The 56,243-nt window shown below is 60.2% G+C and carries 52 protein-coding genes and 12 pseudogenes (2 of these 64 running past the window's edge); 34 read left to right on the top strand and 30 right to left on the bottom strand.

Going from position 1 to position 56,243, the window contains the following annotated elements:
• The 4 genes from cyoB to B0G74_RS05895 all read right to left on the bottom strand — a co-directional run.
• Positions 1 to 1,682, bottom strand: partial view of a cytochrome o ubiquinol oxidase subunit I gene (cyoB, locus tag B0G74_RS05910; RefSeq protein WP_121311320.1) — the 5' portion only. 325 nt of this gene lie to the left of the window's left edge; the window shows 1,682 of its 2,007 coding nt (coding positions 1-1,682); its start codon is at positions 1,680 to 1,682; the stop codon falls past the left edge of the window.
• Positions 1,683 to 1,685: 3 nt separating this feature from the next.
• Positions 1,686 to 2,582, bottom strand: coding sequence for a ubiquinol oxidase subunit II (gene cyoA / locus B0G74_RS05905; protein ID WP_164862356.1), 897 nt, complete (start codon positions 2,580 to 2,582; stop codon positions 1,686 to 1,688).
• A 612-nt stretch (positions 2,583 to 3,194) separates the two neighbouring features.
• Complete coding sequence (locus B0G74_RS05900) at positions 3,195 to 4,208, bottom strand: IS110 family transposase (RefSeq protein WP_088177101.1); 1,014 nt, start codon at positions 4,206 to 4,208, stop codon at positions 3,195 to 3,197.
• A 277-nt stretch (positions 4,209 to 4,485) separates the two neighbouring features.
• Positions 4,486 to 5,439: an IS5 family transposase gene (locus B0G74_RS05895; RefSeq protein WP_132376852.1), complete on the bottom strand. Its 954-nt coding sequence runs from the start codon at positions 5,437 to 5,439 to the stop codon at positions 4,486 to 4,488.
• A gap of 117 nt (positions 5,440 to 5,556) precedes the next feature.
• Here B0G74_RS05895 and B0G74_RS05890 point away from each other — a divergent pair, with 117 nt between their 5' ends.
• Entirely contained in the window at positions 5,557 to 6,102 is a 546-nt protein-coding gene (locus B0G74_RS05890) for an ISAs1 family transposase (protein ID WP_132374001.1), read from the top strand.
• Positions 6,078 to 6,656, top strand: a complete 579-nt coding sequence (locus B0G74_RS05885) for an ISAs1 family transposase (protein WP_132374000.1) — start codon at positions 6,078 to 6,080, stop codon at positions 6,654 to 6,656. The genes B0G74_RS05890 and B0G74_RS05885 overlap by 25 nt, the downstream gene beginning before the upstream one ends.
• Before the next feature lie 188 nt (positions 6,657 to 6,844).
• On the opposite strand, the pseudogene B0G74_RS05880 reads toward B0G74_RS05885, so the two are convergent.
• Positions 6,845 to 7,156: pseudogene (locus B0G74_RS05880) on the bottom strand (oxygen-independent coproporphyrinogen III oxidase); the annotation flags it as partial.
• A gap of 290 nt (positions 7,157 to 7,446) precedes the next feature.
• On the opposite strand from B0G74_RS05880, the pseudogene B0G74_RS05875 reads away from it, so the two are divergent.
• The 4 genes and pseudogenes from B0G74_RS05875 to B0G74_RS05860 all read left to right on the top strand — a co-directional run bounded on the left by B0G74_RS05875 (position 7,447) and on the right by B0G74_RS05860 (position 9,176).
• Positions 7,447 to 8,014 (top strand): annotated as a pseudogene (locus B0G74_RS05875) (OmpW family outer membrane protein).
• 157 nt (positions 8,015 to 8,171) lie between these two features.
• Positions 8,172 to 8,621, top strand: a complete 450-nt coding sequence (locus B0G74_RS05870; RefSeq protein ID WP_116140829.1) for a hypothetical protein — start codon at positions 8,172 to 8,174, stop codon at positions 8,619 to 8,621.
• An 18-nt stretch (positions 8,622 to 8,639) separates the two neighbouring features.
• Positions 8,640 to 8,876, top strand: coding sequence for a zinc ribbon domain-containing protein (locus B0G74_RS05865; protein WP_105512117.1), 237 nt, complete (start codon positions 8,640 to 8,642; stop codon positions 8,874 to 8,876).
• Positions 8,877 to 8,900: 24 nt separating this feature from the next.
• Positions 8,901 to 9,176, top strand: coding sequence for a hypothetical protein (locus tag B0G74_RS05860; RefSeq protein WP_132373999.1), 276 nt, complete (start codon positions 8,901 to 8,903; stop codon positions 9,174 to 9,176).
• Positions 9,177 to 9,235: 59 nt separating this feature from the next.
• Here B0G74_RS05860 and B0G74_RS05855 read toward each other — a convergent pair whose 3' ends face one another.
• The 19 genes and pseudogenes from B0G74_RS05855 to B0G74_RS05770 all read right to left on the bottom strand — a co-directional run bounded on the left by B0G74_RS05855 (position 9,236) and on the right by B0G74_RS05770 (position 20,651).
• Entirely contained in the window at positions 9,236 to 9,478 is a 243-nt protein-coding gene (locus B0G74_RS05855; RefSeq protein WP_128592674.1) for a hypothetical protein, read from the bottom strand.
• Positions 9,462 to 9,656: a hypothetical protein gene (locus tag B0G74_RS05850; protein ID WP_132373998.1), complete on the bottom strand. Its 195-nt coding sequence runs from the start codon at positions 9,654 to 9,656 to the stop codon at positions 9,462 to 9,464. The genes B0G74_RS05855 and B0G74_RS05850 overlap by 17 nt, the downstream gene beginning before the upstream one ends.
• Positions 9,657 to 9,702: 46 nt before the next feature.
• Positions 9,703 to 9,906 carry an FAD-dependent oxidoreductase gene (locus tag B0G74_RS46500; protein ID WP_116117460.1) on the bottom strand — a complete coding sequence of 68 codons (204 nt, stop codon included), beginning with the start codon at positions 9,904 to 9,906 and terminating at the stop codon, positions 9,703 to 9,705.
• A 16-nt stretch (positions 9,907 to 9,922) separates the two neighbouring features.
• Positions 9,923 to 10,210, bottom strand: a pseudogene (locus B0G74_RS05840) (2Fe-2S iron-sulfur cluster-binding protein); the annotation flags it as partial.
• 55 nt (positions 10,211 to 10,265) lie between these two features.
• Positions 10,266 to 11,108: an SIR2 family protein gene (locus B0G74_RS05835; protein ID WP_121311318.1), complete on the bottom strand. Its 843-nt coding sequence runs from the start codon at positions 11,106 to 11,108 to the stop codon at positions 10,266 to 10,268.
• Between the two features lie 10 nt (positions 11,109 to 11,118).
• A complete protein-coding gene (locus tag B0G74_RS05830) occupies positions 11,119 to 12,282 on the bottom strand; it encodes a DegT/DnrJ/EryC1/StrS family aminotransferase (RefSeq protein WP_116140819.1) in 1,164 nt (387 codons plus the stop codon).
• Complete coding sequence (locus B0G74_RS05825; protein ID WP_132373997.1) at positions 12,269 to 12,547, bottom strand: hypothetical protein; 279 nt, start codon at positions 12,545 to 12,547, stop codon at positions 12,269 to 12,271. Before B0G74_RS05825 ends, B0G74_RS05830 begins: the two co-directional genes overlap by 14 nt.
• Position 12,548: 1 nt before the next feature.
• Positions 12,549 to 12,767, bottom strand: a complete 219-nt coding sequence (gene nifT / locus B0G74_RS05820; protein ID WP_007177241.1) for a putative nitrogen fixation protein NifT — start codon at positions 12,765 to 12,767, stop codon at positions 12,549 to 12,551.
• A 193-nt stretch (positions 12,768 to 12,960) separates the two neighbouring features.
• Positions 12,961 to 13,722 (bottom strand): annotated as a pseudogene (locus B0G74_RS05815) (aminotransferase class V-fold PLP-dependent enzyme); the annotation flags it as partial.
• The gene (locus B0G74_RS47425; RefSeq protein WP_279388558.1) at positions 13,647 to 13,952 is read right to left on the bottom strand and encodes an aminotransferase class V-fold PLP-dependent enzyme; all 306 of its coding nucleotides are present in this window, start codon (positions 13,950 to 13,952) and stop codon (positions 13,647 to 13,649) included. The gene B0G74_RS47425 and the pseudogene B0G74_RS05815, both read right to left, overlap by 76 nt.
• Before the next feature lie 22 nt (positions 13,953 to 13,974).
• Positions 13,975 to 14,346, bottom strand: a complete 372-nt coding sequence (locus B0G74_RS05810; protein ID WP_132373996.1) for a hypothetical protein — start codon at positions 14,344 to 14,346, stop codon at positions 13,975 to 13,977.
• Positions 14,343 to 14,618, bottom strand: coding sequence for a nitrogen fixation protein NifZ (locus tag B0G74_RS05805; RefSeq protein ID WP_132373995.1), 276 nt, complete (start codon positions 14,616 to 14,618; stop codon positions 14,343 to 14,345). Before B0G74_RS05805 ends, B0G74_RS05810 begins: the two co-directional genes overlap by 4 nt.
• The gene (locus tag B0G74_RS05800) at positions 14,615 to 14,995 is read right to left on the bottom strand and encodes a nitrogen fixation protein NifZ (RefSeq protein WP_027193760.1); all 381 of its coding nucleotides are present in this window, start codon (positions 14,993 to 14,995) and stop codon (positions 14,615 to 14,617) included. Before B0G74_RS05800 ends, B0G74_RS05805 begins: the two co-directional genes overlap by 4 nt.
• Positions 14,988 to 15,812 (bottom strand): 4Fe4S-binding leucine-rich repeat protein, encoded by an 825-nt coding sequence (locus B0G74_RS05795; protein ID WP_132373994.1) that lies wholly within the window; start codon positions 15,810 to 15,812, stop codon positions 14,988 to 14,990. Before B0G74_RS05795 ends, B0G74_RS05800 begins: the two co-directional genes overlap by 8 nt.
• Positions 15,809 to 16,390 carry a hypothetical protein gene (locus B0G74_RS05790; RefSeq protein ID WP_132373993.1) on the bottom strand — a complete coding sequence of 194 codons (582 nt, stop codon included), beginning with the start codon at positions 16,388 to 16,390 and terminating at the stop codon, positions 15,809 to 15,811. Before B0G74_RS05790 ends, B0G74_RS05795 begins: the two co-directional genes overlap by 4 nt.
• 15 nt (positions 16,391 to 16,405) lie before the next feature.
• The gene (locus B0G74_RS05785) at positions 16,406 to 16,813 is read right to left on the bottom strand and encodes an iron-sulfur cluster assembly accessory protein (RefSeq protein ID WP_132373992.1); all 408 of its coding nucleotides are present in this window, start codon (positions 16,811 to 16,813) and stop codon (positions 16,406 to 16,408) included.
• A gap of 50 nt (positions 16,814 to 16,863) precedes the next feature.
• Positions 16,864 to 17,058 carry a 4Fe-4S binding protein gene (locus B0G74_RS05780; protein WP_026226294.1) on the bottom strand — a complete coding sequence of 65 codons (195 nt, stop codon included), beginning with the start codon at positions 17,056 to 17,058 and terminating at the stop codon, positions 16,864 to 16,866.
• Between the two features lie 40 nt (positions 17,059 to 17,098).
• A complete protein-coding gene (nifB, locus tag B0G74_RS05775; RefSeq protein WP_132373991.1) occupies positions 17,099 to 18,694 on the bottom strand; it encodes a nitrogenase cofactor biosynthesis protein NifB in 1,596 nt (531 codons plus the stop codon).
• A gap of 254 nt (positions 18,695 to 18,948) precedes the next feature.
• Positions 18,949 to 20,651: pseudogene (locus B0G74_RS05770) on the bottom strand (sigma 54-interacting transcriptional regulator).
• A 318-nt stretch (positions 20,652 to 20,969) separates the two neighbouring features.
• On the opposite strand from B0G74_RS05770, the pseudogene B0G74_RS05765 reads away from it, so the two are divergent.
• From B0G74_RS05765 to B0G74_RS05720, 10 genes and pseudogenes are all read left to right on the top strand, one after another.
• Positions 20,970 to 21,646, top strand: a pseudogene (locus B0G74_RS05765) (aminotransferase class V-fold PLP-dependent enzyme); the annotation flags it as partial.
• Positions 21,647 to 21,838: 192 nt separating this feature from the next.
• Entirely contained in the window at positions 21,839 to 22,213 is a 375-nt protein-coding gene (gene erpA / locus B0G74_RS05755) for an iron-sulfur cluster insertion protein ErpA (protein WP_132373990.1), read from the top strand.
• Between the two features lie 23 nt (positions 22,214 to 22,236).
• Positions 22,237 to 22,359: pseudogene (locus B0G74_RS46495) on the top strand (2Fe-2S ferredoxin); the annotation flags it as partial.
• A gap of 449 nt (positions 22,360 to 22,808) precedes the next feature.
• Positions 22,809 to 23,945 (top strand): homocitrate synthase, encoded by a 1,137-nt coding sequence (gene nifV / locus B0G74_RS05745; RefSeq protein ID WP_132373989.1) that lies wholly within the window; start codon positions 22,809 to 22,811, stop codon positions 23,943 to 23,945.
• Entirely contained in the window at positions 23,942 to 24,094 is a 153-nt protein-coding gene (locus B0G74_RS45665; RefSeq protein ID WP_165923817.1) for a hypothetical protein, read from the top strand. The genes nifV (B0G74_RS05745) and B0G74_RS45665 overlap by 4 nt, the downstream gene beginning before the upstream one ends.
• A gap of 5 nt (positions 24,095 to 24,099) precedes the next feature.
• Positions 24,100 to 24,438: a nitrogenase stabilizing/protective protein NifW gene (gene nifW, locus B0G74_RS05740; RefSeq protein WP_105512130.1), complete on the top strand. Its 339-nt coding sequence runs from the start codon at positions 24,100 to 24,102 to the stop codon at positions 24,436 to 24,438.
• Positions 24,439 to 24,472: 34 nt separating this feature from the next.
• Positions 24,473 to 25,321: an electron transfer flavoprotein subunit beta/FixA family protein gene (locus tag B0G74_RS05735; protein WP_132376851.1), complete on the top strand. Its 849-nt coding sequence runs from the start codon at positions 24,473 to 24,475 to the stop codon at positions 25,319 to 25,321.
• The gene (locus B0G74_RS05730) at positions 25,318 to 26,421 is read left to right on the top strand and encodes an electron transfer flavoprotein subunit alpha/FixB family protein (protein ID WP_132373988.1); all 1,104 of its coding nucleotides are present in this window, start codon (positions 25,318 to 25,320) and stop codon (positions 26,419 to 26,421) included. The genes B0G74_RS05735 and B0G74_RS05730 overlap by 4 nt, the downstream gene beginning before the upstream one ends.
• 11 nt (positions 26,422 to 26,432) lie before the next feature.
• Entirely contained in the window at positions 26,433 to 27,743 is a 1,311-nt protein-coding gene (locus B0G74_RS05725; protein ID WP_132373987.1) for an FAD-dependent oxidoreductase, read from the top strand.
• Entirely contained in the window at positions 27,740 to 28,039 is a 300-nt protein-coding gene (locus B0G74_RS05720) for a ferredoxin family protein (RefSeq protein ID WP_132373986.1), read from the top strand. The genes B0G74_RS05725 and B0G74_RS05720 overlap by 4 nt, the downstream gene beginning before the upstream one ends.
• On the opposite strand, the gene B0G74_RS46490 is transcribed toward B0G74_RS05720, so the two are convergent.
• Positions 28,012 to 28,464, bottom strand: a complete 453-nt coding sequence (locus tag B0G74_RS46490; RefSeq protein WP_243658273.1) for a hypothetical protein — start codon at positions 28,462 to 28,464, stop codon at positions 28,012 to 28,014. The genes B0G74_RS05720 and B0G74_RS46490 overlap by 28 nt on opposite strands.
• A gap of 79 nt (positions 28,465 to 28,543) precedes the next feature.
• Here B0G74_RS46490 and B0G74_RS47650 point away from each other — a divergent pair, with 79 nt between their 5' ends.
• Together B0G74_RS47650 and B0G74_RS05710 are read left to right on the top strand one after the other, a co-directional pair.
• A complete protein-coding gene (locus B0G74_RS47650; RefSeq protein WP_347814511.1) occupies positions 28,544 to 28,771 on the top strand; it encodes a hypothetical protein in 228 nt (75 codons plus the stop codon).
• A gap of 11 nt (positions 28,772 to 28,782) precedes the next feature.
• Positions 28,783 to 29,520: a helix-turn-helix domain-containing protein gene (locus B0G74_RS05710; protein WP_132373985.1), complete on the top strand. Its 738-nt coding sequence runs from the start codon at positions 28,783 to 28,785 to the stop codon at positions 29,518 to 29,520.
• A gap of 825 nt (positions 29,521 to 30,345) precedes the next feature.
• On the opposite strand, the gene nifA is transcribed toward B0G74_RS05710, so the two are convergent.
• Positions 30,346 to 32,220 (bottom strand): nif-specific transcriptional activator NifA, encoded by a 1,875-nt coding sequence (gene nifA / locus B0G74_RS05705; protein WP_243658112.1) that lies wholly within the window; start codon positions 32,218 to 32,220, stop codon positions 30,346 to 30,348.
• 162 nt (positions 32,221 to 32,382) lie between these two features.
• Here nifA and B0G74_RS47420 point away from each other — a divergent pair, with 162 nt between their 5' ends.
• The 5 genes and pseudogenes from B0G74_RS47420 to B0G74_RS05685 form a co-directional block, all read left to right on the top strand.
• Positions 32,383 to 32,505, top strand: coding sequence for a hypothetical protein (locus B0G74_RS47420; protein WP_279388557.1), 123 nt, complete (start codon positions 32,383 to 32,385; stop codon positions 32,503 to 32,505).
• Positions 32,506 to 32,653: 148 nt separating this feature from the next.
• Positions 32,654 to 32,920, top strand: a complete 267-nt coding sequence (locus tag B0G74_RS47645; protein WP_165923816.1) for a group II intron maturase-specific domain-containing protein — start codon at positions 32,654 to 32,656, stop codon at positions 32,918 to 32,920.
• Between the two features lie 627 nt (positions 32,921 to 33,547).
• Positions 33,548 to 34,858, top strand: a complete 1,311-nt coding sequence (locus B0G74_RS05695) for an IS4 family transposase (protein WP_132373984.1) — start codon at positions 33,548 to 33,550, stop codon at positions 34,856 to 34,858.
• 71 nt (positions 34,859 to 34,929) lie between these two features.
• Positions 34,930 to 36,195: an IS256 family transposase gene (locus B0G74_RS05690; protein WP_132373983.1), complete on the top strand. Its 1,266-nt coding sequence runs from the start codon at positions 34,930 to 34,932 to the stop codon at positions 36,193 to 36,195.
• Positions 36,196 to 36,536: 341 nt separating this feature from the next.
• Positions 36,537 to 36,678: pseudogene (locus B0G74_RS05685) on the top strand (IS3 family transposase); the annotation flags it as partial.
• A gap of 58 nt (positions 36,679 to 36,736) precedes the next feature.
• Here B0G74_RS05685 and B0G74_RS05680 read toward each other — a convergent pair.
• On the bottom strand, positions 36,737 to 37,684 hold the full coding sequence (locus B0G74_RS05680) for a LysR family transcriptional regulator (protein ID WP_132373972.1): 948 nt from the start codon (positions 37,682 to 37,684) through the stop codon (positions 36,737 to 36,739).
• 481 nt (positions 37,685 to 38,165) lie between these two features.
• Between B0G74_RS05680 and B0G74_RS05675 the strand changes: the two genes are divergently transcribed.
• The 4 genes and pseudogenes from B0G74_RS05675 (at position 38,166) to nodC (ending at position 41,485) form a co-directional block, all read left to right on the top strand.
• On the top strand, positions 38,166 to 38,813 hold the full coding sequence (locus tag B0G74_RS05675; protein ID WP_132373982.1) for a hypothetical protein: 648 nt from the start codon (positions 38,166 to 38,168) through the stop codon (positions 38,811 to 38,813).
• Entirely contained in the window at positions 38,810 to 39,442 is a 633-nt protein-coding gene (locus tag B0G74_RS05670; protein ID WP_132373981.1) for a NodA family N-acyltransferase, read from the top strand. Before B0G74_RS05675 ends, B0G74_RS05670 begins: the two co-directional genes overlap by 4 nt.
• Positions 39,439 to 40,131 carry a chitooligosaccharide deacetylase NodB gene (gene nodB, locus B0G74_RS05665; RefSeq protein WP_132373980.1) on the top strand — a complete coding sequence of 231 codons (693 nt, stop codon included), beginning with the start codon at positions 39,439 to 39,441 and terminating at the stop codon, positions 40,129 to 40,131. The genes B0G74_RS05670 and nodB overlap by 4 nt, the downstream gene beginning before the upstream one ends.
• Positions 40,049 to 41,485 (top strand): annotated as a pseudogene (gene nodC, locus B0G74_RS05660) (chitooligosaccharide synthase NodC). The gene nodB and the pseudogene nodC overlap by 83 nt, the downstream one beginning before the upstream one ends.
• 804 nt (positions 41,486 to 42,289) lie before the next feature.
• On the opposite strand, the pseudogene B0G74_RS05655 reads toward nodC, so the two are convergent.
• Positions 42,290 to 42,998: pseudogene (locus tag B0G74_RS05655) on the bottom strand (IS6 family transposase).
• A 108-nt stretch (positions 42,999 to 43,106) separates the two neighbouring features.
• Between B0G74_RS05655 and B0G74_RS05650 the strand changes: the two are divergent.
• The 3 genes and pseudogenes from B0G74_RS05650 (at position 43,107) to nifV (B0G74_RS05640) (ending at position 48,575) form a co-directional block, all read left to right on the top strand.
• On the top strand, positions 43,107 to 46,148 hold the full coding sequence (locus B0G74_RS05650; protein WP_243658111.1) for a UvrD-helicase domain-containing protein: 3,042 nt from the start codon (positions 43,107 to 43,109) through the stop codon (positions 46,146 to 46,148).
• 125 nt (positions 46,149 to 46,273) lie between these two features.
• A pseudogene (locus B0G74_RS05645) lies at positions 46,274 to 47,009 on the top strand (IS6 family transposase).
• A 429-nt stretch (positions 47,010 to 47,438) separates the two neighbouring features.
• The gene (gene nifV / locus B0G74_RS05640) at positions 47,439 to 48,575 is read left to right on the top strand and encodes a homocitrate synthase (RefSeq protein ID WP_132373979.1); all 1,137 of its coding nucleotides are present in this window, start codon (positions 47,439 to 47,441) and stop codon (positions 48,573 to 48,575) included.
• Between the two features lie 305 nt (positions 48,576 to 48,880).
• Here nifV (B0G74_RS05640) and B0G74_RS05635 read toward each other — a convergent pair.
• Both B0G74_RS05635 and B0G74_RS05630 read right to left on the bottom strand, forming a co-directional pair.
• Positions 48,881 to 49,107: pseudogene (locus tag B0G74_RS05635) on the bottom strand (transposase); the annotation flags it as partial.
• 306 nt (positions 49,108 to 49,413) lie between these two features.
• Positions 49,414 to 50,346, bottom strand: coding sequence for a LysR family transcriptional regulator (locus B0G74_RS05630; protein WP_132373978.1), 933 nt, complete (start codon positions 50,344 to 50,346; stop codon positions 49,414 to 49,416).
• Positions 50,347 to 50,992: 646 nt separating this feature from the next.
• Here B0G74_RS05630 and B0G74_RS05625 point away from each other — a divergent pair.
• The 4 genes from B0G74_RS05625 to B0G74_RS05610 form a co-directional block, all read left to right on the top strand.
• Entirely contained in the window at positions 50,993 to 51,691 is a 699-nt protein-coding gene (locus B0G74_RS05625) for a hypothetical protein (RefSeq protein WP_132373977.1), read from the top strand.
• A gap of 11 nt (positions 51,692 to 51,702) precedes the next feature.
• Positions 51,703 to 52,929, top strand: coding sequence for an ATP-grasp domain-containing protein (locus tag B0G74_RS05620; protein ID WP_132373976.1), 1,227 nt, complete (start codon positions 51,703 to 51,705; stop codon positions 52,927 to 52,929).
• Positions 52,930 to 53,532: 603 nt separating this feature from the next.
• Positions 53,533 to 55,221, top strand: a complete 1,689-nt coding sequence (locus B0G74_RS05615) for an NAD(P)/FAD-dependent oxidoreductase (protein ID WP_132373975.1) — start codon at positions 53,533 to 53,535, stop codon at positions 55,219 to 55,221.
• 36 nt (positions 55,222 to 55,257) lie between these two features.
• Positions 55,258 to 56,243, top strand: the 5' portion of a protein-coding gene (locus B0G74_RS05610; protein WP_132373974.1) for an amidase family protein. 355 nt of this gene lie beyond the right edge of the window; 986 of the gene's 1,341 nt are visible here — the first part of the coding sequence; the start codon lies at positions 55,258 to 55,260; its stop codon lies off the right edge, out of view.

The raw sequence follows: 56,243 nt of genomic DNA, 5'->3' as shown, positions 1-56,243 counted from the left end.
TGGTGGACGACCGGTATGCGCGCGAAGTTGTAGACAGCGGGCGGCGACGCGGTGGCCCATTCGAGCGTGCGGCCGTTCCACGGGTCGCCCGTCAGGTCGCCGTATTCCGGCTCGTTGCGATGGATCACGCTCACGACGACCTGGGCGATCTGGTGCACGACACCGAGTGCGATCAGCACCACGCCGCATGCCGCGACGAACAGCCAGGGATGCCAGGTCGGATTGTCGTAGTGATTCAGGCGCCGGGTCATGCCCATGAAGCCGAGCACGTAGAGCGGCACGAACGACACGTAGAAGCCGACGAACCAGCACCAGAACGCCCGCTTGCCGAGCTTCTCGTTAAGCTTGAAGCCGAACGCCTTCGGGAACCAGTAATGGAAGCCTGCGAGATAGCCGAACACGACGCCGCCTATGATCGCGTTGTGAAAGTGCGCGATCAGGAACAGGCTGTTGTGCAGCACGAAGTCCACGCCCGGGATCGCCATCATCACGCCCGTCATGCCGCCGATCGTGAACGTGACCATGAAGCCGATCGTCCACAGCACGGGTGCGGTGAACTCGATGCGACCGCGGTACATCGTGAACAGCCAGTTGAAGATTTTCACGCCCGTGGGGATCGCGATGACCATCGTCATAATGCCGAAGAACGCGTTAACGTCCGCGCCGGAACCCATCGTGAAGAAGTGGTGCGCCCACACGAGGAATGCGAGCACCGTGATCGCGCACGACGCGTAGACCATCGTTCTGTAGCCAAACAGCGGTTTCTTCGCAAACGTCGCGATCACTTCCGAGTAGATGCCGAACGCGGGCAGCACGAGGATGTACACCTCCGGGTGGCCCCACGCCCAGATCAGGTTCAGGTACACCATCGCGTTGCCGCCGAGCTCATTTGTGAAAAAGTGCATGCCTGCGTAGCGGTCGAGGCCGAGCAGTGCGAGCGTCACGGTTAGGATCGGGAACGTTGCCATGATCAGCACGTTCGAGCACAGCGCGGTCCACGTGAACACCGGCATCTTCATCAGCGTCATGCCGGGCGCGCGCAGCTTGACGATCGTAACGAAGAAGTTGATCGCGGTAATCAGCGTGCCGACGCCGGAGAGCTGCAGACTCCAGATGTAGTAGTCGACCCCGACGCCGGGACTGAACTGCAGCTCCGACAGCGGTGGATACGCGAGCCAGCCTACCTGCGCGAACTCGCCGATCACGAGCGACAGATTGATCAGGATCGCGCTGATCGCCGTCATCCAGAAGCTCAGCGAATTCAGGAACGGGAAGGCGACGTCGCGCGCGCCGATCTGCAGCGGCACGACAAGATTGAAGAGGCCGACCATCAGCGCCATAGCCATGAAGAAAATCATGATGACACCGTGCGCGGTGAATATCTGGTCGTAGTGGTGCGGCGGCAGGTAACCGGGGCCGTGAAACGCGATCGCGAGCTGAAGCCGCATCATTACGGCGTCGACAAAACCGCGCATGAGCATCAGCACCGCGACGATGATGTACATGATGCCGATCTTCTTGTGATCGACGCTTGTCAGCCACTCGGTCCAGAGCCACTTCCAGCGGCAGAGCTTCGTGAGCGTGGCGATGACCGCCAGCACGATGAGCGCCATGAACGCGGCCGCGCCCATGATGATCGGCTGATCGAACGGAATCGCGCCGGGCGTGAGTTTTCCAAACATGGCTTACTCCGTGGTCTGTGTGCGACATGCGGCGTCGCGGAAGGCCGTGACGTTGCCGTTGTTGTATCGGGCAACGATGTTGCGGAACAGGTGCTGGTCGATCGATGAGAAGTAGCGTACCGACTGCTTCTCGCTCGGCTTCGCGACTTCGGCGTATTCGTCCATGCTCAGGCGGTCCGGCGAAGCCTTGACCTTCCGCACCCATGCGTCGAAGTCGGTGGGGCTCGTCGCAAGCGTGCGGAATTTCATGTCGGCGAATCCCTTGCCGCTGAAGTTGGCGGACATGCCTTCGAAATTTCCCGGTGCATCCGCGATCAGGTGCAGACGGGTCTGCATGCCGACCATTGCATACACCTGGGTGCCGAGTTGCGGGATGAAGAATGAGTTCATCACCGAGTCCGACGTGATCCGGAAATTCACCGGCGTATCGACTGGCACGGCGAGCTGGTTCACCGACGCAATGCCGAGGTCCGGGTAGATGAAGAGCCACTTCCAGTCGAGCGCGACCACCTCGACATCGATCGGCTTCACGCTCGACTGCAGCGGCCGGTACGGGTCAAGCTCATGCGTGGTGCGCCACGTCAGGATACCGAGGTACAGGATGATCAGGGTGGGGATCGTCCAGACGGCGATCTCGATCGCCGTCGAGTGCGCCCATTTGGGTGCATAGACCGCGTGACGGTTCGACGCACGGTAGCGCCACGCGAAGAACAACGTCAGCAGGATCACCGGGATCACGACGATCAGCATCGCCCACGTGGCGGTGGCGATCAGCGACTTCTCGGCCGCGCCCACGCTCCCTTTTGGATCAAGCACAGTCAGATCACATCCCGATAGACAGGCGCTCAATGTTGTGACGATGGCTATCGACCGTTTCCTTAAGGCTTTTCTGTCTATCATGGTAGTTAATCTGGGTTGTGGCAGCTTTGACCTGAAGCTCGCTTGACGCATGCGGCATCACACTCGCAGCGTCATGGTCCAACAACCTGCCAGCTTTGTGATTGATGCCGATCAAGGATGAACAAAGCGGCGGGGTGCGGTGCACTGACGCAGTGCGCGGGCTAAATCAGGCGATTGCCCATGTCTTCATGGCTGAACTGAAGCAGAGCTAGGCTGCGAGGGATGGCCTCGATCTGGCAATCGAGGGTCGCAACGGGGCACGTGGCGCGGAACGAAGGACAGACTTTACGGCGTCCGTGTGAACAGCAGGGCTGTTAACTGTTCGAAAGTTGTGTTAAGGAAGGTCTTATGTGGACGCCTCCCGGATTGCAAACAGTTTTGCGATGTTGACTGGCAGGTTTAGGCAGCACGCTTATGTCCGGCCCGTTTGCGCAGGCCGGTATCTGCCTGCTGGCCCTAATGGAATTCGCTGGCGAGGTCCTCATCTGCACATCGAACGCAATGGTTCATCTTCCTTATCGGGTTTTCCTCGCCCCGGTCCAACCTGTTAGCCATCATGCAGCACTTGCTTGCGCTCCTTGAGAAAGTCGTGAATGTTGCAAATCGTTGCCTCTAGGCGGTAGCGCGCGGAGATGCTTGGTATTTGTCCGGCCGCGCGAGTACCGCCCAGATTGTTCTTGCCAACTTGTTGGCAACAGCGGCAACCGCTACGTTAAATGGTCTGCGTTTGAGCAAACCGTCTACCCAAGGCGATCGCTTGCCTTGAATGATCACCGAGCGGGCACCGTGCATCAACAGCGTGCGTAAATATGTATCGCCCCGCTTGCTCAGACCCATCTGCCGGACTCGGCCACCTGTGCCAGACTGACGCGGCACAAGCCCTAGCCATGCGGCGAACTCGCGCCCCGATTTGAACGTACGCACGTCGCCTATAGCTGCGACGGTCGCTGTTGCAGTCAGAAGTCCAACACCAGGAATATCGGCGACCTTCTGACAGTCCGGGTTGTGGCGAAATAGGTTTGCAAGGCGCCGCTCTAGAACGGCCATTTCTCGATCAGTATCCTGAGCACGAGCCCATTGTTCCCGCAGGCTGTCGATGAGCATGGCTGGCAGACGTTCGGCGGCACGTGTAAGAGCAGCTGGGAATGCTTTGCTGAAGGCGCGATAGCTTTCGGGTAAAACCTCTCCGAATTCGTACAACAAGCCCCGCAGCGCATTAGTTTGCATGATGCGGAACTTCATCAATTGAGCTCGCACCCGATGTATCGCCAGAACTGTTTGCTGAGCTTCGCTTTTGACAGCAACGAATCGCGCCTCTGGCTGTTGGGCAGCGGTGCATATTGCCCGCGCGTCGGCTGCGTCCGTTTTGTTCCGTAGTACAAAGGGCCGCACCGAACGGGCAGATATTAGCTTCGCTTCATGCCCCAGGGCTTGCAGTCGTCGCGCCCAGTCGTGGGCGCTTCCGCAGGCTTCCATCACGACAATCGAAGGTGCCCGCTTCGCGAAGAACTCGAGCACTTGCGCGCGCTTGAGTTTGAATCGCTCAACTTGTCCGCTTTGCGGATCAAGCGCGTGAAGTTGAAATACTTGCTTGGCGATGTCCATCCCGATGATCGTGAGTTTCATTTCAGATTCTCCGTAAAGAATGGTTGACGAGCATTCTCACTTTCGCACATTCGGGCGAACCCACGCTCGACGTCTTGCATTCGCTACGTCATCTTCCCGGCGGCCCGTTACCGGGGGGAGGCGTCCATACCATCTGCACAACCCGCTTTTGAAGCGTTATCTTTCACATCCTGCGCGGCCTCGGCGTTCAGATTTTTGTCGGCGAGTTGATTGCCGGAGTTTTTTCCGCGCACCGGAGCGCTCCAACCAGATATATGGCCTTCATCGGCCCGGTGTTTCAAGCTTTGCGCAAAGCTCTACGTGCCATCCATAGATTGCCCAAAGCAAACAGCGTGGTGATCTGGGCGGTGTTCTTCATCAAACCACGATAGCGGGTCTTCATGTAACCGAACTGCCGTTTGAGGATGCGAAACGGGTGTTCGACCTTGGCCCGGATACCCGCCTTCAGGCGTTCGATCTGATCGTATATCGCGTCCAGCGAATCACTCAGATCCAGTTTCCTTCGCTTTGCCGGTCGCATTGCAACATGCCAACGAACCGCGTCAGCCTCACATCGCTTTTCGATACCCAGATATCCGGCGTCCGCGTACACATCCGTTTCTTCACCATGCAGCAACGCCTGGGCTACCGTGATGTCGTGAACATTGGCCGCCGTTCCAATGACCGTATGGACAAGGCCCGAGTCGGCGTCCACGCCGATATGCATTTTCATCCCGAAGTACCAGTTACCACCTTTCTGCGTCGATTGCATTTCAGGATCGCGCGTGCCGGAGCCATTCTTTGTCGAACTGGGCGCGGCAATCAGGGTGGCGTCGACTGCCGAACCAGCCTTGAGCATCAGGCCTTTCTCCGTCAGGATTTCATTGACCAGCGTGAGCATCTGCACCGCCAGTCCGTGCGTTTCCAGCAGATGGCGGAACCGAAGAATCGTGCTTTCATCCGGCAAGCGAACCATCCCGCCGTCGAGACCCGCGAACTCGCGATACAGCGGCACGTCATAGAGTGCCTCTTCCATAGCAGGGTCTGACAAACCGAACCATTGCTGCATGAAATGAATCTGCAGCATCGTCGCAATCGGGAACGGCGGCCGACCGGTTTTGCCCGTGGGATAGTGCGGCTCGATCAGCGCAATCAGCTTCAACCAAGGCACAACGCGTCGCATCTCATCGAGAAATTCCCGCTTGCGCGTGCGCTTCGTTGACAGATCCAGACCAAGACCAAGTTGCGTCATCACACTGCTCCTCACCCAATTAGCTCTGTTTCCAGGATAGCTCAGCAGCAACACAATGCCAGGACTTCTGCAGACCTTCCTTAACGTAATTTTTTGAGTTGTCCATGGTGAAATGAGATGCTGCTTGGAGGATTATTTTCGGAATTGGTCGACCAACGCAGAGCGAGAGGCAAGCGTTATCAGCAGGAGCCACTGCTGTGCGCATTATTGCTGGCCGTGTTGTCAGGCGCGACATCATTGAGAAAAATGGAGCTTTTCATCGAAGAGCGACTGGGGCAACTCAATGCCTTGTTTGGTACGTCATGGAAGAAAGCGCCCACATGGGTTGGAATTCGCCGGTTTCTGCTGAAGCTCGATGCGACGAAAGTTGAAGAGGTCGTTCGCCGACATGCCGAAAAGCAAGTGTCGACGCAGCCAGGAATACAGTTCATTGCGCTCGATGGCAAAGCGCTGCGAGGAAGTGCGTCGCGTGTGATGGACCTACGAGCACGGCAGTTGGTGTCGGCTTTTACGCAGGATGACCTGATTATCCTGGGGCATCTTGAAGTCGCTGACAAATCCAACGAGATTCCGGCCGTGCAGTCGCTGATTGAGTCTCTGGGGCTATCAGGACGCGTGTTCACACTTGATGCCATGCATTGCCAAAAAAAACGCTTGCAGTAGCCCGTTCAGGTGGCGCCGACGTGCTGGTGCAGGTAAAGGAAAACCAGCCTGAGCTGCTCGCCATGTGCCAGATGTTGGCTCAATATCAGAACCCTTGCCAACAGCACGTCGATTACGACAAGGGGCACGGGCGCATAGAGACGCGCATGATCGATACTTTCATCCCGCCCAATGCGTGGCTGCCGGAAGGCTGGCAACCGCTGGTTCAAGCGGTGGTGAAAGTGGTCCGCGTGATTGAGCACAAACGCAAGGAGATGGCACAGACCAGTGAAGAGACAGCATGGTGGGTTAGCACGGTTGCCTTATCCGCTGAGCAGTTTCAAGGCGCAATTCGCGGCCATTGGTCCGTCGAAAACCAGAACCATCATGTACGTGATGTCGTGATGTTCGAAGACGCCTGCCGCATTCGGGCGCAGCCAGGCATCCTCGCGCGACTGCGTTCAATCGCACTCAACTGCATGCGCGCCAGCGATGAACCGTGTATCTCACGAGCCATCTACAGAAATACTCTCAACTTCAATCACGCGGTCTCTGTTGCACACGGGAGAACTTAACAGCCCTGGTGTGAACAGGGGAACACCTTGCTGACGGTGCGGTTTGCGGGTAATGCAACGCTCGCAGCATTCTCGATGCGCGGGACAATCTGATCCGGATCAGCGAATACGCACCCTGGCGTTGCTATTTCGGAGTTCGACGAACACGCCCCGTCGCGTTGTTTGCGCCAGCCACCGCCGTCGTGCCGCTAGATCAGTTTTGACCAGGACGCGCTCGAGGGTCGCTCCAGACAACCGTCGAACACCATGGCCACTGCGCGCACGAAGAACCGGCCTTTTGGGGCAATCGAGATGCCGTTTCCATCGATGCTCACCAGTCCCGCCTCCCGGTATGGTTCCAGGGCAGTAAGCTCACTTGAGAAATAGCGGACGAAGTCGATCTGATGCGCTAGCGAGATCGCCGCGAAATTCAGCGGCACGCTGCACATGAGCGTCATGATCACCTCCCGACGCAACGCATCGTCAGGCGATAGGGCAATTCCGCGTTCGACCGGCAGCCGGCTGGGTACCGGTCAATGCGGGTGAAGGCCAATAGTCCGGCCTCAAGGCTCCCGCTATCTCGACATTCCGACGCGTGACCCGATGTCGCATCTTGACTTCGGGCTCGGGACCGGTTGATCCTGCGCAAGGGCCACCCTGATTTGCGCGTCGACAATTCCCCGCATACGTCAACAAGGGCAAAGCGATGAAGCACATGATTAACGCCGTGATGATCGTGGCAAGCCTGTGCGCTACCGGTTTGTTCGAAGTACGGGCATACGCGAATGACGTAAGCGCGAACGGAAGCACGATGGCAGGCGCGGTGCCGGCGGACGGGACCCACGCCGGTGACTTACTCGTGCGTTTGCGTGCCATCTCGATCGAGCCGGAAGTACACGCGAGCGGCACGTTGTCGTCGCTCGGCATGGGTGTCAATAACGCACTCGTGCCGGAGTTGAACCTGATCTATATGATCCGCGATGCGAACGGCGTCGAGCTGATTCTCGGTACCTCGCGGCAACACGTGACGTCTGGTCTTTGCGATCTGGGTGGCGTGAACGTGCTACCACCGACACTGCTGCAATATCACCTCAACCATGCTGGCATGATCCGACCGTATGTCGGCGCGGGGGTCAACTACACGTACTTCTACAACGACGGCCTGAGCGCGAGCCCAGAAGGCACCCGAGGTGTCACGCAGCAGCTTCGGTCCGGCGGTGCATGCTGGCGCCGACGTGCAGATCACGAAGACCGTCTTTCTCAACGCGGATATCAAGAAGATCTGAATGCACACGGATGCCTCGGTCGGCGGCAGTTCGTTGGGCCGACTGGACATCGACCCGCTAGTACTGGGGCCAGGCGTTGGGATGAAGTTCTAGCGAGCGCAGTGAGTGTTCCGTTCCGTTGTTAAGTGCGCACGCTGCTCGGACTGGGCGCCGATCCGGCTGTGCATTACCAAGACGACTTCACTGCCATCGACATGGCGGCCAGCCTCGACTGCCTGCAACTGCTGCGTCAAACCTGAGAACCCCGGCAATGGGCCCACATCACCATCTACAAAAACCCGGCTGCTCCGGCAATGCGCGCCAGAAAGCCCTGCTGCGCATGGCCGGCCACACGCTCGACGTGTGCAACCTACTGAGCTGGCCTTGGACCGCCGCACGCTGCAGGGCCTTCATGGCGCCGCGGCCGATCAGCGAGTGGTTCAAACGCGCGGCACCGCGTATCAAGTCGAGCGAAGTGGTGCCGGAAACGATCGACGCCAATGTAGCGCTGACGCTGTTGCTGGCCGAGCCGCTGCTGTTCCGCCGGTCGCTGATGCAATGCGACGAGCGCCGCATGGTCGGCTCCAATGCGGCCCTGGTGTACACTTGGATCGGGCTCGGCGCGCACGCACCGGCCCCGGACATGCTGCTCGAAGACTGCGCCGCAATGACAGACCACAGCTCGCACCAACGCGCGATCCGCTGCGCCCCATCCACCTGAAACGGAGATCGGATCACCATGCCCCTGTACGACTACCGCTGCGCGGCCTGCGGCCACGCATTCGAAACGCTGGTGCGCGCCGGCCACACGCCCGTCTGCCCGCAATGCGGCGGCACCGCGCTGGACAAGCAGGTCAGCGCGCCGGCCTCGCCCGGCAAGAGCCGCGCGATCATCTCCTTCGCGCGGCGTCAGGCGGCCCGCGAAGGGCACCTCAGCAACTATTCGCCGGCCGAGCGCTGCAAGCTGCTGCGCTAAGCCGAACGGGGAATCGCGCTGTCGATGCATGTGAACTTCGAGGGGCGCCTACCCGATGGCACTCAGACTCACCGTCGTCATGTGGCCGGCACGCTGGAACAGGCCACCGCCGACTGCCTGCCGGAACGCGCGAAGGGCATCTGCCGTATCTCGACGCTACCCGGATCCACGCCTTCGGTCAGGATCATCGCGGCCGTGCCGGCCTGCTCGATGATCGCCAGCCGCGCGCTGGTTTCGATAGCGGCGCTGCGGGTCGTGCCGGCACCGCCGCAGGATCGATGTCCGGACAGGCATGCATGAGACGCGAGTTCAATTCGAGCGCGATCGCACGTAGCAGCGCCGCGTCCGGCTGGTGCTCGTCAGGGAAGTTCTGACAACGCGCACGACGTGTTGTTGAACGCCAGCTCCGCGCTCAGCAGGGTCGGTGTGGCCGCGAGCGCGTCAGCAAGCAGCGCGGGCAGCGGCGGATCGAACCTGACATGCTCCGCCCCCAGCCGCTGCAGCAACGCGAGTACCGCCCGGCGGCCACGCAGCACGCGTGTCGCAGCGCTACTTCGTGTTTGCAGTTCAAGCCAGGCGCCGCGGTCACGCAGCATCAGCAACGCGCTGCTGGTCCGCACGCAGGCTGCCGCAGCGCAGCACGACCAGACGCGCCGTCCCGCCTGCGATGCGGCGCGCCCCGGCATGCGTCTCAAGCGGCCCCTCGCGCCGCTGCGGTTCGCGGTTCGGGTCGGTGAGCCAAAGTGCATCGCCGGGGTCGTGCTGCCGCACGCTCGGCATACCCAGTTCGAGTTCGTCGAGCAGCGCGCCGATGCGCGGCTCGGCATCAGGCCAGAACCAGGCCGGACCTAGACCCAGCGTCTGACCGGTGGCTTAGCAATGTTGCGTCAGCACGGCCGCCCACGCGCTCGCGCGCTTCGATGACAACGACGGAAACGTCCTGAGCGTGCAGTGCGCGCGCCAGCGCGACGCCGCATAGACCCGCGCCGACGATGGCCACGTCGACCACCAGCGATTCGACCGCGGTCATCTCGCCGCTCAGACGAAGTCAGCAGTTCGATGGTCACCGGCTCTTCGGCCAGCACGACTTGACAGGCGAGGCGCGACTTGGAGCCGATGCCGACGAGCGTATCGAGCTTGTCGTTTTCGAGCCGCTGGATCTTCGGCAGGCTCTTGCGCCCTTCCTGTACGAACAGGCGGCACGATCCGCAGTCGGCCTTGCCGTTGCACTTGTGCTCGATGCTCTCGCCTGCGGCGAGCAGTGCCTGCAGCAGGGTCGCGCCGACGGCAACGTCGTAGGTCTTGCCCGAAGGCAGTACGGTCAATGTGGTCATGATGGCGATCTTGATAGAAGGCTACGGATAAAGAACGCTGGCTAGCGGCCACGCTTCACGCGGCCAGTGTGGGTTGCAAGGCATCCACCAACGCTTCGGCGAACCCGCCCAGCGGCATCGCGATGCACGTGATGCCCTGCTCTTCGAGAAAGCGCGCCTCCATACGCGTCGGTTCGTCGGGCAGCACGGCCCAGTGCATGTCGGAGGAGCGCTTCATGATCTGGCGCGCGAAGCTGCGTGTGAGCTGGTCGTCAAAACGGCAGCCCAGAAACAAAAAACTTCGACCGCGGCGCCACGCCTGCACGGCGGGCGGAATGGGCGTCTGGATATCGATCTCGGTCATGACTTCGACGAAGTCGCTGTCAGAGACCAGGTAGTTAGAGGCCGGCGCATGGCCGCCAATCGGCTTGTAGAGCAGCGCGCCCGAGGCCGGCACGGCATCCAGCAACGCGCCGTCTGCGCTATAGGCCGCGAACCAATGGCCGAAATGCTCGGCCTGCGACAGCCCCTGCAACTGCGCCCAGCCGCCCTGCGGCCGCGCCTGCGCCAGCGCGCAGGCGAAGGTGTCGTCGTACCAGCTGTCGACAACCAGCCCGGCGCCCATCGCCGCCAGCGCGCAATGCAGTGCCGACGGCGTCGACGTCATGGCGAAGGCCTCATTCATGACGCTCACCAGCGACTTGCGATGCTTGAAGTTTTCGATGAACTGCGCCGCCTGGGTCAGCCGGGTGCGGATCTTGTACAGCACGCTGACCTTGGCCGTGATGATTTCGGCGAGCGCGAGCGGCGTGGCAGGGGCGGCCGTATCGGGGCACAGCGCGAGCAGCGCCGGTCCCAGGTACGGAATGACGCCGCCCGCACACAGGCGTTCGGCGATGGTCTGGACTGAAACGGTCATGGAGTGCGGCTCACAGATAAATGGCAGCGCCGGCGCCCACGTTGGTCGCGGTGTCTTTCAGCGTCTTGACGATGTACTTGACCTGGTCGGTGTCGAGTAGCGTGTGCAGCGGCAGCGCCAGCGCGCGATCGCCGATGCGCTCGGTGTCGGGCAACAGGCCGCTCTTGCGGCCGATCGCATCGCCCGCGTTCAAGTAGTGGAACTGCTGATGCAGCGGATGGCTGTAGGCCACCGTCTCAATGCCGCAAGATTTCATGTCGTCGATCATCTGGGCGCGCGCGCTCTGCGTAAAACGTTTGCCCAAATGCACAACATAGAGCATCCTGTGCACTTCTTCGACGTCCTCTGCCAGGTAGGCCGGCTTGATCCCTTCGAAGCTTTGCATCTCTTCGTGATACCAGGTCTCGACCTGCTTTCGCTGCGCGAGGCGCGTGTCGAGTTCGGCCAGTTGCGCGAGACCGAGCGCGGCGGTCAGATCACTGATGCCCGCCTGCAGCGGCACCCACGAGCCGACCGAGACGGACGCGCGGTCCGTGACGCGCCGCTCGCGCAGATAGCGCAGTTCATGAACGAGTTCGTCATCGTCGGTGACGAGCATGCCGCCCGCTCCTGTGCACAGCGCGGACGGGCTGGAGAAGTCGAACACTGATACGTCGCCGAAACAGCCGACGTTGCGGCCCCGGTAGCGCGAGCCCAACGCCTCGGTACTGTCTTCGATCAGCCGCAAGCGCTGCGCGTCGGCCAGTTCGCGCAGCAGCGCCCACGCGGCCGGGTGGCCGTTGGTATTGCCGGCGAGGATCGCGCGCGTGCGAGGGCCGATCTTCTGCGCGGCTTTTTCGGCGCTCAGACAACCGCTCCAGTAGTCGATGTCGGCGAACACCGGCATGGCTCCCGCCAGCGTGATCGCCTGCGCCACCTGATGCCAGGTGTGCGACGCGCAGACCACCTCGTCTCCCGGGCCGATCCCCATCGCGCGCAACGCAATCCAGGTCGCGAGCGTGCCGCTCGCGACCGCGACCGCATACTCCCGGCCAACCCAGCCCGCAAACGCGCGCTCGAACGAATCAAGCATCGGCCCGTCGCTCCAACGCGAAGATTGCAGCACAGCGTTGACGAAATCGATCTCGCGCGCCGCGCAAGCCGGTTCGCTCAGCGCGATCTCATCGATTTCCATGCGCCCCGTCCTCGGTCAGGATCAACGCATCGGCCTCTTCAGGCCGCTGCGTGATGGACCTGCAATGCCCGCCCGACATCGCGAAATAGATACTGCGCACACCGAACCGAAGCGCTGCTATATCGTCGCGCATCACCGCTGCGCTGACATGCATTGTGAGCACCTCGGGATAACGTTCGTGCCATTGCGTGGCGGCGTCGCGTAGCGTCGGTGCCGTGCGGAGCAGGTCCGCCGCGAAGTCCAATTGCTCGGCGTTCAGGGTCATCTCACTCCTCCACGCCCGCAATGCGCCGCGCTTCGACCGTGATGGGCAGCGGCGTATCGTCGGCCATCGCGGGCAATTCGAGTTGCCAGCCGTTCGCGAGCGTGACGAGACCGCCCCACATCCCGGGCTGCGCCATCGCGACAATGGGCTCCTCCAGGTCCTTCTTTGGCACGTAGGCGCTCAGCGCGCCCTTGCTGTCCTTGCGGATCATGACTTTCATGGTTTCGGACTCCGGAGATTGATGACAGGTTCAAACCACGTTCAAGCGGGATGCGCTGCTTCCTCCAGCAGTGGACGAAGCAACGGCGGCAGATAGGCGAGCACGTACTCAATGTCCTGCGCCGTAGTGGTTTCGCGAGCGACAGACGCACCGCCGCCAGCGTCTCATCGCGCGGCACATCCATCGCGGCAAGCACGTGCGACGGCTCGCTGCCGCCAGACGAGCATGCCGAGCCTGACGACGCGGCAACGCCCGGCAGCTCGATGCGCTGCAACACGACCTCGGCAGGAACCTCGCCGAAACGCAGGTAGCTGGTGCCGGGCAGACGCGATGCCTGCGCCGAAAACACGTGGACGGCCGGCAGTGCGCACCGCAGCCCCTGCTCCAGTGCGTCACGCAGCGCGGCCACGCGCGCCGCTTCGCTCGCTACGTCGCTGATACGCTCGAGCGCCGCTGCAAAGCCGGCGATGGCCGGCAGGTTCTCGGTGCCGCCGCGTCGATGCCGTTCCTGGCTGCCCTGCACCTGCGGCACCAGCGTCACGCCGTGGCGCACGAGGAGCGTACCGATGCCCTTCGGCCCGCGCAGCTTGTGCGCCGACAGCGACACCGCATCGACCCCGCTCTGCGCGAAATGGAACGGCAGCCTGCCGGTGAACTGCGTCGCATCGACATGGAGGCGCGCGCCGGCCGAATGCACGAGATCGCGTACTTCGGCGACCGGCATCAATACGCCCGTCTCGTTGTTGGCCGCCATCAGCGATTCCACCCCGACGTCAGGTCCAATCAGCGCGGCGACACTGTCGAGGTCCAGCGTCCCGTCGGGCCGCACGGCGATGTAGTCGACCGCAACGCCGCGTGCAGCCAGCGCTCGCGCCAGCTTCAGGTGCGCTGCATGTTCGATCGCGCTGAATACGCCACAGTGCCGCCCCCCGGCGGCGCCGCGTGCAGCCAGCACACGGCCAGGTGATTGGCTTCGGTGGCGCCGCTGGTGAAGATCAACTCTGCGGGCTTGCAACCGAGCGCTCGCGCGATCGTCGCGCGGGCCGCAGCGAGCGCGCCCTTCGCCTGCTGCCCGACGGCATGCTGCGACGACGCGTTGCCCCACGCATCCGTCAGGATGGACAGCATCGCCTGCGCCACGGCGGAGGCTGGCGGCATGGTCGCGTTGTGGTCGAGATAGATCATCGCCGGGCTCCGTTAGTTTGCTTCACGGCCAGAACACGCATTCGCGATCGATGCACAGCGTGTCCAGCAGCTCGGCCAGACCGGTGCTCTCATGCTGGGGCATCCATCGGTGCGACGCATGATCGCGCGCGCTCAGGTGCCACATACCGTCTTCATCGCGCGTGAGCCAGGCTATGTCGATCAGCCCGCCATTCGCGTCGACATTGCGGGAGCAGCACGGGCTCTCGACACTGAACCCCTGCCCATCGCGCAGCACGCGCGGCAGCACATAGTGGTAGCGGGTACGCTCGCGCAACGCTTGCTCGATCTGGCGCTGGGTCAGGTCGAACGGGCGGCTCGCGCGCAAACCGTCGCGCGGCGCCGCCGCTTCTGGCGCACTCGCCTGAACCGTCATGACATGGCTCCTTCTTCAGGTAGCAGGCCGGCGGGCGCGGGCGCAATTTCATTCCCCGTGCATCCGACGACACAGTTGCCGAAATCCACCAGATAGACCGGCTCGCCGCTCTCAACCACCTGGCCGACGTTGACGATTTCGCCGACCGTACCCGCCTCGGCCAGACAATCGTCCTGGCCGCGCTCCGGAAAGCTGCCGTCGTTGCACAGGTCATCCAGCGCGATCACGCGCATGCCCCACTGATAAGCAGGCTGAACCGGTTCGGTACTCATGCTGACGGCTCCTGCGGTTGCGACGTTTCGGGCTGGACCCGCGTGCCGATCTTGTGCAGCGCTTCGGCCCGCTCGCCCAAGCCTTGCAGCACGTCGTCCGGCAGGTTGTCGAGCGTACATAGCTCTTTCGCGCGCATGCCGACACGGTGGCCGCTCTCGACGAAATCCACCGCGTAGATATAGAACTGCTGAAGGAAGGTGTCGATGCTGGTGACGTAGCCGATCTCGCCCTTGTTCACCAGCACTTCGCCGATGTCCTTGCCGTTGTACGTACCGTCGTTGCGGATAACCGAGCGTGCGATCACGCGCTCGCCGTAGTTGAAGCGCGGGGGAAACGCGACCTCAATCAGGTCGTCGTCGCGGTTGATGTCAGCCATGCTTCGCTCCTGCTGATCGTTGCGTTTGTCCGGTGGTCATCAGGTTCGCGACCTCGCCCGACTGCCGGCGCCGCCGCGCGAGCGCGCGCACCTCTTCGTCCGCGTCATCCACCAGCGACGCCACGATTTCGCCAGCGGCGCGCCGCGCGACTTCCCAGCGCACTCGCCAATCGGGATCGAACGCGAGGCGCGATAGCATCGTCGCGGGCAGACGCTCAGCGACGATGCGGCGTACCTCGGCCTCGCTGTCGTCGGCAATACGCAGCAGCGCGGGCATCTCAAGACGCTCGGCCAGTCGCATCCGGACTACGCGATCAGGGTCGCCGATCATCTGCGGCAGCAGCGCGAGCGGCAGACGCTGCGCCACCCACTCGCGCACGCCGTAGTCGGAATCGCCCCGCATGCCGACCAATGCAGCAGGCGCCACGCGAATCCGCACCTCGCGATGCGGATCGTGGATCAGGCGCGCCAGTTGCGCCTGCGGCAATCGCAACGCGAGCGGCAGCCGGACCATCTCGTCCGGATCGCCGAGCAATGCAGGCAGACAAAACACATCGGCGTGACTCGCGGCGATTGCGCGCACCTCGAAGTACGGATGCGCAAGCTGCTCGTTGGCCAGTTCAGGATACCAGTGAAAGAAGCACTCGATGCGGCGCGCGTACGCATCCTGCATGCACGCGTGACCTGGCCCGCAACCGTGCTCCGCCGGCAACTCGCGGAACCGCACGTAGCCGCAGCCGGTGCAGTCGAGCGGGCCGCCCTGCCAGTGGCGCGGTACAATGTCGCCGCCTGGTACGCGCACGTTCTGTACGCTCATGGTTGCGTCCCCGTCCAGCCGCGCGTCGGATACGCACTCAGCGCATCCATTGCATTGTCGGACCCGGCGCCGGTCTCATGACGATCCAAGACATGCGAAAGCAGCGCGCCTCCCACCCGGTCTTCGGGATCGAGCCGGCGCAATTCGCGCAGTAGCATGCGCGCTTCTTCAAAGTCGCCGAGACGCATGTTGAGGTACACGAGGCCCTTCAGTGTGAACAGATAAAAACGCGCGGCCGCGTCATAACGCGTGATCACGTTCGCGGCCGCAAGCGGTTCCTCGCCGAAATCTAAGCCCAGCGCGGTGCGGGCGACCGCCAGCGCGTCTTCGCCGATCGCACGCGCCTGCGCCAATTGATGGCCGTAGAAGTAAAAGCGGTACAGCGCGATCAACGGCACCGGATGGCGCGGCGCGGCGGCGCGGGCGCGTTGCAACAGCGTGAGCGCCTCATCGGGGCGCTCACGCAACCGACCCGCCTCGGCGATCAATGCATTGACGCCTGGCGGCAAGCCGCCGCCAATCGCGCTCTGCGCAAACGCGGTCATTGCGTCGTCGAGGGCGCGGTCGCCGGACTCCATCGCCATCGCTCCTCTTCAGGAAATCTGACGCGGCAGCGGCGGCCGTCCGCGGCCAATCGCGCTGACATCGATGGTCGCCACGCCTGGCGGCGCCGAATCCGCACTGCTGCTGCAACCACAAGCGGCCTGGTTCGGATTGAAGAAGATCAAGCCGGACTGGGTTGGCGTGTCGGCGAAATCTATCGTTATGCCTTCGAGCATCAGCCGGCTCCCAGCCGGCAGGAATACGCGCAGGCCGTTGATGTCGAGTTCCTGTTCGCCTGGTTGTAGCGCCGGCTCGGCGGTGAATTCCGCGGTATAGCCGGAACAGCCGCCGGCGCTCACCACCAGACGAAAGCCGGCGCCAGCCGGCAGGCCCGAAAAGCCCACGATACGACGCATGAACTTCTCGGCGGCGCTCGTAACAGTTACGTTGGACAGCATGATGCGTAGTCTCCTGTTGGATGAATGGCCGGCCCGGCCACGAGCCAGACTCAAACCTGAACGATGCAGCCGTCCACGGGACACACCGCGACGCACTGCGGGTCGTCGAAGTGGCCTTCGCATTCGGTGCATTTCTTGGGGTCGATCGCGAACACGCCGCCTTTCTCGCTGATCGCGACATTAGGGCATTCCGGTTCGCAGGCCGAGCATCCCGTACAGGTGGACGCAATAATCTTCAGAGGCATGGAGGCTCTCCTGTTGTCCTGTCTGGAAGGGTGTGGGGTATCACGCCGCTGAGGCTGACGAGGTGTAAGCGCCCTGGCGGATTGAAGCATCGCCGCGGTCCCGGTGCACGATGGCGCCGCTGGCGATGCGACTGCGGTAGTCGTCGAACCAAGCAAGCAGCGCTTTTTCGATGAATTCGCCGACGTACTGATCGACCGGCTCGATGCCCGCTTGCGCCAGTTCGTCTTTCGGACAGGCGCCGATCTTCGCGACCAGCACCGCGTGGCAGTCGTGGAGCGCGCGCACGACCGACGGTAGTTGCTCGTCGTCGCCGTAGCCGCCCCGGCAATACAGGTCCACCCGGCGATGGCCGCCGAACAGCGCTTCGGCTGCCGAGACCTCGAAGATCTGAAACTCCGCGACGTGGCCGAAGTGCTCGTTGACCCGGCCGCCGCCCTTCGTTGCGACCGCGACCAGCACCTTCATGTCGTCGGCGACGTCGATCTCGCGAGAGACAGCCAGCGCTTCTTGCTTCGCGTCGTGCTGCGCCTGACGCTCGGCTTCGACGCGCTGCTGGTATTCACGGCGGCGGTCGAGATCGTAGACCACTTCCATCTGCTCGATCTTGTCGAGCGTGAATTCCTCGCTGCGGTCCTCGCCGAGCAGGCCAACCGCATCCGCGCGGCACTGGCGGCAATGACGCATCAGGTTGGCGCCGCCCATGCAGGCGTCCTGCACGGCCTTGAGTTCCTGCGCAGTCGGCCCGCGCTGGCCGCTCAGGCCAAAGTGAGTGCCGTGCTCGGGCTCCGAGATCAGCGGCATGATGTTATGCAGGAACGCGCCGCGTTTCTTCACCTCGCGGTTGACCTCGATCAGGTGCTCGTCGTTGATGCCGGGAATCAGCACCGAGTTGATCTTGGTCAGCACGCCGCGTGCGGTGAGCATCTCGAGACCCTTCATCTGCTGGTCATAAAGGATGCGGGCTGCTTCGTAACCGGTCACGCGCTTGTGCTCCCAGAAAATCCACGGATAGATTTTCTCGCCCACCGCCGGGTCGACCATGTTGATGGTAATTGTCACGTGGTCGATGTTGTACTTGCAGATTTCGTCCACGAGGTCGGGCAACGCCAAGCCATTGGTCGACAGGCACAGCTTGATGTCCGGCGCCTGTTCCTGCAGCATCCGGACCGTCTCGAAGGTCTTCTTCGGGCTCGCCAGCGAATCACCAGGACCGGCAATGCCAAGCACCGTCATCTGCGGAATTTCGCTTGCGATGGCCACGACCTTCTTCACTGCCTGTTGCGGCGTTAGCTTCTGAGAGACCACGCCGGGACGCGACTCGTTCGAGCAGTCGTATTTGCGGTTGCAGTAGTTGCACTGGACGTTGCAAGCCGGCGCCACCGCCACATGCATGCGCGCATAGTGATGATGGGCTTCTTCCAAGTAGCACGGGTGATTCTTGACCTTCTCCCAGATGTCCGGCGGCAAGTCGTCGAGACTGCCCGACGCGCCGCAGCTGGCCTTACCCTCGCCACCGTGCGTGCCGCAGCCGCCACCGGTGGACGGGTCTTCGATCTTCACGCCGAGAGGTTTAATCTGCCCGATGCCGATATAAGCCGCTGCGGGCAAGTCGCTCGCTTTTGAACTCGCTTGCATGGATATCTCCTCGCAACCGACGGCGGCCGCGCGCAAGCCATAAAGCCAGATCCATGCCACTCGACAAGAAAGCCAAGGATCAATGTGTTAGGGGATATTTCGCAGTTCTGTATGATCCCGGCGCGCGACGTATCCCTCCAATTTCGTTGCGTCGTGTCGGTGTTGCGACAAATCTCACACGACCTGGAACGCATGTGCCGAACCAGCGAGATGGACCCGCACAAGCTGGGTAGGCGAAGCATTCTTTATCCTGGTCAGAACCGGTGAACCTCAATAGAGGATGTATGCAGCGCATAGCCTATCTGCCGGGGCGTGATCCCCAGGAGGCGCGCCGCCTTCGCCTGAACCGAGCCGCTGCGTTCCGTCGACCAGATCAATCGTTCGCGTTCATCCTCCGGCTTCCCCGGCTTGCGATGTCGCGAACGTTCGGTCGTCCGCCGCCGGATCCAGATCCGTGGCAGCCTCAGTGGCCGGGGTGCCCACCAGACAGCCGGTGCCGACGCCATATCCGGATCATGATGCCCGTACGGCGGCTGCGACGACGGCACTTCAGCGATCGGCATTTCGCCCAGAGGCGCGGGGCGAACCGCATCCTCGCGCTCGATATAGTGCAGCACCTCCGTCAGACAATGGTCCTCCTGCCACAGGAACTTGAAACGGTCGATCACGAGGTCACGCGTCACGGTCGCCTTGCGTTCAACACAGTTCTCCAGTTCACGAACTTTGCCTGGCCAGTAGCATCTCATGAGCACCCGCATCGCTTCCGCGTCGAAGCGAATGGACTGCGCGTTTTCACGGTTGAAACGGGCAAGAAGCTGTGCCTTGGCCGGAATATCTTCTCGCCGCTCACGCAGGGGCGGCAACTCGATACTGACCACGTTGATACGGTAGTAGAGATCCGAGCGCAACTGGCCGCCCGTCGCCATCCGTTCAAGTTTGCGATTGGTCGCGAGAATCAGACGCACATCCACCTTCACCGGCGTCATGCCGCCGACACGCTCGAACTCGCGCTCCTGCAGCACGCGCAACAGCTACGCCGGAAACGACGGCGCGATATCGCCGATCTCGTCAAGGCACAGCGTACCGCCGCCAGTTCGAAGCGGCCCTTACTTGTGGCCCCTGCGCGCCGGTGAAGGCGCCTTTCCCGTCGCCGAACAGCTCGCTTTCCCGCAAGGACTCCATCAACGCCGCGCAATTGCCCGGACGAACGACTCGCCGCCACGCGGCGACAAGTCGTGGATCGCATGCGCGATGAATTCCTTGCCAGTGCCACTCTCGCCGTGCAGCAGCACGATGGTACGCGCGGGGGCGAGCTGTGAATCTGTGCGAACACTGCCTGGATCGCCGCCGAGACACCGACTACCTGGTCGATCTGTTAAGCGGGCTTGATCACCTTCCGCATGCGCCTGACGTCATCCTGCATGCTATCGTGCGCCGCGCATACGCTGCGCTGGAGCAGCAACGTCTACCCCCCTCAGGGTCGCGACAATCATCACCAGATGCAGGTCATCGACAAACAGCCGGCTTGCACCGGGGTTCACGCAATCGACAGCGAGCACGCCGAGAGTGCGCCGGTCGGTGTGGATCGGCGTCGCTAGCATGGCGGTGCACGCCCCCGGTATCTGGTCCGCACCACCCATGCGGACAGGAGCGACGGTTCATCATTCACGTTGGACACGATCACCCCGATGCCGCTCTTTCACGCGCGGCCGACGGTGCCTTCGCCGGGACGGAACTGAAGACGCTGCTGCTCGTCACGCGAAAGACCCTTAGCGCTCAGGCCGCCCAGTTGCCGGTCCGGTTCGGCCAGCACCACAAAGGCGCGCCGCCACTCCATGGTGCGCACAAGATAGTTCAGGGACTCGCGGAAGGCTTTTGCCACATCGAGCGACGAAACCAGCGTCTTGCTCGCCTCGTAGACACCGTCCAGCGCTTGCCGGGCAACGGCTGCCTGCATGTTCACATTAATTTCCTCTTCGTGCGCCGCGCGCTTTCGATGTACCAGCGCAAAGCGCAAGATCAACGCAAAGACACAGCGTTTAAGGTAAGCCCATTTCTACGCCTGATGATTGAGCCATCGCGCATGTCAATCCCGCGTGCGCAACGACAAATCCGACAAAAAGGACGACGAAAATCCGGGCTCGTCGCGCGCATCGACACAAAAACAACAGCGAAACAACGCCGGCCCGGCTGAAAGTGGCCACTAGAACGTGAAAATCCACTGGCATGGAAGTTGCAATGAAGGTCGCACTACCCCCGCTTTCAGGAGCCTGCAATGTCGGATTTCCAACGCGTCAGTACCGGCCTTCATCCACGCGGCGCCGACCCCGTGTATCGGGATCATGCCACCACCACTGCGGTCGATCCGCGCGTGATCAGACGCATGCTGCCTTACCTGATCGAGATGTACGGCAATCCTGCCAGCCGTTCGCATGCCTATGGCTGGGTCGCCGAAGAAGCGGTTGAACTGGCCCTCGAACAGGCCAGTTCGCTCGTGAACGCGGACCCGCGCGCGATTGTCTGGACCTCCGAAGCGACGGAATCGAACAACCTCGCGATCAAGGGTGCCGCGCACTTTCATCGCGCCAAAGGCAATCCCCTGGTGACGCTCACGACCGAGCACCAGTCGGTGCTTGGCGCGATGCCCGAACTTGATCGCGAAGGCTTCGAGATCACAGTGTTGCCGGTGCAGGAAAGCGGCCACGTGGACATCGCTGCAAACGGCGCGCTCTGCCGCGCCCGGGGCATCCTGCTGCACGTGGATGCCGCGCAGCCCGCCGGCAAGTGCCGGTCGATCTGATGTCTTTCCCGGCTCACAAGATCTACGGCCCCAACAGCATCGGCGCGCTATATGCGGGGCTCCGGCCGCGCATGCGGATCGTCTGCCAAATGCACAGCGGCGTCCACGAGCGCGGCATGCGCTCCGGGACGTTGTGCACGCATCAGTTCGTCGAGGAACTGGCATCGCCGCCGATCGCGATCCACTGCTCGATTCTCGCCGAGGACGCGATCAAGGCGGCCGTGTCCGACTTTCGCTCGCGCCAGACGCTTCGAGGCGCAGTAGCCAACGACCTGCAACTCGCCGAACAACCGACCTGCTCATCCAACCCGAAGTGAGTCCATTCAAGCCTGAGAGGAACCTCCATGGAAACGCTCGCCCAACCGGCTTCCGCCACACCTGGCGTCATGCCGGGCCTGCTCGAATTCACGTCTCAGGCCGCTGCGAAAGTGGCCTCGCTGATCGAGGAAGAAGGCAATCCCAACCTGAAGCTGCGGTTGTACGTGTCCGGCGGCGGCTGCTCGGGCTTCCAGTACGGCTTCGCGTTCGACGACCAGGTGGTGGACGACGACATGCAGACCGTCACGGACGGCGTCACGCTGCTGGTCGATTCGATGAGCCAGCAATACCTGTTGGGCGCGCGCGTCGACTACGAAGACGGCCTGGAAGGTTCGCGCTTCGTCATTCACAACCCCAATGCGCAGAGCAACTGTGGCTGCGGCAGTTCGTTTTCCGTGTAAGACAATCATGACAATCTCACTGACTGGCGCCTCCTGACAACGAGGAGAACAACCAGTTCGACAATGCATGGGGTCTTGACGTGCAATCGCGTCTCGCGTGCTGCGTGAAGCCGCGCGACGCCGACCTGACGATCGAACTGCCATGACATACGCGCGACCTCGCGCGTGAGCACTGAGGGCCAGCGTCCTTAGCGCTGTGTGGCCTCTTCAAGCACCATGGCGGTCATTGCCGCGAGCGCATAGCCGCGCATTGCCGCGAGCGCATAGCCGCGCTGATAGCCGCCGCCTCTGTTCATTTTCCGGCATCGTCGTTCCTATGGATAGCCAATCTCTACAGCGTTTGCATCGCACCGATGGCGTCCGCACATCCTGGCTGACCCCGCACACCGCGTCGTGCATCGCTTTTTGCAGCGCCGTCTCCCTCGCTACACCTGGCTGTTCGAAACAGGACATTCGCGACAGGTCTTCGTTGGGACCTCTTCATCACAGCGCCAGCGAACGCCGGGAAGCCCCGCAGCAAGCGGCTATTCGCAGTAACCGTGCATGGCACAGTACTTGCGGAGGGTTTGATCAAATGCCTAAAGGACCACTTCCCGTGTCGAATCCGATCATCAACGACACCACACTGCGCGACGGCGAACAGACCGCTGGCGTCGCATTCACGGTTGCCGAAAAATGCGCGATTGCCGAGGCGCTGTCAAGCGCCGGGGTACCCGAACTGGAAATCGGTATCCCCGCAATGGGTGCCGAGGAAATCGATTGCATCCGGACCATCGTCGCGCTGAATCTCGACGCCGATCTGATGGTCTGGGGCCGTCTCACCGACGCGGACCTGGCGTCGGCCTTGTGCTGCAATCCCGACATCATTCACCTGTCGATTCCCGTCTCCGATATCCACCTCCAACACAAGTTGCGCCAGCCGCGCTCATGGGTGCTCGCGCAGGTGAATCGCGTGATCAGCGCCGCCGTCAAAAGCGGCCGCAAGGTTTCGCTGGGCGCGGAGGATGCCTCGCGCGCGGATCCCGCGTTCCTCGACGACGTGGCGCGGCACGCGCAACAGTGCGGTGCGCAACGCATCCGCTTTGCGGACACGCTCGGCGTCCTCGATCCTTTTTCGACCTATGAAGCGATTGCGCGATTGCACGACGCGGTCGATCTGGAAATCGAAATCCACGCGCACAACGACCTCGGGCTCGCGACCGCGAACACCCTTGCGGCACTGCGCGCCGGCGCAACCCATTCCAACACCGCCGTCAATGGTCTCGGCGAACGCGCCGGAAATGCCGCGCTGGAGGAGATCGTGATGGGCGTGCGCCACATCATGGGTCGCAACACCGGCGTCGACACGACCGCGCTATTGAGCATCTCTCGGCTTGTCGAACGGGCTTCAGGACGCCCGGTCGCGCTGAACAAAAGCATTGTCGGCGCCAGCGTATTCACGCACGAGTCCGGCATCCACACAGACGGGCTCGCGGAGAATGCATCGACCTACGAGAGCTTCGATCCCGCCGAACTCGGTCGCGAACGCTCGGTCGTGCTCGGCAAGCATTCGGGTTCGCAAAGCGTGCGCCAGGCTTATGACGCGCTCGGCCTGCCCGTCAGTGAAAAACTGCTCGTGCTGCTGCTGACCCGTATCCGCCACCATGCCACCCAGCACAAGCAAGCGCCCAGCGCCGCCGACCTGTATCGCTTCCTGATCGAGTTGCGCTACACCGGCGGAGAATTGTCATGACCGGCGCTGTGGCCCGCTTCACGAAGTGCGTCGCGCAACCGGATCAGTCGGGCACGACGCCGCCGTGCGCCATCAGCGACGCCTGCGACAAGTACTTCGCCGAGCCGACGTTCTGTCCGCACCTATCCTCATCCGCTTGCAAGGAGTAAACACGATGAAAAGCTTTGTCCAGCAACTCAAGGCGCTGTCCTCAGCCGAGGACTTCCTGCAGTTCTTCGGCATTCCGTTCGACCAGAAGATCGTCAACGTGAGTCGGCTACACATCCTCAAGCGCTTCTTTCAGTACATCCAGCAACAGGACGCGCTGCCGGAAAGCGACGAAGGCGCGCTGTTCGCGTCATATCACGCGCTGCTGCTCAAGGCTTACGGCGACTTCGTCACCTCCACGCCGGCGCAGGAAAAAGTGTTCAAGGTGTTCCGGGACACAAATGGGCGGCAGCACGTTTCACTCGACAGTCTGCGCGCGTCGCTGCCCGCGCGCACCCTTGCCTGACAGGTGGAGCAAGACCATGCACATCGTTAAGACCATGCACATTGTCGTCTGCATCAAGCAGGTCCCGGACTCCACGCAGATCCGCGTTCATCCGGTCACCAACACGATCATGCGCCAAGGTGTTCCGGCGATCGTCAACCCATATGACCTGTTTTCACTCGAAGAGGCGCTGCGGCTGAAGGACCGCTTCGGCGGCAAGGTCACGTTACTTTGCATGGGCCCGCCGCAGGCCGAGGAAGCGCTGCGCAAGTGCATCAGCTTCGGCGCGGACGACGCCGTGCTGCTCACCGACCGCGCATTCGCTGGCGCGGATACGCTCGCTACGTCGTACGCGCTGGCAGCGGGTATCCAGCAGATCGCGAAGGAGCAGGCGGTGGACATCGTGTTCACTGGCAAGCAGACGATCGACGGCGACACCGCGCAAGTCGGCCCCGGTATCGCCAAACGCCTCGGGCTGCAATTGCTGACCTACGTGTCGCGCATCGTCGAGACCGCTCTCGATGCGCGCACGATCACCGTCGAGCGCCGCGCCGAGGGCGGCGTGCACGTGCTCAGGACCGCGCTGCCGTGCCTGATCACAATGCTGGAGAACACCAACGAACTGCGTTTTGCGACGCTGCCCGCGATGATTCATGCGGCCGGCTATCCGGTGCGCAAATGGAACTGCGAACAGGCCGGCATCGAAGACCTCAGCAAGATCGGTCTGAAGGGCTCGCCGACAGTGGTCAGCAAAGTCTTTGGACCGACGCCGCGCAGCGAGAAAGCGGAGATGCTCGACCTCGACGCATCGAGTCTTTGCGACGTGCTGGTGAACCTGCTGCAAAAGATCTTCACGCGCCATCCTACTTTGGAAGCTGACCTGCTGATGAAGGAGGGGTCATGAACGCACCCGCCGCCCCCGCGAAGAAACCCGCCGGCCGCGCAGCACGCAACCTCGAACTGCCGGAACACCTGAAGGCCTACAAAGGCGTCTGGGTCTTTATCGAGCACGACCGTGGACACGTGCACAGCGTCTCGTGGGAACTGCTCGGTGAAGCGCGCAAACTGGCCGACACGCTCGGCAGCCGAGTGGGCATTGCCGTGCTCGGCGGCGCGAATGAACCGCTCGAACAGTTTGCCGCAGAAGCCTTCACTTACGGCGCGGACGATGCGTACATCGTCCACGACCCGGTCTTGCAAGGCTATCGCAACGAGCCGTTCACGAAAGGGCTCACCGACCTCGTCCACCGGCATCAGCCCGAGATCCTGCTGCTGGGCGCGACGTCGATGGGCCGTGACCTTGCCGGCTCCGTAGCAACGACCCTGCTGACCGGGCTGACCGCCGATTGCACTGAACTCAACATCGATCCTGCGACGCGGGCGCTGGCGGCGACGCGCCCCACCTTCGGCGGCTCGCTGCTGTGCACGATCATGACGCTCGCGTACCGTCCACAGATGGCGACGGTGCGCCCGCGCGTGATGCCGATGCCGCTACGCGACGCCGAACGCACCGGCAACATCGTCCCGGGAACGCTGGGGATGATCGAGACGGATATCGTCACGAGGCTGCTCGACTTTATCCCGGATGCGAGCAGCAACCGGATCAACCTGCCCTATGCCGATGTGATTGTGAGCGGCGGCAAGGGGTTGAAGAGCCCGGAGAACTTCCAGCTGGCGTTCGAACTGGCGAACGTGCTCGGCGGCGAAGTGGGTGCGACCCGGCCATGTGTGCAGGCCGGCTGGGTCGAGGGGGAGCGCCAGGTGGGACAGACCGGCAAGACGGTGCGGCCCAAGCTCTACATTGCCGCCGGCATATCCGGCGCGATCCAGCACCGCGTGGGCATGGAAAGCGCAGACGTGATCGTGGCGATCAACACCGACCCGAACGCACCCATCTTCGATTTCGCACACTACGGGATTGTCGGCAATGCGTTGCAAGTGTTGCCCGCGCTGAAGCAGGCTTTTGTGGAGCATTTGACCCGGCGCCGCAAGCAGGCTGCCTGAGGAGAATCACGATGAGAAAACCATCACAGTTCGATGTGATCGTGGTCGGCGCCGGTCCGTCCGGCAACGCTGCCGCTTACACGATGGCCAAGGCAGGTCTGGAAGTGCTGCAGATCGAGCGCGGCGAATATCCGGGCAGCAAGAATGTTCAGGGCGCGATCCTGTACGCCAAAGCGCTCGAAGAGATCATCCCGGACTTCCGCGACGATGCGCCGCTGGAACGCCACATCATCGAGCAGCGAATGTGGATGCTCGACGACTCGTCGTTTGTCGGTACACATGTGCGCAGCGAGGATTACAACAAGCCGCCCTATAACCGCTACACGATCATCCGCGCGCAGTTCGACAAGTGGTTTTCATCGAAAGTGCGCGAAGCCGGCGCACTGCTGCTCTGCGAGACCACGGTGAAGGAACTGATCATGGACGGCGACCTGGTGGTCGGCGTGCAGTGCGACCGCGAGCACGGCGATGTCTATGCCGACGTGGTGGTGCTCGCCGACGGCGTGAATTCGACGCTCGCGCGCAAGGCGGGCTTTCATGGAGAGATCGGGGCCGGCAACGTTGCGCTCGCCGTCAAGGAGATTCTCTTCATGCCCGAGGAGACGATCCGTCAGCGCTTCAACGTCGGCGAGGACGACGGCGTCGTGATCGAGATGGTCGGCAGGATCACCGACGGCATGATGGGCACTGGCTTCCTCTATACCAACAAGGAATCGCTCACCATAGGCGTGGGCTGTATGCTGAGCGACTTCAAGAAAAACCCCAACCGCACGAGCCCCTATGTGCTCCTCGAAAAGATGAAGCGGCACCCGTCGATCGCACCGCTGATTGCGGACGGCGAGATGAAGGAGTATTGCGCGCATCTGATTCCCGAAGGCGGTTTTCACGCAATCCCGCAGGTCTACGGCCACGGCTGGATGATCGTTGGCGATTCAGGCGGTTTCGTGAACGCCGCGCACCGAGAAGGATCGAATCTTGCGATGACCACAGGACGCCTCGCCGCCGAAACGGTGATCCACGCGAAAGCCGCGGGCCAAGGCTACCGCGCCGGCACGCTCAAGGCCTACAAGGCCGCGCTCGATCAGAGCTTTGTGATGAAAGACCTGCACAAGTACCGCGACATGCAGGCCGTGCTACACCAGAATCCGCAGTTCTTCACGACCTACCCCGACCTCATGGCGCGCGCCGCGCGCACGATGATCACGGTCGACGGTAAGGACAAGAAGAGCAAGGAGCGCGAGATTTTTTCGAGCTTCCGCAAAGCCCGTTCGCTTTCCGGCATCGTGGGTGACGCCTACAAACTCCTGAGGGCCTTCCGATGAGCACCCTACCCGTCAACGTAGAGGAAAAGCTGTTCCAGAACCGTTACCGCGTCGATGCAGGACGGCCGCACGTCCACATCAAGGATGCCGACGTCTGCCAGAGCGAATGCAGCGAGAAGAGTTGCACCTTCGTCTGTCCGGCCTCGTGCTACAAGGCCGAAGGCAACGGCGCGGTGACGCTGATCACCGACGGCTGCCTCGAATGCGGCAGTTGCCGCATCCTCTGTACCGACCACCAGAATATCGAGTGGGACTACCCGCGCGGTGGTCACGGCATCCTGTTCAAGTTCGGTTGACGAACATCGTCATGGCCAGACCAGAACGACATGTGTTTGCTTGCAACCAGAACCGGCCGCCGCAGCATCCGCGCGTCGTCTGCGCAGGCCGCAAGGGCTCGACCGCGCTGCTGAAGGCATTCTGGGCGGAACAGCAGAAACGCCAGGCGCCCGATACCGTCGCGATCACGTATTCGGGCTGTCTCGGCCCGTGCGATCAGGGCACGAACGTGCTCATCTATCCCGACGCGGTGCTCTACAGCGGCGTGACGATGGCCGACGTGGAGAAAATCTTCACGCGTCAACTCGAAGGCCGCGAACCGGTGCGGCGCCTCATCGAAGGCCTGCATGGCGCGCCGGCCGAGCAGATCGACGCAGTCCTGTGGAGCGTCACACTGACCTCTCCGCGAAGCCTTGCCGCCTACTATCTGCTCAACAAATTCCATGCCGGACGCCGCGAACTCGATGAGGCAGAGCACGCGGCCTATCTGGGACTAAAAGCAGCTGCGCATGCCGCCGGGTTGAATGAGGATTGGCAGATGGTACAAGCCGGCGACGCGAACTTCCACGCGCCCGATCCCGCCCGGTCCCGCCCGCTTCTGGCTGTTCACGCTAAAGGCGCTCGCCTTCATCGGCCTGCGGCGCGGCGAACGCGAAACCGCAACACAGTTGATCACACAACTACGACAGCTCGATCCGGCGGGCCACCTCGGCTTCGGCGTAGTGGAAGCGTTGCTGCAACGGTCCGTCTGAGGAGAAGCACGATGTCCAAACAGCCCGCCAACGCATCGTTGGCCGACGACAATCTGGCAGCCGGCGGCGTGGCAGCAGTCGACCGTGCGCTGACCCTGCTGGCTGCCTTCGGCAACGGCACGCACGTGCTGTCATTGAGCGCGCTCGCGGAACGCACGCGTCTGTACAAGAGCACCGTGCTGCGCCTGCTCGCGTCGCTGGAACATGCGCATCTCGTGGTGCGCCGCGCCGATGGCTGCTACGTGCTGGGGTCCGGCGTCGCAAGGCTGCATGCCGTCTATGCGCAATCGTCCTCCAGCGAGTCGCTGGTGATACCCGTGCTGCAGGAACTGGTGGCCGCAACCCGTGAAAGCGCCGCGTTTCACGTACGTCAAGGTGCGCAACGGCTATGCCTGTATCGCGTCGACTCGCCACAGCCTGTGCGAGATCACATCCGCGCGGGCGAGCTACTGCCGCTGGATCGTGGCACAGGAGGCCGGGTGTTGCAAGCCTACTGCCACGAGGGCGACGAGGCACTCGGTCAGCAGATCCGCCGCCAGCAGGTCATCGCGCTAGCAGGAGACCGCGATCCGCAATTGGCAGGTATCGCCGCGCCGGTGTTCGGCCCGTCCGGGCAACTCGCCGGTGTCATTACGCTGACCATGCCCCGCGAGAGACTGGACTCCGCTTGGGCGGAGATAGTGAGGAATTCTGGGCGAACTCTCACACGATACCTTGGCGGAATCAAGCCGGGCGAGGCGGACGGGTAGTGATGCGTGAGGAACGAACTTGGGTTGTTACTCGCTTTTACTGAATGTCTTAATGTTGGCCATTGCGGCCAGCCGCGCTCGATCCCAACTTCGACTCAACGAATGTCAGTACATGGACACCCTCAGTTTGTCAAGTTTTCAATCGGTGATGATGGGTAGGTAGATTGCAACCATAGATTCGGACTTTCAATGTGGCTGTGCCGCTGTGCCTGACGGGTTTCGCTTGATCGGTTCCCCGTCGCTTTCGCACACTCGGCGGTGCTCGGACATTCCCGGGCCTTGCCGACCACACTCTAACCTGTCGTGCCATCACGTCATGATTACCTAAGCAATCGGTCGACTCTTCTCGTGTTGTCAGCGTTTTGTCCTTCTATTAGCCGGGCTGACTACGCAACCGCAGCGGCAGATGTATCTTCTGCCCGGAACTCCCGGTCATCTGCCCACAGCGCCCAGACGGCGCGCGATCTTGTTGGCGTGCGACAGAGTCGCCTCGCTGATATGACCCCGGGCGCGCCTCCAGAAATTCAACGCGATCGAACACCACCGCTTGCGTCGCTGACCGCATCCGGTGTGAGCTGATGGTCGAGCGCGACATGGCCGACGCACCGGCGATGACAGCGCAGCGTTCGCACCACCTTAGTCGAGATACCGACCGCCCCTGAGGTCGGCCGGGCTGTTCTCGACGATTACCGAATTGGCGCCGACTGGGCCACTTCCGATCGTGATCATGCCAAGGTCCGCGCCAAACCCTGGCTTGACTTGTCTGAGCTATTCGCATCAGTCTCGATGTCGCGGCCCCGACACGCCGCAAGTCCGACAGTGCTTTCAGAAACGCTTGATCTCGACACCGTATTTCCTCAGCGCGTAGCCAATCTGGCGAGGCGTCAGTCCAAGTAGCCGCGCCGCCCTTGCCTGCACCCAGCCGGATCTTTCCATGGCGGCGATGAGACGCTCGCGGTTGGTCATCTTCGCACCACTTCCGAGAGCTGCACCGCCAGGCACTAGCGGAGCCCGCTCGCTGCCGACAGGCGGGACCGCAACTGCGCCCGGCGTAGCAGCCTCAGCCGGGGGCGTACCCGGCTTCACTTGCACTGGTACGATCGGCCCGGGCTGCAGCGCCATCTCGTCCGATCCGCTCTTCCACAGCATCGCGGACAGACACTGGCCGTGGCAGCAGGCAAAGTCGTTTCTCACGATCGCTGGTCCCGGCGCCAGGGTCGCGCTCCGCTGCACGCAATTCTCGAGCTCGCGGACATTGCCGGGAAAACCGCAGTTCATCAACACTTCAATCGCGCTCGCATCGAAGGTCAGCGTACGGCCGTTCTCGCTGTTGAAATTCTTGAGAAACTCAACGGCGAGGAGAGGAATATCACTGCGCCTTTCACGCAACGGCGGCAGCAGCAAGGGAACCACGCTGAGGCGATAATAAAGGTCGGCGCGGAACTCGTTCCTTGCCACCGCGTCTTCCAGGTTCTTATTCGTGGCGGCAACCACGCGAACATCGACCTTGATGGTCTGGTTGCTGCCGACGCGCTCGAATTCTTGCTCCTGCAGGACGCGCAGCAGCTTTGCCTGGAACGAGGCCGAAATCTCGCCGATCTCGTCCAGAAACAGCGTCCCCTTGTCGGCGAGCTCGAAGCGCCCCTTGCGCGAATTGAAGGCGCTGGTAAAGGCACCCTTCTCATGACCGAACAATTCGGATTCCAGCACCGTCTCAGGGAGCGCCGCGCAATTGAGCTTGATGAAGGCCCGCTTGGCTCGCGGCGACAGCTCGTGAAGGGCCTTGGCGACCAGCTCCTTCCCGGTACCGGATTCGCCGCGCAACAGAACTGTGCTGTTCGATTTGGCTACCATCGCGATCTTCTCAAGCAGGCCGCGCAGCGCCGGACTGTCGCCAATGATCCCCTCGACCTGAAACTTCTTACGCTCCTGCGCAGGGTACTTGAGCTCGGACAATTGTTTTTGCAGCCCGTCCCTCCCCGCCATCAGTCGCTCGCGGTCGCTCTTGAATAAGCGATGCAGCTTCACCGTCTGCCCCACCAGGTTGGCGATCATAGTAAGCAGCCGCACGTCGCAATCGAGCCGGAAGTTCGACCCATTGTCCAAGATGCGGTCGATGGTCAGTGTGCCCACGACCTTCGCGTCGATGCGAATAGGAACGCCGATGAACGACACTCGCATGTTGTCGGAAGCACCGAGCACGCCCATGTCGGCGGCACTGAAGCCCGAATGCCCCACTACGTTCTCGGCGACGAGCGGCCTGTCCGTCGACATGATCTGGTCAATTGCCTTCTGCGGCAGGCGCATCCGGTAGCGCTCATCGCTGCCTTCGCTCCAGCCGGCGCCAACGGTAATGTCCGGTACGCCATCATCGTCGAAGAGAGAGACGATGCCGAGCCGCATCTGCACAAACGATTGCAGGAGATCGACGACGTTGGCCAACATGACTTCGAGCCGGCAGGGGGCGGTAAGTACCTTCGATATCTCCAAGATGCCGGTAAGCGCGCTCTCGTACCACTGCACAATAGGGACCGCGTTGTCCGTCTCGGACTTTGAGCTAGGCCTTTCGCGTACGGAAGCGATATGCAGCATGACGACGTCTCCGTTGTTGTGACCATCCTCTCTGTCACCTTGTTCGGATTTACGAGTATTGTGTTGCATATCATCCTCGATCTCGCGCCCTTCACGGGCTGACTTCAAGAGATAACGCCTTTTCATGGCAGGACGGTGAAACTATAGTGCCTTGATTTACTTATTTTCTCCTTTTGCGATCTCGCCGCGCAGATTCCGCCGGGAACGCGAGTTCCATTGATGTCGCTCAAAACAACTGCGATTTGTCTACTTCGGTGCAGCCGATTTCAGGTGTCGTCCATCATTGATTGCTGCCTCAGTCTGATGCGCTATACCGACGACTTTGTGATCACCGGTCACTCGAAAGAGTTGCTGGAAGACGAGGTCAAGCCACCGGTCGAGGTCTTTCTGTAGGAGCGCGGACTGACGCTCTCCCCGGAAAGGACCAGGATCACGTACTTCTCGCAAGGGTTCGACTTCCTCGGGCAGAACATTCGAAAATATCCAACGGCAAGCTACTCATGAAGCCACCAAAAAGAATGTTCAAGCGTTTCTGACGAAAGTGCGCACAGTCATCAAGGACAATGCATCGGCCAAACAGGTCAATCTAATCGGCCTGCTCAACCCGATCATCAATGGCTGGTCGAACTATCGTCGATACGTCATCTCGAAAGAAGTCTACAGAGCAGTCGACACTGCCATCTGGCAGGCGTTGTGGAAGTGGTGCTGCCGGCGGCATCCGTGCAAGAGCGCACGATGGATCAGAGCGCGATACTTCCATCATGAAGGAACGCGGCACTGGGTATTGGACGTAATACTGGTGGACTAACGGCAGCAGCTTACGCCGTCACGCCGATTCACCAATATCGATGACGTCACCCAGGACCAAGCTCAAAGACGGGCATTACGCACCATTGCCTCACCGGTCGTCCGCAGCGCCGCGTTCGACTTTGCCCACACCGAAGCCACCCTTTGTTTCTTCGGCGCGATTTGCGACAGCGGGCCGATTATTTCGCTCAAAGGGCAAAGCGGCGATGCGCTACACGCGGTACTGTGCGCTGCCGGTTACAACCTGCGCTGGCTGCTGCGCGCCACCGTCCATCTCGGCCGGGGGGCCTGGATTTTTTATTCTCGCGGTGCTGCATGGGCTCGCCAATGTCACGCTGCAGTCGAGCGCTTGTTCGGCACAACCGCTTTCGATGGGCTGATTCCTGTTCGCCGACAGGCGCACCCTTGGCTTGGCTCGCTACCGCAAACTGAATTTCTTCAGGATCGACATCTACCCGCACTATGTCTTTGATTCGTGGATAGAGCGATGGCGGCGTCACCGCGCGCAGCAGGGGCCCCGGCCTGAGGTCTCAGGATTACCCACAAATACGAACGGAACGGGGAATTTCGCTTGTAAACAGGTGGCGCCGATGTTAACTTCGACCATCCTGTCCGCAGTAGTAGTCGAGTGGCTAAGGAAACTGATACAGATGATTGGGCAAGTACCGAATTCGGCGAAGCGAATCTGGGCGACTCGCGTCTGGCGCAGCGCCTGGTTATGCTGGCCCGGCGGCTTGCCTGTAGTCCACATGGGTCGTTTCCACAATCGCTCAAGCCCTCGGAGCTTAAGGCGGCGTACCGGTTTTTCGACAACGCGCAGATCGATACCGATGGAATCCTGGCGCCGCACATTGCACAAACCCTGGATCGCATGGGGCAGGTGCCTATTGTGCTGGCCGTGCAGGACACGACCGAATTCAACCTGACGCACCTGCCCGCGACAGAAGGCCTGGGCTACGGCTCCGGGCGTTATGAGCGCGGTTTCATCATGCACAGCTTGCTGGCCGTGACCCCCGAAGGACTGCCGCTGGGTGTGCTGGGCATGAAGACGTGGGCGCGTCCCGAAAACGGGTTTGGCAAGAAGCATCAACGCGCAACGCGCCCGATCGAAGAAAAAGAAAGCATCAAATGGATTGAAGGCATCGAGCATCTTGCCGCACTCAAGGCCCGTTGTGCCGGGACCCGGCTTGTCGGCGTGGGCGACCGCGAGAGCGACCTGTACGAACTGTTTACGACTGAACGACCTGATGGCGTGGACTGGCTGGTTCGTGCTTCCCGCAACCGGCGCGTCATGCATCCCGATGAGTATCTTTGGGATACTGTGCTTGCTACTGCGCCTGTAGGCAATACTGAGCTTCTGGTCCCTGCAAGAGGCAACTTGCCGCAGCGTACAGCGCGACTGACCTTGCGTTGCACGGCCGTAAGATTGCGCCCCCCGCAGAGGCGCAAAAGGCAGACCCGTTTGCAGCAGACCGATGTGTTTGCGATTCACGCTCTCGAAGAGGCGCCGCCAGGCGACGTTGAAGCGTTGGAATGGATGCTGCTGAGTTCGGTGCCTACGACCACGTTTGACGAGGTCCTTGAAAGACTGGCCTGGTATGCGCGCCGCTGGACGATCGAAACCTGGCATCGCGTCCTGAAAAGCGGCTGCCGGATTGAGGCCCGACAATTTGGCAATCTCGACAGGTTCGTACGCGCGACTGCGCTGTTTGCCGTCATCAGCTGGCGCATCCTGTATGCGACCCTGCTCGCACGAGCCGACCCGGATCTTTCGTGCGAAGTATTGCTTCAGCCCATCGAATGGCAGGCACTTTATAGCCACACGCATGGCACTACAAAAGCGCCAGCGCAGACTCCGTCGCTGCGACAGGCTGTCTTGTGGATCGCCATGGAGCTAAAGTCGGAAGTGGTGTACGGGGGAGTTGCGGCGAGAGGTTGAAGGCGGTGGAGGTTTCAGCTGAGAATCTGATTGTCGAAGTCGGAAACCAGCAAACAAACAAACCATCCACCATGAGCAAGTCTACGGAAAAAGCAGTCTTCGGTCTATCGGGCGCCGGCCTGGGGTTGGACGAATTGATCCGCCACGGAGCACGGCAGGTGATTCAACAAGCGATTGAGGCGGAGTTGGCAGAGCTGATGGAGCGGTTCGCAAACGTCAAGACTTTGCACGGGCAACGCGCCGTGGTGCGCAACGGCTACTTGCCGGAACGCGAGGTGTTGACGGCCGCCGGGCCGGTTCCGGTGAAGGTGCCGAAGGTGCGCGATCGATCAGGATCAGGCGTGAAGTTCAATTCGGCGATTGTGCCACCGTATGTGAGGAAATCGCCCCGTGTAAGCGCGGCACTGCCGTGGCTGTATCTGAAGGGCATCTCAACGGGCGACATGGGCGAAGCGCTGAGCGTGCTGCTGGGCGATGACGCCAAGGGCTTGTCGGCCAACGTGGTGAGCCGGCTGAAGGCGCAATGGGCTGACGAGCACGTAGCCTGGAGCCGGCGTGATATGTCCGAGTCGCACTACGTCTATTGGTGGGTCGACGGCATTCATACAGGGCTGCGCAGCGAGAACTCGGCCGGTCAATGTCTGCTGGTGGTCATCGGCGTGAGGCCGGACGGGAGTAAAGAGCGCGTGGCGATCGGTGATGGATATCGCGAGACGAAAGCATCGTGGCTGGAGTTGCTGCTCGACCTGAAAAAGCGTGGCCTGCAGGGGGGTCCGCGGCTGGCGATTGGCGATGGCGCGATGGGCTTCTGGGCGGCGCTGGAAGAGGTGTTTCCGGCGACGCGTGGTCAGCGCTGTTGGTTTCACAAAATGGGCAACGTACTCAACGCGCTGCCCAAGTCGCAACAGGCGCGCGCGAAGGCCGACATGCAATCGATCTGGATGGCCGCAACACGCGCCGAAGCCCACGCCGCGTTCGATCGTTTCGTGTCGATCTATGCAGCGAAATATCCGAAGGCGACCGAGACGTTGAAGAAGGACCGGGAGGCCTTGCTCGCGTTTTACGAGTTCCCTGCCGAACATTGGCAGCACCTCCGCACGACCAACGCGATCGAATCGACGTTCGCGACGGTGCGCCACCGTACGACACGTACGCGTAACTGCCTGTCGCGACCAACTTTCCTGGGTCTGGCATTCAAGCTGATCGAGGAAGCCGAGAAAACCTGGCGCCGTATCAACGGCCCGGAAAAGATCAAGCTGTTGCTTGAGGGTATTGCCTTCAAGGACGGCGAACCGGTGCAAGACGATCGACCGGTTCAGCAGAAATTCGCCGCTTGAAATCGACAGTCACGATGCTGCTCATACACCACTATTGACGTTAGCTCATCGCCATGCTCGGCGGCTATCTGAATCGCAAACATGATCACCCTCCCGGCCCCACGGTCATGTGGCGCGGGTCTTTCATATTGCACGAAGTCACAAAGATGTATCGCCTCTTCAGGCAAAACGAATAGTCCAGCTACGACAACTTGTGGGTAATCCTGAGGCCTGAGGTAGAGGTACTGCCGCACCTCAGCGGTCCCGCGAGAGTTATGGGACCGAACGCCCGCAAGGCACCTCGTAGCTCATGGCTTGCACGTCGGCGTATCCGATAAAGAGACTGCATCGCAAGCAGGGGGTTGCGTTGCAACCAGAAACGCAAATTCAAGGCAACAACCAGATTGACACGGCTTGCCGGTCGCGCCGAACCTGCTCAATCAGGCGTTTGCCGTCACCGCGCCGAATCAGGCCTGCTGTGGTGATATCCGTTATGTCGCCACAAAACCTTCGAAACCCCACAGATCCATGCCGCATAAGCCTTGCTGAAAGATCCCATTTCCTAACCTGGGTGGACTGGTCTTCGCGTGGTCTCACGCGGAGCAACCATGCGTGACGCCTCCTGCAATATTATCTCCCGCATCCAGTTGCTTGCCGGATCACTGCTGTGAAGGGCAGACCATTGGACGGCCTCGGTGAATGCGGGCAGTGGCAGCGGAAGTTCGACGATCCGCAGAGGCATCGTTTTTTCGAAATGCTTGGCCAGCCTGAAGGGCATCGTCCCTATACGGTCAGTGTTTAATAGCATAGGCAGGATCATGCTAAAGCTCTGCACGATGACCTCGTTCCGTCTCTTGAGGCCGTGCTCAAGCAAAAACCACTCGTCGACGGAGGGCCGCCGCGTCCGTCCGAACCTGACCGAAACGTGCCCCATCGACATGTATCTCTCGAATGTAAGCTGCCCTGATAGCTGCTTGTTCGTGCGGCAGCCTACGCACACGAGTGTCTCCTCGAACAGCTTCGCTTTAGGATGCGCGCTCGACATGAACAATTCCGGCAAGATAAGAAAATCGGCTTCGCCGCGCCGGAGAACCTCATCGGGGTCATCGGCAAGTGGTAGCAATTCGAAGCCGACGGCGGGAGCTTCCCGTGCAATACGCTCCACGATCTTTCGAAAAAATACGACTGCCATGAAATCGGAAAGGATGATCCTGAAGCGGCGATCCGATTTGGCCGGGTTGAAGACGTCCCGGGAAATAACGGAGAGCTGGATGTGCACCAGAGCCTCGCGGATTGGAGCAGCGAGCCCTTCAGCACGCGGTGTGGGGACAAGTTCCCGGCCCCTCATCGTAAACAGTTCATCGCAGAAATAGGCGCGTAGCCGGGCGACGGCCGCGCTCATGGCCGGCTGGCTCAGGTTGATGCTGCGTGCCGCCGCGGTGAGGTTACGCTCGGTCATCAGAGCATCGAGCGCGACGAGGAGATTTAGATCGAGGCCCTTGAAACGCATGATCCCAACTTATAAATAATGTGGATGTGTTCCATCAAAACAATCGATTTTACGAATTGTACGCCATGGAGGATAGTGTTCCTGGTAAATCCGATTGGATTTCGCAAACCTGCTGGCGCCTTCGTGGTGCCGGGGTAGCGGATGAAGTGTGCGGTAGAACTGAGCGAAGCCGAGGAACTGACATTGCAGCAGTTGTCGATCAATCACATGCATCGGGACACGCCCACGCGAGCGCGACCCTGTCGCTGCTCGGACAAGGATCAAGCGCAAGCTCATCGCCGAGCACAGTCGGCCTGTGACTGGCTCACGCATGGCGCAACAGCGACGTGTACGGCCCGACGGGCGGCCATAACGGTGGGAACATGAAGCACCACTGGCGACGCTTCATCACCTGCACGAAGGAAACGGCGATGCCGAACTCGCTGAACGTTCTCGGAAGCCACGGCACCAAATTTCAGGTCAATTTCTCGTGGACGCTTTCATGAATACTGTAGCAATACGTCGGGCCGGAGAAATGGAATTTAGGCATATCAGGATGGTTGTCGATCTTTGGCCCGACTCCGAGAAAAAAACTCGGGTGTCCGCAGAGCATCAACCGAGGCGCATGTCCAATGCGGCCACAGTCTTCGGCGGCATGGGCAAGCTGGATCGCGCCGACACGACGCGACAAGCGTCTTGCATGACGCGTTGGCGCTTACTACCGGCAAACCTTCGCATAGTTATCCAAATCGTTTCTATATCGGCCGCTTACCTTCGTACAGTTGAACCAATGCTCGATTTCGCCGTGGCTTCGCGACGAATGGGTAGCAGCCGATTGCAGATGCCAAATGCTTCAGCGACCCGGCCAAATGGATCACGTGTTGATCGCAGTCAGATCGAGCGGAAGATGCGGGAGAAGTCTTTTGTAGATCTGGTGAGAAAGGCACGCGCACTCGATGTAATCTCCGTTGTGGATGAGGTTCGATTGGTCCGTGAAGCGTTGACGGTAATGCTCTTTTCTTCGGGCTTCATCCCAGAACTGTTCCAGAGTGCAGACGATTTCTTGAAATCGCACCGCTATCCCAGCAAGTCATTCGCGTTCGTCAGGTCCACCCTCAAAGGCCGGACGGCGCATAGGAGGCAGTCATGAACCTGGCGGTGTCCACAGCTGGAGGACCTCTCGCCCTGCGCTCTCAGGTGCGGTGGAGGCTGGCTTGGGAAAATGAGTTGCGACTCGTCGACCACATCGAACTGTCCGAGTTCTTCCGAAAGACCTACGGACCGACCGGGGCGTTTAACGCAAAACCATTCGAAGGCAATCACAGTTGGGCTGGTGCGAGGCCAGAGGTGCGTGCAATCGGCTACGACGCACGCGGCGTAGCGGCTCATATCGGCGCACTGCGCCGTTTCATCAAAGTTGGCGCAGTCGATCTACTGGTGGCCGAACTAGGATTGTACGCGGTACGTCCGGATCTTGAGGGGCTCGGAATCCCTCATTTAATGCGCGTGATGTACCCCGTGTTGCAGGAACTAGGCGTTCCATTCGGCTTCGGCACGGTTCGACACGCAATGCGGCAACATATTGCAAGGCTGCTCGGCCGACACGGTCTGGCGACTATTGTGTCTGGAGTTCGCGTGAGGTCGACCCTTCGAGAAGTGCATCTCGATACGCCGCCCACGCGCATCGAGGACGTACTCGTTGTCGTCTTACCGATTGGACGGTCAATGAGCGAGTGGCCGACCGGAACGATAATTGATCGGAACGGGCCAGAGCTGTGAGACACTGCTTATCCGAAGCGCGTAGCGAGTGCGCTGACACCACCGGGCGTCGCACCGTTTATTTGACGTTTGACGACGGCCCTAATCCACTTTGCACACCGGACGTCCTCGATGTGCTGGCGGAACACCGAGTGCCAGCGACTTTCTGCGTCATCGGTGCGTACGCAGCGGACCAGCCGAAGCTGATCCGACGGATGATCGCAGAAGGGCACGAGGTCGCAAACCACACGATGACTCATCCGGACCTGTCCAGATGCGAACCCACCGAGGTACAACAGGAAATACTAACGGCAAGCAGCGTCATCAGGATGGCGTGCCCCCAGGCTTCGCTGCGGTATATGCGTGCCCCGTACGGCATGTGGACCGAAGCAGTGCTCACTACGTCAGCGAGTACTGGTCTGGCGCCCCTCCACTGGTCGGTAGACCCGCGAGACTGGTCCCGTCCCGGCGTCGACGCGATTGTCAGCGCAGTGCTGGCCTCTGTCCGGCCTGGCGCAATTGTACTCTTGCACGACGGATGCCCCCCCGATGAGTTGGGACGATGCACTCACGCTGGTCAGCGCGAGCAGACCCTCATGGCGCTGTCCCTCATGATTCCAGCATTGCATGACCGGGGGTTTGCAATCCGATCGCTTCCTCAACCTCACCGGACAAACCAGACACCCTATGAACATGCTTGCCGCAACTAGCGCTGTCTCGTTTTATGCGCTGCGCTCGACTGTCTATAAAAGCACGCAGGCGCTTTATGCTCAGCCGACAAACCTGTCATCGCTGTCGGACGGCCTGGTGGACTCCGACGCTCTGCCGGACGTGGATGTCATCGTGCCCTGCTTCAACGAGGACCCGTGCACACTCTCGGCATGCCTGGAGTCCATCGCAAACCAGGACTACGCCGGAAAACTGCGGGTCTACGTGGTTGATGATGGTTCTGCGAATCTCGACGCCGTGAGGCCGCTATACGATGCGTATACATGCGCCCCGAGATTCAACCTCATTACGCTTCCCCAAAATATGGGAAAGCGCAAGGCACAGATCACCGCGATAAGCCGCTCGTTTTGAGATTTGGTGCTCAACGTCGACTCGGACACGATAATCGGCTCAGACGTGGTCACGAAGCTTGCATTGAGAATGCAAAATCCAGCGATCGGCACGGCCATGGGTCAGTTAACGGCCGGCAACCTGAGCGACACCTGGCTGACCCGTCTGATCGATATGGAGTACTGGTTGGCTTGCAACGAAGAACTCGCCGCACAGGCTCGCTTCGGCGCTGTTATGTGCTGTTGCGGTCCGTGTACCATATACCGATGGTCCGTGCTTCTTTTGCTGTTAGACCAGTACGAGACACAGTTTTTTCGGGGGAAACCGAGCGACTTCGGCGAGGACCGCCATCTCACGATTCTCATGCTGACCGCAGGTTACCGGACAGAGTACGTTCCGGACGCCAGTGTGGCGACAGTCGTTCCGGACAGACTGGGGGCGTATCTGCGCCAACAACTGCGCTGGGCGCGCAGCACGTATCGGGACACGTTGCTTTCGCTGCGCCTGCTGCCCTGTCTCGATCGCTACCTTACGCTGGACGTGATCGGCCTGAATCTCGCCTCGCTATTTCTCGCCTTATCGCTTCTAGCGGGGCTCGCGCAGCTCGCATTGACAGCGACAGTGCCGCGGTGGACAGGCCTGACGATCGCATCGTTGACCATGATCCGCTGTAGCGTGGCATCGGTTCGCGCTCGCCAGATTCGATCTCTTGGTTTTTCTCTTTACACACCCATTAACCTCTTTCTCATGCTCCCCCTGAAAACCTATGCGCTGTGTACATTGAGCAATAGCGATTGGCTGTCAAGGAGCGTTGCTGCCAACGTACCACACGGGGGTGGAAACAGGCCGTCACCGGAAACTCGAAGGCAGCACCGAACGCTACAGAATTTTCGGCAATTGCGGTGGCGCTTCGCAGAGCAGATCTTACGCGCGGCCCTTCGACGTTGGTGGTGGCATATGACGGCGTTTGTAGCGCCGAGTGATCGTGCACACCACTTATCTTAGATGCTATGGGAGGGCCGTATCAGTCGTATCCATTTTGCGTGCTCCTTTGCAGAAATGGGTCTGGAAAAGCCGTTTTACTCCAGCGGGCTTACTTCCACCGCCCTCCCATATCATCTAGGAATGATCGTCCTTTCCGTTGAAGATCTAGCGGTTGGTTTCTAGAATCCCTTACCGACTAACGATTCGTGCATCCGTCGATTCCGCGAAGATTACGGAGCTACTGAGCCTTACTGCAAGCAGCTCGGCACTCGCCCGCCGCCAGATTTTGCACAGACAGGAAGATTCCCCTGTGAAAACTTCGCCGCGCGGCGTTCGTACTGCATCCGCATATAAACGTCTCAATTAGGAATGCTATATGGATAGATGGCATTATTTCTTGATGATACTTGGCCCGTTGGCCTTGAGCGACGAAGTGACGGCGCAGATGCAATTCGATATGGGCTCGCGCGACCGGAGCTTCAAAAACATCACGGCTTCGGTGCGTAAACTGATGATCGAGCTGATCGACGGGAATGACACACATTCGGTCGTCCCAATCCAGGGCAGCGGTTCCTACGGTATGGAGGCTGCGCTGGCTACCTTCGTCTGTCCGTCTGATCGGCCGCTCGTCTGCATCAACGGAATTTATGGCGAGCAGATACTGGAGCTGCGAGGCGTGCAGGCCGTCAGCATGAAGACGCCGAGCGATCAACCGCTCTCGGCCACCGACATCGCCGCGCATCTGGGGCAGGACCCCACGATCACGCAGGCTCTGGTGCAAATAGGCGGTCTGTGGGAGGTGTGTGTTATAGAAAGGACACCTTATCAAGAAGACGGGACGGCCTCCCAAACTGCGGGCGCAGCGGTACCTTTGAGGCCAAGATTCGCGAGGCTGAATTGGCCCTTGGGAATACGATGGACCAATTCAATACCTGAGAGAGTAATCGCTGCGTTCCTGAAACGTTTGAAGCCGAGCATGACTTTTGTCCGGGACTCGATGTTGCCATGGTCCTGCTCGACCAAATTATTGAGATATTTCGAGGATCGGACGTTTGTGTCATCAGGGCAGCAAGCCATCGACCTTCATCTCGCGCACGGCGCGGTGCGAGGCTGCACAACCATCAAGCGTGATGGTATTCGGTCGCTGGCCTTGATGTTCGATTGCCTTGCTGAAAAAGGCTCTTGCCGCCTTCACGTCGCGCTTGGCGCTGAGCATGAAGTCTACTGTCTGGCCCATCCGATCCACCACTCGATAAAGATAGACCAACTTGCCGCGCAGCTTGAGGTAAGTCTCGTCGACACGCCGCGACTGCCCTGTGGGCCTGCCAAAGCGGTTCGACCGTTTTACGAACTCCGGCGCAAAGCGCCGCACCCGGCGCAGGATCGTCGTGTGCGCCAGCGACAGACCCCGTTCCGCCATCATCTCGACCAGTTCGCGCAGGCTAGGCTTGTAGCGCAGGTACCAGCGAACACACAGAATGATCACGTCGCGGTCAAAGTGACAGCCTGCGACCAGTTCGTCAAGGCTCTTCAGCTTGCTAATCGTCGGTTCTCAATTTGTTCAGCCTGACACCTTAATCGATTCGCCCCCGCGCTATTTGCACCAGAGCCGTTTCTGTCACCAAGGACTCCATCACTCGCCATGCAGATCGTTGAATATGTCGGCCTTGATACGTCACGAGTGAGCGCACAGTACGAAAAAGTACGTGCCGCGCTCGAGCGCGATGACTTTCGGCAAGCCCAAGTCAAAAAGCTGAGCAATCTTACGCACGGACATTTCTATCGCGCAAAATTGGATTATGCGAATCGCCTGCTGTTCACGTTGATCCGGCACGGCGATCGCGTTTGCGCGCTGATGCTCGAAGTCATTGAACATCACGCCTATGAGAAATCCCGCTTCCTGCGGGGCGTCGCGATCGACGAGGACCGGATTCCCGATGTCGATGCGCTTACGTCTGATGGCGCGACGCCGGTGCGCTACCTACACCCAGAGTGCCGGGAAATCCATCTGCTGGGCAATATCCTGTCGTTCGATGATACGCAGGATGCCATCTATCGCGAACCTGTGCCGCTGATCATATCCGGCAGCGCCGGCAGCGGCAAGACTGCACTGGCGCTGGAAAAACTCAAGCAGGTCGATGGGAATGTGCTGTACGTTACCCAATCGGCCTATCTGGCCCAGAACGCTCGCGACCTGTACTACAGCCACGGCTTTGGGCATCCCCGCCAGGACGCGACGTTCCTGTCGTATCGCGAATTTGTCGAGAGTGTGCGCGTTCCGCCCGGACGGGAAGTTGGCTGGCGTGAGTTCGCCTCGTGGTTCACGCGGCAATTGCCATTCAGAGGACTTGACGCTCACCAGAGCTTCGAGGAAATCCGTGGAGTCATCGGCGCCGACGCTAACGGGGCACTCCGGCGGGAGCAGTATCTTGAGCTGGAGGTAAGTCAGTCGATCTTCCCGGCCGATGAGCGCAATCGTCTCTACGACCTGTTCGAGCGTTACCAGGCATGGCTCGTCGAGGCGAACCTGTATGATCTGAATCTGGTTGCCCACGTATGGCGGGCGTTGGCGAGCGCATGCTACGACTTCGTCGTCGTCGACGAGGTTCAGGATCTGACCGACGCGCAACTCGCGCTGATTCTGGCGACCCTGAAAAATCCGGATCAGTTCATGCTATGCGGGGATGCGAACCAGATCGTGCATCCGAATTTCTTTTCGTGGAGCAAGGTCAAAACCCCGTTCTGGCGCGATGAAACGCTCGCCCTGCGGCAGCAGTTAAAGATCCTGCAGACCAGTTTTCGCAACGCCCACGAGGTCACACGGATTGCGAACACGCTGCTGAAAATCAAGCAGCGCCGCTTTGGCTCCGTCGATCGCGAAAGCAACTTCCTGGTCATGCCGGTTGGCGACGAGGCCGGATCCGTAAGCCTGATTGCGGGCAGCGATTCCGGCACGAAAGTGCTCAACGACAGGACGCGTCAATCGACGCGCTTCGCGGTGCTGGTCATGCGCGATGAGGACAAGGCGCAAGCGCGCACGCATTTCCAGACTCCGCTGATTTTCTCGATCCACGAAGCCAAAGGCCTCGGATATGAAAACATCATTCTCTACCGTTTCATCTCCGGGCATCCCGCGCAGTTCGACGCGATCGCGCAGGGCGTCACCGCGAACGATCTGATGGATGACAACCTGGAGAACCGTCCCGCCCGGGATAAGACCGACCGGTCGCTGGAGGTCTACAAGTTCTATGTCAACGCGCTCTACGTGGCGCTCACCCGCGCGACAACCCATGTATATCTGATCGAGTCGGACCTCGGGCATCCGCTGCTGCAGTTGCTGGGACTGCAGCAACGTGTTGAGGGCATTGATGCGAAGACGCAGACCTCGACCCGCGAAGACTGGCTAAAGGAAGCGCGCAGGCTGGAGCTGCAGGGCAAGCATGAACAGGCTGAAGCAATTCGCGAACTGGTTTGCCAGCAACCAGCGGTCCCTTGGCGCGTATTTGATGAGGCGTGGTTGCGTGACACGATGGATCGGGTGTTTCGCCAGCCCGCGTCGGGCAGCAGATCCAGGCAGCAGCTGCTCGAATATGCGTGCAGCTACGATGAGCCGATTCTGGTTAGATGGCTGGCGACGCGGGTGCGTTTCGACGCCGCACGACATCTTGAACAGCAGCGCGCTACGCTTGGGCGCAAACATCTGTCGGCGTATTTTTCCGCGTGCTCCAGGGAGGTCCTGCAGCACTGCGACGGCTATGGCGTGGACCATCGCACCCCGATGAACCAGACCCCGCTGATGGCGGCGGCCGCCGCCGGTAACGTGGCGCTCGTTGAGAGCCTGCTTGAGCGCGGCGCGAACCCCGAAGCGACCGATCACCTCGGACGTAACGCGCTGCACTGGGCATTGCTCGAGGCGTTTCGCGATGCCCGGTTCGCGCGCGGGCCGTTTGCAGCGCTGTATGAGCGGATCGCACCGCCATCCATTGACCTGATGAGCGGTGAACGCCTGGTTCGCATCGATCGGCACCTGTCCGAATACCTGCTGGTGCAGACACTCTGGGCGCTCTTCAAGTCCCGTTTTGCAGTGCCAGGTGGGCGTGCACGTGGGGGATTTGAGGCCGCATCGATCCTGGACGCGTGGCGCGATCTGCCGGACCACATCCTGGCTCCAGAACGCAAACACCGCGAGTACCTGTCCGGGCTGTTGTCGCGTAATGAAATAACGCGCGACTATTCCTACAACCGCCATCTTTTCACCCGTCTCGCGCAAGGGTGGTATCAGTTCAACCCGGCGTTGGCAGTACGGTGCCGGGATGCATCCGGTGAGTCGTGGGTCCCCCTCTATGAAGCGCTGAATGTGCGACTGATCGCAGAAAGCGCCGATCCACGGTACCTGAGCCACATTAACGCGCTCATGGAAAAGGCACATCTCGCTCCACTGTCGCCGCCAATCGTCGCATCTGGGGGTCGCGAGGTGCCAAAGGCGCTTCCCTCGCCGGTACGCCCCCTGGCGTCGCACGCCGGATTTTCGGTGGGCGATATAGTCAGCTTCACTGACAAGGCGCTGCACACCCGCACCGGCACAATCGTACGGCTTAACCAGAAGACAGCGGCCATCACTTGCGCTGACTCTGAAGGGCATTGGCGAGTCTCCTACCTTTTGCTACGACGGAGCACGGCATAGGGATGTGGTACAAGCCAGATTTCGCGCGCTACAGCAAGAAGCCCTTCGGCGCGCGTCAAGCAATTGTCGCCTCACTCGTGCAGCGGCGTTGTCACGTTCGCGCGCTGGTCAGCTAAGATGACGTGATGAAAAAGACGAAATCGCTCTACCCTGGCCATCGATTTCCGGCATCAGTCATCAGCCACGCGGTTCGGAGGTATTTCCGCTTTCAACTCAGCCTTCGCGACATCGAGGAGCTACTGTTCGAGCGCGGCGTGGTTGTCAGCCATGAATCGATCCGGTGGTGGACGGACAAGTTCGGCGCCAGTTTTGCGCATCAGGTCAGGACTGCCAGTCGCAAACCGGGCAGCACATGGCATCTCGACGAAATGTTCGTGACGCTGCGCGGCGAGCCCTGGCTGCTGTGGCGTGCAGTCGATGAGCACGGCATTGAACTCGACATCCTGCTTCAGAAGTGCCGCGACAACGCCGCTGCCAAACGCTTCTTCAAACGGGTGTTGGCGGCCTGTCCTGCGGCGCCGAAGAAAATCGTCACCGACCAGTTGCGCAGCTACCCGGCCGCGAAAACGGAGATCCCTGAGCTAGCGAATGTGAAGCACGTTTTCGTCAAGGCCTGCGCGCGCGTGAACAACCGCGCTGAAAACAGTCATCAACCCACGCGTGAATGCGAGCGCCGGATGCGAGGTTTTCGCTTGCCCGAACGCACGCAGTCATTCCCGTCGTGCTTCGGTCCGATCCGCCAACACTTCGCTCAAGCGTCATCTGCTGAGCGCCTCGCTCTATCGCAAACAGCTCGCCGCGCGATTTGAAGCATGGCGTCTCTTCACCGGCATTGCCCAAGCTCCGACCACCGTGTTCTGAGACACGACTGTCCTGGCCGATATCTCGTCATGGAGTCAGCAACGTGACAGCGCCGTCGCAACCCCACTTCGGCACATTGATGTCGTTCGGTCCTGGGGACCCTGAAGCGCGCCCACTTCTCCGGAGGGAGGGCGGCGTCCATTCCATCTCGACCGGTTCATGGCCAAATTGCTTTGTTAGCCTAATTATTTCGAGTATGCATCAAGCGAACAGGTTCGACATTCCATCCGCTAGCGGATGGAACCGATCGAGCCACCTCCAGCGCGGCCGAATTGTCCGGAACGTAACATTCGCGACACGAACAATCGGACGATGCACCGCCATAACCCGACATTGTGCCGGTCGACATCCCGCAAATTGTGCCCCGACTGTAGATGCTCGCTTGGCACAACGCTTGCAATCCATCGGCGACAACTCAAGAGACCTGACATGCTCAATCCGATCATCAATGACACAACGCTTCGCGACGGCGAGCAGACCGCTGGCGTCGCATTTCGCACTGAGGAAAAATGCGCAATCGCCGCCGCACTGTCGCAGGCCGGCGTGGCCGAACTCGAAATCGGAATTCCTGCCATGGGTGAGGACGAAATGGCGTGCATCGCTGCAATCGTCGACCTGAACCTCGACGCTCGCCTGATGGTTTGGGGGCGCCTCACCGACGAGGATCTTACCGCGGCATTGCGTTGTGATGCCGATATCGTTCATCTCTCGGTTCCCGTTTCGGATATTCATTTGCAACACAAGCTGCGGCAGTCGCGCAATTGGGTACTGGCGCAGATCGCACGCGTCGTCGGCGAGGCAGCGAAAAACCATCCCAGAATTTCCTTGGGCATGGAAGACGCCTCGCGCGCGGATCCCTCATTTCTCGTAGAAGTGGCTCAATGCGCGCAGCAGCACGGCGCCCAGCGCGTGCGCTTTGCCGACGCTGTCGGTATCCTGGACCCCTTTAAGACCTTCTACGCCATTGCAGCGCTACGCGTTGCCGTCGATCTGGAGATCGAAATACATGCGCACGACGACCTCGGGCTCGCCACAGCCAACACACTAGCCGCCCTTGGGGCCGGCGCGACCCATGCGAGCACCACCGTCAACGGGTTGGGTGAGCGCGCCGGCAATGCAGCGCTGGAAGAAGTCGTGATGGGCGCACGGCACCTGCTGCGACGAGAAACTGGCGTCGACACCAGAGCGCTGCCCGACATTTCGTCGTTAGTCGAACAAGCCTCAGGCCGCGCAGTTTCCTTCAACAAGAGCATCATCGGTAGGAACATCTTTACTCACGAGTCGGGCATTCACACCGACGGCCTCGCGAAGCACCCCACGACCTACGAGGGATTCGATCCGGCAGAGCTCGGCCGGCAACGGTCGACGATACTCGGGAAACATTCTGGATCTCAAAGTGTGCGTGAGGCCTACGACGCACTAGGCGTGAGGGTGTCGGAGCGGCTCATCCCGCTCCTGCTTGCGCGCATCCGCTCTTTCGCCACGCAGTACAAGCAGGCGCCGAATGCAACCGATTTGCGCCGCTTTCTGACCCAAGCCTGCGGCATACGGGTCAAAGTGCCGTAGTGTGGTTATGCCCACGCTTGTCGAGCTGGTGGGGCGGACTGCGGAACTGGCTATGCCGAGCCGGGCTATGTGGAGGATGACTACTGGGAGCAGACGCTGGCGATCCGCCTGACGCAGCGCTCGACGACCCGGGACTGTTAAGAAGCCTTAACAAAATGATATTAGGGGCTGTTAAGGAGTCGCTGATTAATAGGCCATCCCGCGAGGTTGTCGGCGGCGATGGGTCGGAATTTCCGGATGCCGAAATGAAGCGTTGGCAATTCTGGTGAGTTTGACCCGAGGATGCGCCTCATTTCTCGCACTTTTCACACGCGTGACGGACTGCTCCCATGAACCGACCGCACCCGGTTTCGCGCGATCGCCAGGTTCGCCAGGGCGAACAGACTGAACAGTTGCGCCATGTTCTTGGCCAGTCCCTTGTAGCGCACCTTGCGATGACGGAACAGTTCTTGACGATATGAGACGGATGCTCGACCCGTGCGCGAATCTGCGCCTTCGTTCGCTCGACCTGGATCACCAGATCCTTCAGCGGACAGCTCAGCGATGACGGCCGGGCCTGATAAATCAGTGTTTCCCTAATCCGGCCAATTGCCCAACCAATTCTGTTTTTTTGTGCAAGATTAGTGTGCGATATCAGTAATCGTGAAAATAATGTTAATAAATTTGATCCGGATTTTTCATTGACATTCGTCAAAGTTCGCCCGCCGGCTTCTTGATCTCGCACCAAATCTCCGACTGGACGCTTGCGTTAGGATCAAGACTGTTCGGCGCAACTATTCTGCGGATGTCGACGCATCGAAAGATCGCCCCTTCGACGCAACCCACGGCACGACGTAGATCAGTTGGGAAAACGTAGCGGCATGGTGGCGCGTTCTCTGCCGAGTGCGCCGTCTTCTGGCAAACAGAGTTGCAGCGAGCGAAAGAGGAAGCGCTGCAGTGCGGTTGCTGCGGACGTGCGGTCGTTCGACTTCGCGTGGCTGAATAGACCGAATTCAGCCACAGGCGGCATCGGCAGCCCGACAGCACGCGGATCGATCACGTGCATAGTATCGCGGCGCACGTGCCAGTCGAGCAGTAAAGCAATGCCGAGTCCGGCCTCAACGGCCGACTGGATCGCCGACAGGCTCGTGCTCGTGCAGGCAACGCGCCACACGATGCCGGCGTCAAGCAACGTCGCAAAGAAGTTCTCCTGCCATCTACATGCTCCGCCGAATGCGATGATTGGTAGGGGGCCATCACGCAGGTCGGCATTGCGGGAACGTGCGGCGGCCCAGCGAAGCGGATGCCGCCAGGTAACGAGCGGCTCCGCGTGGATCAGCGCAGGATCGCCGATCGCGAAATCAAGTGTGTTGCTTGCGAGCCGCTGCGATAACGCCGGGCTCGCATCAACGACTATCTCCAACGAGACATCGGGAAACGATGCTGAGAATTGCCGCAATGCATGGCGAAGGTGACTCATTGCGATGTCTTCCAGAATGCCCACCCTCACCGTACCCGAGACGTCACCGACAGTCAGTGCGGAACGGGCCGCGAGGCCAATTTCAAGCACCTTGTGTGCATACGGCAGTAGCAGGCTGCCCGCCGAGGTCGGCTTCACGCCGCGCGGTGAACGTTCGAGCAGGCGTTGGCCGACTTCGTCTTCGAGACGTCGAAGGGCCATACTCACGGCAGCCTGGGTGCGATGAAGAGCCACCGCAGCATTGCTCACGCTGCCGGCCTCTATCACCGTAACGAACGTACGCAGCAGCGTGCTGTCGAGATCGCGAATCATCAATTCCCCTCATGCAAACATAAAGATTATCAGGTTATACCACGCATACAGCCGCGGTTAATATCCTTCCGTCACTCACGCAGAGAGCATAGATGAAGAGGAATTGAACGGACAGCAAACCGGATACGCGTTGCTGAAAGCGTCCGTGACATTCGTGCGTGCTACCGCGCCGATGTCCACCGTCGCATTCATATGCGCGATCCAATGAAGTACAGTACCGTTACCCGCGACGATGGCATACGGCACGATTAGCACAACTTGGCTACTACACCGCTTTGCGGTGTTAGCGCTCGTGGCCATGGTCCAGCCCCCTCTCGAGAAGGAGTTTCCATGTTTTGGCACACGAGAAGATCGAACCAGCTAGCTTCAGTCGACAAAAAACATTCGAGGCGAGAGCGTTCCGCAACGTTTGGCACGATTCCACCGGCAAAAGCCACGCTGATCAAAAATCGTCTAGGAGCGCCCGACAGTACGCCCTGTCACCGCACAGCGACTGCAACGCGGCTTAGCCCCCACTGCAGGGGAATTCTCAGACTCTCCAAGGGACATCATTGCTTATTGTAAAGGCAGCTGTGCCCCTGGTTCGTCCGGCTCAGGCATAAACAGTAACCGGTGCGCCCTGTTTTTTTTCGATCTGGATGGTTATATGAATACAAGCAACGATCGAGCACGTCTTGAGCGAGTCGCTCAAGACGCAGTCGCCCAGATGTTCGCTACTTCGCCGGAGACCGCCGCCTTCCATCGTGGCGATTGGATCGACAGTGAATACTATCGCCGCCACCTCATCGAAACAGTGTTGCGAATCCGCCTTAACAACGAGGTCGACGCGTTCGCGCTGTACAAAATCGGCTTCAAGGACAACACGCTCGCGCAAATTCTCGCGCAATACCTTGCAGAAGAATATGGGCATGAGGGGCTATTTCTGCGTGACATCGAGAAATTCAGCCTGTCTGCATCCGAGATCGACTGCACCGCACCTTTCCACAGCACCGACAAGCTGATTGGCTATCTTTATTTGAGCATTAGCCGCGACGGTCCGCTGTCGACAATGGTTTGGAACTGGTTTGTCGAATGGTATTCGGATCGCTATAACAAAATCATCACCGAAGCAGGAGCGCGCGCGTTCGGGCACGATCTCGTGAAGCGTCCGCTCGACCACATTCAGCACGACGGATCTCACGGTCACGATGATGTGATGTGGGTCGGTCTGCAGCGGGCAATCGACGGCTGGGGCGGAATCAAACAGGCTGAGACCTATTTGCGCCACTTCGTCGAACTGCTCCACGAGTACTTCGACGAGCTACTTGTGGCGACCACGCCCCGACGCGAAACTGTTGCTATATAAGGAACGTCCCCATGACCGCCATCATAGTGATTGAACCGGCGTCGTCCGGCACGGCGCTTGTCGCCGCCGCTGCGCGCCTTGGTGTCGCTGCGCACGTGTTTTCCGCCGAGCGCGTCGTGCCGCGTGACCTACGGGCGGCCGTCACGTCGTTCACGGTGGTGGACACTGCTTCGTCGAGCGCCGTCGCAGCCGCCGCATACGCCATTGGCGCCGATGGAATCGTACCTGGGTTCGAATACTCAGTCGATGTAGCGGCGCAAGCGGCCGCTCGGCTCGGTCTCCCGCATCTGCCGCTCGAAGCGGCAGCGCTCACTCGCGACAAGTACCGCAGCCGATCACACCTCGCAATTGCGGGACTGGCGGGGCCCCGATTCGCCCGAATCGCAGATCGCCGTGACATCGTGACGGCCGCCTCGCAGGTCGGCTTTCCAGCCGTTGTTAAGCCTGTGGACGGCTGCGGTAGCCAGCACGCGACGCGCGTCAACTCTCTTGTCGAGCTGCAGCTCGCGGTCGAGCGCGCCATGCGCCACGGCGTTGTAGATATGGGCCGCGAAATTGGCCACGTGTTGCTACTTGAGCAATATGTCGAGGGTCCGGAGTACAGCATCGAAGGTTACGTCGGCCGACATGGGCCGCGCGTGCTTGCGGTGGCAGAAAAGCTGCTGAGTGCCGAGCCGTATTTCGTCGAGATGGGGCACATTGTCGAAGCAGCGTTGGCGCCAGAGCATCGTACAGCGCTGGTCGCTTACGTCGAGAAGGTCGCCGCGAAAATCGGCCTCAACCTCGGCGTTTTCCATGCAGAGGCGCGCATGACGCGCGACGGCCCCGTGCTCATCGAGATCGCCGCACGGCTCGGAGGTGATCGGATCTACCAGCTGGTTGAACTCAGCAAGTCCATCTCCTTGCCAGAAGTGATGATACGCAGTCATCTCGGCGACACCGATCCAGCGCCCCTCTGTGATGCAAGGCATGCGACGTGCGTGAGCGGTGTGCAGTTCTTCACGCCCGTAACTGGGCGCTTCGCCGGCGCCGCTGCGGTCGAACGCGTGCGCGCGACGCCCGGCTTCGAAGAGGTCGAGGTTCTTTCGCACATCGGCGGTACAGTCCTAAAACTGACGGACTTTCGCGCCCGCGTCGGACATGTGCTGTTTACGGCCGCAGATCGCCCGACGCTCGATTTGCGCCTCGCCGAAGCGCTGAAAGCGCTAAAATTCGATCACGCCGATAACGGTAGCTGAAAAATTTTCGCGACATGAGAATCAACTGATCCTCCGAGGGTAATCGCATAGTCGTGCTCAACCGTTGGTCCGACGAGTTCGCTGCTTAATATCACAACATCGATGATGCCGTCACGCTGCGCGCGGGACTGGACGCCAATCGGCGCCGTCGCCCCCAATCCGGAGCGCGAGTCAGTCGTCACGATGGCCTCGCACACCGCACTCAAACAGCCTTTGGCTGCATGACTGAGGCGAGTACCTTGACACGCGCCGGCTGGCACCACGCCAAACGGATTGTTCAGGGTGGACGAAATAGCTTGCGCACGGCCGAAATATCTTCTCACAAATCAACCAACCCCCTTTATCAGTAGTGAGTCATGGCTGACGAAGCTACTCTCACGTTAGCTTGCTACAAACATCAATTTTATTTGTTTGATATGACCGCAGTCGATTTGATATCGTGGCATCCATGGATATTCACCATGAATAGCATTTTTCTGCGAGGGGCAGCACAGCTATCGGCAACGGAATAAATAACCTCGATCTCTTCTGTCGAAGGTCCCTGCGCTATTTCCAGCCATCACCATTCCTCAAGTGGATGCATTGCCACAAAGGAGAAAATCCATGAAAAATCACGTCGCATCTTCACAAAGTCCATCGCCGACTGTTGACCTATTGTATGACTACGCGCCGTTCCTCCAGCTCTGCGAGTCTGAAGGGGCAATCGGCTCCTTTTCATCACGCACTCCAACTCCGCGCGTTGCCATCGTGGGGGCCGGTATTAGCGGTCTTGTGGCGGCGACTGAACTGATGCGGGCAGGCGTAAACGACGTTACGGTCTTTGAGGCCCGCGATCGCATTGGAGGAAGAATATGGTCACAAGTATTTGATCCGCGGTACCCGCACCTTATTGCTGAAATGGGCGCAATGCGGGTCCCTCCGAGTGCAACCGGTCTTTTCCATTATTTGAACAAACACGGCATTTCCACGACCACGTCTTTCCCCGATCCAGGAGTGGTTGATACCGAATTGCATTATCGCGGCACTCGCCATACCTGGCCGGCGGGAGATTCACCGCCACCTTTGTTCAGGCTTGTTCATGAAAGCTGGAGGGCATTTTTACAGGAAGGGTGCGTGATCAATGGCACATCTCTTGTAGCGCCGGCAGAAATCACGGTCATGTTGAAATCACATCGCTTTCAGGAAGCGCGTGCGGCATGGCAAACGTGGCTCGATGTGTTCCGTGACAGTTCTTTCTATGCGGCCATTGTCGCGATTTTCACTGGCCCTCGCCCCCCCGGAGGTATCCCTTGGGAAAGGCCTTATGACTTTGAGCTGTTTGGCTCTTTAGGAATAGGATCCGGAGGTTTCCTACCTGTTTATCAGGCCGGATTCACCGAAATACTGCGCTTGGTCGTTAACGGCTATCTGGATGATCAACGCCTGATTTCCTGCGGAATCTCTACACTGGCTGAGCGCCTGGCGGGAGCGGAGATCGCAGGGTGCTCCGTTTCTGAACGGGTTCGCTTCAATAGCGTGGGTCGCATCTACAAAGAGAATGGAAAGATAAAACTGGTAACTGATGAAGACGAGGCATTGGTTTTCGACCGAGTGATCGTCACTAGCAACAACAGGGCAATGCAGATGGTTCATTGCCTGACCGACGACGAAACGTTTCTCAGCCACGACGTCTCACGAGCCGTCAGGGAAACGCATCTTACGGGTTCCTCAAAGCTGTTCATGCTCACCCGCGACAAGTTCTGGATCACTAAAGACCTGCCAGTCACCATCCAGTCTGACAGTTTTGCGAGAGGAGTATATTGCCTTGATTACGAACCCGATAAGCCAGATGGTCAGGGTGTAGTTTTGCTTAGTTACACTTGGGAAGATGACGCTCACAAGCTACTGAGTGTTCCCAACAAAAAACAGCGGTGTGAGTGCTTTGTTGACGACCTTGCTACATTCCATCCAGAACTTGCGCGCCACCTGGTTCCCGCCGATGACGACTATGAACGTAGCATCCTGCACCATGACTGGCTGACCGATCCGCATTCTTCGGGTGCCTTTAAGCTCAACTATCCGGGCGAAGATGTTTACTCGCAGCGTCTCTTCTTTCAGTTCAAGACCGCGAATGATCCCGCATGGGATTCCGGCCTTTATCTGGCAGGATGTGGCTGCTCTTTTACCGGTGGATGGATTGAGGGAGCTGTGCAGACGGCTGTGAACAGCGCCTGCGCCGTCATACGTAGCGCAGGAGGAAATCTTTTACCGGGCAATCCTCTTGACGAGATCCGCAGTGCTTATCGTTACTGACATCGGACAGGATGACATCCTATTCGCGGAAATTTTATGTATCCAAAAAACACTGTGGAATCGCTTTGCGATGGCATACGTACCGGTGCACTTTCAGCGGCTGAAATCCGGGAGCGTGCACTCAGCGCTGATTCGCATCTGAAAAAGCTCAACTGCTTCATCCGCACTTGCGGCCCGGACGCGCATTTCGCTAAAGCGAATGATGCCCTGAAAGGCGCACCGCTCTACGGCATTCCCTTTTCCTTAAAGGACAATATTTGTGTTAAGGGGCTCCCTGTCACTGCCGGTACACCGGGGATGGAAGGTTGTATAGCCACGCGCGATGCGCTTGTTGTCAGAAAGCTGAGAGCGCTCGGTGCTGTCGTTGCCGGCAAGAACAACATGCATGAACTCAGCTTTGGTATCACATCGGTCAATCCTCGATGGGGAACGGTGGGAAATCCAGCGGCTCCAGGGCATTTGGCTGGTGGCAGCAGTGGCGGCTGTGCCGCTGCTGTGGCAGCCGGTATCGTTCCGATGGCGATCGGAACGGACACCGGCGGCTCCGTAAGGATACCGGCCGCCTTCTGTGGTATCACCGGCTTCAGGCCCACAAGTGGTCGCTGGTCTTCGGCCGGAATCATTCCAGTTTCTCGCACGAAGGATTCGCCGGGCCTTCTGACGCGGACGGCGAAAGATGCATTACTTCTATATGATCTGCTGTCCCCCGATAGGCACCTTCCGACAAAACAGAAAAATACTCGCGGCCGAATAGGCCTTCCGGCCTCCATGTGGACTGACCTGGAGGATGATGTCCGAAAGTATTGCTGGCATGCCGTCAGGCGATTGACTTGCGCTGGTTTCCAGTGCGTTGAACTGGATGACGCGGTTGTTGCTGACCTGAATAGAACCGGAACCTTCACCATTCCGGTTTACGAATTCTTCACTGACTTTCCCCGCACATTGCTTTCCTTAGGATGGGGAAACAGGATAAATGCTGTATTTGATAACATTCGCGACAAAATTGTTCGCAACATCATTCA

This window comes from Paraburkholderia sp. BL9I2N2, from assembly GCF_004339745.1.
In the GTDB taxonomy this organism is placed as follows: domain Bacteria; phylum Pseudomonadota; class Gammaproteobacteria; order Burkholderiales; family Burkholderiaceae; genus Paraburkholderia.
Note: the sequence above shows the minus strand (reverse complement) of the source record. Positions and strands in the feature narration are given on the sequence as shown.

What these genes read in the sequence shown, in the direction of transcription:
- B0G74_RS47650 (WP_347814511.1), top strand. Translation starts at nt 28,544, where the DNA reads ATGAGGATTGGCAGATGGTACAAGCCGGCGACGCGAACTTCCACGCGC.
- B0G74_RS05890 (WP_132374001.1), top strand. Translation starts at nt 5,557, where the DNA reads ATGCTGCTTGGAGGATTATTTTCGGAATTGGTCGACCAACGCAGAGCG.
- B0G74_RS05670 (WP_132373981.1), top strand. Translation starts at nt 38,810, where the DNA reads ATGAACCTGGCGGTGTCCACAGCTGGAGGACCTCTCGCCCTGCGCTCT.
- B0G74_RS05690 (WP_132373983.1), top strand. Translation starts at nt 34,930, where the DNA reads ATGAGCAAGTCTACGGAAAAAGCAGTCTTCGGTCTATCGGGCGCCGGC.
- B0G74_RS05825 (WP_132373997.1), bottom strand. Translation starts at nt 12,547, where the DNA reads ATGACCCTGAACGCCGAGCAATTGGACTTCGCGGCGGACCTGCTCCGC.
- erpA (WP_132373990.1), top strand. Translation starts at nt 21,839, where the DNA reads ATGGAAACGCTCGCCCAACCGGCTTCCGCCACACCTGGCGTCATGCCG.
- nifV (WP_132373979.1), top strand. Translation starts at nt 47,439, where the DNA reads ATGCTCAATCCGATCATCAATGACACAACGCTTCGCGACGGCGAGCAG.
- nifT (WP_007177241.1), bottom strand. Translation starts at nt 12,767, where the DNA reads ATGAAAGTCATGATCCGCAAGGACAGCAAGGGCGCGCTGAGCGCCTAC.
- B0G74_RS47425 (WP_279388558.1), bottom strand. Translation starts at nt 13,952, where the DNA reads ATGATCTATCTCGACCACAACGCGACCATGCCGCCAGCCTCCGCCGTG.
- B0G74_RS46500 (WP_116117460.1), bottom strand. Translation starts at nt 9,906, where the DNA reads ATGACCGCGGTCGAATCGCTGGTGGTCGACGTGGCCATCGTCGGCGCG.
- B0G74_RS05860 (WP_132373999.1), top strand. Translation starts at nt 8,901, where the DNA reads ATGCATGTGAACTTCGAGGGGCGCCTACCCGATGGCACTCAGACTCAC.
- B0G74_RS05680 (WP_132373972.1), bottom strand. Translation starts at nt 37,684, where the DNA reads ATGCGTTTCAAGGGCCTCGATCTAAATCTCCTCGTCGCGCTCGATGCT.
- B0G74_RS05810 (WP_132373996.1), bottom strand. Translation starts at nt 14,346, where the DNA reads ATGACGGTTCAGGCGAGTGCGCCAGAAGCGGCGGCGCCGCGCGACGGT.
- B0G74_RS05650 (WP_243658111.1), top strand. Translation starts at nt 43,107, where the DNA reads ATGCAGATCGTTGAATATGTCGGCCTTGATACGTCACGAGTGAGCGCA.
- B0G74_RS46490 (WP_243658273.1), bottom strand. Translation starts at nt 28,464, where the DNA reads ATGGAATTTGTTGAGCAGATAGTAGGCGGCAAGGCTTCGCGGAGAGGT.
- B0G74_RS05870 (WP_116140829.1), top strand. Translation starts at nt 8,172, where the DNA reads ATGGGCCCACATCACCATCTACAAAAACCCGGCTGCTCCGGCAATGCG.
- B0G74_RS05725 (WP_132373987.1), top strand. Translation starts at nt 26,433, where the DNA reads ATGAGAAAACCATCACAGTTCGATGTGATCGTGGTCGGCGCCGGTCCG.
- B0G74_RS05780 (WP_026226294.1), bottom strand. Translation starts at nt 17,058, where the DNA reads ATGCCTCTGAAGATTATTGCGTCCACCTGTACGGGATGCTCGGCCTGC.
- B0G74_RS05730 (WP_132373988.1), top strand. Translation starts at nt 25,318, where the DNA reads ATGAACGCACCCGCCGCCCCCGCGAAGAAACCCGCCGGCCGCGCAGCA.
- nifW (WP_105512130.1), top strand. Translation starts at nt 24,100, where the DNA reads ATGAAAAGCTTTGTCCAGCAACTCAAGGCGCTGTCCTCAGCCGAGGAC.
- B0G74_RS05710 (WP_132373985.1), top strand. Translation starts at nt 28,783, where the DNA reads ATGTCCAAACAGCCCGCCAACGCATCGTTGGCCGACGACAATCTGGCA.
- B0G74_RS05785 (WP_132373992.1), bottom strand. Translation starts at nt 16,813, where the DNA reads ATGCTGTCCAACGTAACTGTTACGAGCGCCGCCGAGAAGTTCATGCGT.
- B0G74_RS05790 (WP_132373993.1), bottom strand. Translation starts at nt 16,390, where the DNA reads ATGGAGTCCGGCGACCGCGCCCTCGACGACGCAATGACCGCGTTTGCG.
- B0G74_RS05735 (WP_132376851.1), top strand. Translation starts at nt 24,473, where the DNA reads ATGCACATTGTCGTCTGCATCAAGCAGGTCCCGGACTCCACGCAGATC.
- nifB (WP_132373991.1), bottom strand. Translation starts at nt 18,694, where the DNA reads ATGCAAGCGAGTTCAAAAGCGAGCGACTTGCCCGCAGCGGCTTATATC.
- B0G74_RS05830 (WP_116140819.1), bottom strand. Translation starts at nt 12,282, where the DNA reads ATGGAAATCGATGAGATCGCGCTGAGCGAACCGGCTTGCGCGGCGCGC.
- B0G74_RS05675 (WP_132373982.1), top strand. Translation starts at nt 38,166, where the DNA reads ATGAATACTGTAGCAATACGTCGGGCCGGAGAAATGGAATTTAGGCAT.
- B0G74_RS05805 (WP_132373995.1), bottom strand. Translation starts at nt 14,618, where the DNA reads ATGAGTACCGAACCGGTTCAGCCTGCTTATCAGTGGGGCATGCGCGTG.
- B0G74_RS05625 (WP_132373977.1), top strand. Translation starts at nt 50,993, where the DNA reads ATGAATACAAGCAACGATCGAGCACGTCTTGAGCGAGTCGCTCAAGAC.
- B0G74_RS05615 (WP_132373975.1), top strand. Translation starts at nt 53,533, where the DNA reads ATGAAAAATCACGTCGCATCTTCACAAAGTCCATCGCCGACTGTTGAC.
- cyoA (WP_164862356.1), bottom strand. Translation starts at nt 2,582, where the DNA reads ATGATAGACAGAAAAGCCTTAAGGAAACGGTCGATAGCCATCGTCACA.
- B0G74_RS05850 (WP_132373998.1), bottom strand. Translation starts at nt 9,656, where the DNA reads ATGCCGAGCGTGCGGCAGCACGACCCCGGCGATGCACTTTGGCTCACC.
- B0G74_RS05865 (WP_105512117.1), top strand. Translation starts at nt 8,640, where the DNA reads ATGCCCCTGTACGACTACCGCTGCGCGGCCTGCGGCCACGCATTCGAA.
- B0G74_RS05620 (WP_132373976.1), top strand. Translation starts at nt 51,703, where the DNA reads ATGACCGCCATCATAGTGATTGAACCGGCGTCGTCCGGCACGGCGCTT.
- B0G74_RS05800 (WP_027193760.1), bottom strand. Translation starts at nt 14,995, where the DNA reads ATGGCTGACATCAACCGCGACGACGACCTGATTGAGGTCGCGTTTCCC.
- B0G74_RS05795 (WP_132373994.1), bottom strand. Translation starts at nt 15,812, where the DNA reads ATGAGCGTACAGAACGTGCGCGTACCAGGCGGCGACATTGTACCGCGC.
- B0G74_RS05900 (WP_088177101.1), bottom strand. Translation starts at nt 4,208, where the DNA reads ATGAAACTCACGATCATCGGGATGGACATCGCCAAGCAAGTATTTCAA.
- B0G74_RS05895 (WP_132376852.1), bottom strand. Translation starts at nt 5,439, where the DNA reads ATGACGCAACTTGGTCTTGGTCTGGATCTGTCAACGAAGCGCACGCGC.
- B0G74_RS05630 (WP_132373978.1), bottom strand. Translation starts at nt 50,346, where the DNA reads ATGATTCGCGATCTCGACAGCACGCTGCTGCGTACGTTCGTTACGGTG.
- B0G74_RS05835 (WP_121311318.1), bottom strand. Translation starts at nt 11,108, where the DNA reads ATGACCGTTTCAGTCCAGACCATCGCCGAACGCCTGTGTGCGGGCGGC.
- B0G74_RS45665 (WP_165923817.1), top strand. Translation starts at nt 23,942, where the DNA reads ATGACCGGCGCTGTGGCCCGCTTCACGAAGTGCGTCGCGCAACCGGAT.
- B0G74_RS05720 (WP_132373986.1), top strand. Translation starts at nt 27,740, where the DNA reads ATGAGCACCCTACCCGTCAACGTAGAGGAAAAGCTGTTCCAGAACCGT.